This is a genomic window from Bacillus sp. FMQ74, from assembly GCF_001875785.1.
Lineage (GTDB): Bacteria > Bacillota > Bacilli > Bacillales > Bacillaceae > Bacillus > Bacillus stercoris.
The window spans coordinates 115,343-173,013 of the sequence record NZ_MOEO01000009.1; the positions used below are offsets into that span (position 1 = coordinate 115,343).

56 protein-coding genes (2 of these 56 running past the window's edge) are annotated in these 57,671 nt (G+C 43.2%); 17 read left to right on the forward strand and 39 right to left on the reverse strand.

The features are described 5' to 3' along the window. The 4 genes from BLL41_RS16940 to mmuP all read left to right on the forward strand — a co-directional run. Positions 1-695: the 3' portion of a glutaminase gene (locus BLL41_RS16940; protein ID WP_071578743.1), read on the forward strand. The gene continues 289 nt to the left of window position 1, outside the view; 695 of the gene's 984 nt are visible here — the last part of the coding sequence; the start codon falls outside the window, past its left edge; the stop codon is at positions 693-695. Positions 696-716: 21 nt separating this feature from the next. Next, positions 717-2,153: an alanine/glycine:cation symporter family protein gene (locus BLL41_RS16945; RefSeq protein ID WP_071578744.1), complete on the forward strand. Its 1,437-nt coding sequence runs from the start codon at positions 717-719 to the stop codon at positions 2,151-2,153. Positions 2,154-2,279: 126 nt separating this feature from the next. After that, positions 2,280-3,227 (forward strand): homocysteine S-methyltransferase, encoded by a 948-nt coding sequence (gene mmuM / locus BLL41_RS16955; RefSeq protein ID WP_071578745.1) that lies wholly within the window; start codon positions 2,280-2,282, stop codon positions 3,225-3,227. A gap of 120 nt (positions 3,228-3,347) precedes the next feature. Continuing rightward, on the forward strand, positions 3,348-4,760 hold the full coding sequence (gene mmuP / locus BLL41_RS16960) for an S-methylmethionine permease (RefSeq protein ID WP_071578746.1): 1,413 nt from the start codon (positions 3,348-3,350) through the stop codon (positions 4,758-4,760). Between the two features lie 36 nt (positions 4,761-4,796). Here mmuP and BLL41_RS16965 read toward each other — a convergent pair whose 3' ends face one another. The 3 genes from BLL41_RS16965 to gamR form a co-directional block, all read right to left on the reverse strand. Beyond that, complete coding sequence (locus BLL41_RS16965) at positions 4,797-5,867, reverse strand: branched-chain amino acid aminotransferase (protein WP_071578747.1); 1,071 nt, start codon at positions 5,865-5,867, stop codon at positions 4,797-4,799. Between the two features lie 209 nt (positions 5,868-6,076). Further along, entirely contained in the window at positions 6,077-6,352 is a 276-nt protein-coding gene (locus tag BLL41_RS16970; RefSeq protein ID WP_071578748.1) for a DUF1648 domain-containing protein, read from the reverse strand. Between the two features lie 33 nt (positions 6,353-6,385). Continuing rightward, positions 6,386-7,093 (reverse strand): transcriptional regulator GamR, encoded by a 708-nt coding sequence (gamR, locus tag BLL41_RS16975; protein ID WP_003234841.1) that lies wholly within the window; start codon positions 7,091-7,093, stop codon positions 6,386-6,388. 218 nt (positions 7,094-7,311) lie between these two features. Here gamR and nagB point away from each other — a divergent pair, with 218 nt between their 5' ends. The 3 genes from nagB to gltP all read left to right on the forward strand — a co-directional run bounded on the left by nagB (position 7,312) and on the right by gltP (position 11,366). Then, a complete protein-coding gene (nagB, locus tag BLL41_RS16980) occupies positions 7,312-8,061 on the forward strand; it encodes a glucosamine-6-phosphate deaminase (RefSeq protein WP_071578749.1) in 750 nt (249 codons plus the stop codon). Between the two features lie 20 nt (positions 8,062-8,081). Continuing rightward, the gene (gene ptsG, locus BLL41_RS16985; protein WP_071578750.1) at positions 8,082-9,977 is read left to right on the forward strand and encodes a glucose-specific PTS transporter subunit IIBC; all 1,896 of its coding nucleotides are present in this window, start codon (positions 8,082-8,084) and stop codon (positions 9,975-9,977) included. Between the two features lie 144 nt (positions 9,978-10,121). Then, positions 10,122-11,366: a glutamate-aspartate/proton symporter GltP gene (gene gltP / locus BLL41_RS16990; RefSeq protein WP_071578751.1), complete on the forward strand. Its 1,245-nt coding sequence runs from the start codon at positions 10,122-10,124 to the stop codon at positions 11,364-11,366. Positions 11,367-11,400: 34 nt separating this feature from the next. Here gltP and trhO read toward each other — a convergent pair whose 3' ends face one another. The 11 genes from trhO to purT form a co-directional block, all read right to left on the reverse strand. Beyond that, complete coding sequence (gene trhO / locus BLL41_RS16995; RefSeq protein ID WP_071578752.1) at positions 11,401-12,369, reverse strand: oxygen-dependent tRNA uridine(34) hydroxylase TrhO; 969 nt, start codon at positions 12,367-12,369, stop codon at positions 11,401-11,403. A 205-nt stretch (positions 12,370-12,574) separates the two neighbouring features. After that, positions 12,575-13,456, reverse strand: coding sequence for a helix-turn-helix transcriptional regulator (locus tag BLL41_RS17000; protein ID WP_071578753.1), 882 nt, complete (start codon positions 13,454-13,456; stop codon positions 12,575-12,577). Between the two features lie 107 nt (positions 13,457-13,563). Then, complete coding sequence (locus BLL41_RS17005; protein WP_071578754.1) at positions 13,564-14,904, reverse strand: erythromycin esterase family protein; 1,341 nt, start codon at positions 14,902-14,904, stop codon at positions 13,564-13,566. 104 nt (positions 14,905-15,008) lie between these two features. Then, positions 15,009-15,287, reverse strand: a complete 279-nt coding sequence (locus tag BLL41_RS17010) for a hypothetical protein (protein WP_071578755.1) — start codon at positions 15,285-15,287, stop codon at positions 15,009-15,011. Between the two features lie 54 nt (positions 15,288-15,341). Then, positions 15,342-16,133, reverse strand: coding sequence for a phosphatidylserine decarboxylase (locus tag BLL41_RS17015; protein WP_071578756.1), 792 nt, complete (start codon positions 16,131-16,133; stop codon positions 15,342-15,344). After that, complete coding sequence (locus tag BLL41_RS17020) at positions 16,126-16,614, reverse strand: DedA family protein (protein WP_014662613.1); 489 nt, start codon at positions 16,612-16,614, stop codon at positions 16,126-16,128. The genes BLL41_RS17015 and BLL41_RS17020 overlap by 8 nt, the downstream gene beginning before the upstream one ends. Continuing rightward, positions 16,605-17,138 carry a CDP-diacylglycerol--serine O-phosphatidyltransferase gene (gene pssA / locus BLL41_RS17025; protein ID WP_071578757.1) on the reverse strand — a complete coding sequence of 178 codons (534 nt, stop codon included), beginning with the start codon at positions 17,136-17,138 and terminating at the stop codon, positions 16,605-16,607. The genes BLL41_RS17020 and pssA overlap by 10 nt, the downstream gene beginning before the upstream one ends. A gap of 197 nt (positions 17,139-17,335) precedes the next feature. Then, positions 17,336-18,220: an enantioselective carboxylesterase CesB gene (cesB, locus tag BLL41_RS17030; RefSeq protein WP_071578758.1), complete on the reverse strand. Its 885-nt coding sequence runs from the start codon at positions 18,218-18,220 to the stop codon at positions 17,336-17,338. Between the two features lie 171 nt (positions 18,221-18,391). Then, positions 18,392-18,790 carry a YbfJ family protein gene (locus BLL41_RS17035; RefSeq protein WP_071578759.1) on the reverse strand — a complete coding sequence of 133 codons (399 nt, stop codon included), beginning with the start codon at positions 18,788-18,790 and terminating at the stop codon, positions 18,392-18,394. Beyond that, complete coding sequence (mpr, locus tag BLL41_RS17040; protein ID WP_071578760.1) at positions 18,753-19,694, reverse strand: extracellular metalloprotease Mpr; 942 nt, start codon at positions 19,692-19,694, stop codon at positions 18,753-18,755. The genes BLL41_RS17035 and mpr overlap by 38 nt, the downstream gene beginning before the upstream one ends. A gap of 144 nt (positions 19,695-19,838) precedes the next feature. Next, entirely contained in the window at positions 19,839-21,008 is a 1,170-nt protein-coding gene (gene purT, locus BLL41_RS17045; protein WP_256252459.1) for a phosphoribosylglycinamide formyltransferase 2, read from the reverse strand. A 206-nt stretch (positions 21,009-21,214) separates the two neighbouring features. On the opposite strand from purT, the gene BLL41_RS17050 reads away from it, so the two are divergent. The 3 genes from BLL41_RS17050 to BLL41_RS17060 all read left to right on the forward strand — a co-directional run bounded on the left by BLL41_RS17050 (position 21,215) and on the right by BLL41_RS17060 (position 23,702). Further along, the gene (locus BLL41_RS17050) at positions 21,215-22,042 is read left to right on the forward strand and encodes an AraC family ligand binding domain-containing protein (protein WP_071578761.1); all 828 of its coding nucleotides are present in this window, start codon (positions 21,215-21,217) and stop codon (positions 22,040-22,042) included. Further along, a complete protein-coding gene (locus BLL41_RS17055; RefSeq protein WP_071578762.1) occupies positions 22,039-22,959 on the forward strand; it encodes a DMT family transporter in 921 nt (306 codons plus the stop codon). The genes BLL41_RS17050 and BLL41_RS17055 overlap by 4 nt, the downstream gene beginning before the upstream one ends. Positions 22,960-23,273: 314 nt before the next feature. Then, complete coding sequence (locus BLL41_RS17060; protein WP_071578763.1) at positions 23,274-23,702, forward strand: hypothetical protein; 429 nt, start codon at positions 23,274-23,276, stop codon at positions 23,700-23,702. Positions 23,703-23,723: 21 nt separating this feature from the next. On the opposite strand, the gene BLL41_RS17065 is transcribed toward BLL41_RS17060, so the two are convergent. The 3 genes from BLL41_RS17065 to BLL41_RS17075 form a co-directional block, all read right to left on the reverse strand. Then, positions 23,724-24,974, reverse strand: a complete 1,251-nt coding sequence (locus BLL41_RS17065) for an MFS transporter (RefSeq protein WP_071578764.1) — start codon at positions 24,972-24,974, stop codon at positions 23,724-23,726. Beyond that, on the reverse strand, positions 24,971-25,888 hold the full coding sequence (locus tag BLL41_RS17070) for a bifunctional helix-turn-helix transcriptional regulator/GNAT family N-acetyltransferase (RefSeq protein WP_071578765.1): 918 nt from the start codon (positions 25,886-25,888) through the stop codon (positions 24,971-24,973). Before BLL41_RS17070 ends, BLL41_RS17065 begins: the two co-directional genes overlap by 4 nt. 90 nt (positions 25,889-25,978) lie before the next feature. After that, positions 25,979-26,227, reverse strand: a complete 249-nt coding sequence (locus BLL41_RS17075) for a YbeF family protein (RefSeq protein ID WP_071578812.1) — start codon at positions 26,225-26,227, stop codon at positions 25,979-25,981. Positions 26,228-26,519: 292 nt separating this feature from the next. On the opposite strand from BLL41_RS17075, the gene glpT reads away from it, so the two are divergent. Next, positions 26,520-27,854, forward strand: coding sequence for a glycerol-3-phosphate transporter (glpT, locus tag BLL41_RS17085; protein WP_040084398.1), 1,335 nt, complete (start codon positions 26,520-26,522; stop codon positions 27,852-27,854). Positions 27,855-27,952: 98 nt separating this feature from the next. Beyond that, complete coding sequence (locus BLL41_RS17090) at positions 27,953-28,843, forward strand: glycerophosphodiester phosphodiesterase (protein WP_071578766.1); 891 nt, start codon at positions 27,953-27,955, stop codon at positions 28,841-28,843. Positions 28,844-28,871: 28 nt separating this feature from the next. On the opposite strand, the gene BLL41_RS17095 is transcribed toward BLL41_RS17090, so the two are convergent. Continuing rightward, positions 28,872-30,497, reverse strand: a complete 1,626-nt coding sequence (locus BLL41_RS17095; protein WP_071578813.1) for a Na/Pi cotransporter family protein — start codon at positions 30,495-30,497, stop codon at positions 28,872-28,874. Between the two features lie 207 nt (positions 30,498-30,704). Next, entirely contained in the window at positions 30,705-32,324 is a 1,620-nt protein-coding gene (locus BLL41_RS17100) for a glutamate/serine transporter AimA (protein WP_071578767.1), read from the reverse strand. A gap of 267 nt (positions 32,325-32,591) precedes the next feature. Between BLL41_RS17100 and BLL41_RS17105 the strand changes: the two genes are divergently transcribed. Beyond that, positions 32,592-32,852: a hypothetical protein gene (locus BLL41_RS17105; RefSeq protein WP_003234883.1), complete on the forward strand. Its 261-nt coding sequence runs from the start codon at positions 32,592-32,594 to the stop codon at positions 32,850-32,852. Positions 32,853-32,892: 40 nt separating this feature from the next. Here the strand turns inward: BLL41_RS17105 and cypC are convergent, their stop codons facing one another. After that, on the reverse strand, positions 32,893-34,146 hold the full coding sequence (gene cypC, locus BLL41_RS17110; protein ID WP_071578768.1) for a CYP152 family fatty-acid peroxygenase CypC: 1,254 nt from the start codon (positions 34,144-34,146) through the stop codon (positions 32,893-32,895). Positions 34,147-34,317: 171 nt separating this feature from the next. On the opposite strand from cypC, the gene blaOXA reads away from it, so the two are divergent. Beyond that, the gene (gene blaOXA / locus BLL41_RS17115; RefSeq protein WP_071578769.1) at positions 34,318-35,121 is read left to right on the forward strand and encodes a class D beta-lactamase; all 804 of its coding nucleotides are present in this window, start codon (positions 34,318-34,320) and stop codon (positions 35,119-35,121) included. Between the two features lie 26 nt (positions 35,122-35,147). Here blaOXA and BLL41_RS17120 read toward each other — a convergent pair whose 3' ends face one another. From BLL41_RS17120 to BLL41_RS17135, 4 genes are all read right to left on the reverse strand, one after another. Beyond that, positions 35,148-35,339 (reverse strand): YbxH family protein, encoded by a 192-nt coding sequence (locus tag BLL41_RS17120; RefSeq protein WP_071578770.1) that lies wholly within the window; start codon positions 35,337-35,339, stop codon positions 35,148-35,150. Between the two features lie 17 nt (positions 35,340-35,356). After that, positions 35,357-35,605, reverse strand: a complete 249-nt coding sequence (gene csgA / locus BLL41_RS17125; RefSeq protein WP_003234887.1) for a sigma-G-dependent sporulation-specific acid-soluble spore protein CsgA — start codon at positions 35,603-35,605, stop codon at positions 35,357-35,359. A 110-nt stretch (positions 35,606-35,715) separates the two neighbouring features. Beyond that, complete coding sequence (locus tag BLL41_RS17130) at positions 35,716-37,104, reverse strand: amino acid permease (RefSeq protein ID WP_071578771.1); 1,389 nt, start codon at positions 37,102-37,104, stop codon at positions 35,716-35,718. Positions 37,105-37,423: 319 nt separating this feature from the next. After that, a complete protein-coding gene (locus tag BLL41_RS17135) occupies positions 37,424-38,608 on the reverse strand; it encodes a DUF4885 domain-containing protein (RefSeq protein ID WP_071578772.1) in 1,185 nt (394 codons plus the stop codon). 131 nt (positions 38,609-38,739) lie between these two features. On the opposite strand from BLL41_RS17135, the gene BLL41_RS17140 reads away from it, so the two are divergent. Together BLL41_RS17140 and BLL41_RS17145 are read left to right on the forward strand one after the other, a co-directional pair. Next, complete coding sequence (locus BLL41_RS17140; protein ID WP_071578773.1) at positions 38,740-39,597, forward strand: hypothetical protein; 858 nt, start codon at positions 38,740-38,742, stop codon at positions 39,595-39,597. Positions 39,598-39,682: 85 nt separating this feature from the next. Next, the gene (locus tag BLL41_RS17145; RefSeq protein ID WP_071578774.1) at positions 39,683-40,453 is read left to right on the forward strand and encodes a serine/threonine protein kinase; all 771 of its coding nucleotides are present in this window, start codon (positions 39,683-39,685) and stop codon (positions 40,451-40,453) included. Here BLL41_RS17145 and BLL41_RS17150 read toward each other — a convergent pair. From BLL41_RS17150 to adaA, 11 genes are all read right to left on the reverse strand, one after another. Beyond that, on the reverse strand, positions 40,438-40,701 hold the full coding sequence (locus BLL41_RS17150) for a hypothetical protein (protein WP_071578775.1): 264 nt from the start codon (positions 40,699-40,701) through the stop codon (positions 40,438-40,440). The genes BLL41_RS17145 and BLL41_RS17150 overlap by 16 nt on opposite strands. Before the next feature lie 109 nt (positions 40,702-40,810). Next, the gene (locus tag BLL41_RS17155) at positions 40,811-41,164 is read right to left on the reverse strand and encodes a hypothetical protein (RefSeq protein ID WP_071578776.1); all 354 of its coding nucleotides are present in this window, start codon (positions 41,162-41,164) and stop codon (positions 40,811-40,813) included. Positions 41,165-41,373: 209 nt separating this feature from the next. Further along, positions 41,374-42,546 carry an MFS transporter gene (locus tag BLL41_RS17160; protein WP_071578777.1) on the reverse strand — a complete coding sequence of 391 codons (1,173 nt, stop codon included), beginning with the start codon at positions 42,544-42,546 and terminating at the stop codon, positions 41,374-41,376. Positions 42,547-42,672: 126 nt separating this feature from the next. Next, complete coding sequence (locus BLL41_RS17165; protein WP_003234907.1) at positions 42,673-42,975, reverse strand: ArsR/SmtB family transcription factor; 303 nt, start codon at positions 42,973-42,975, stop codon at positions 42,673-42,675. Between the two features lie 587 nt (positions 42,976-43,562). Beyond that, positions 43,563-43,925, reverse strand: a complete 363-nt coding sequence (locus BLL41_RS17175) for a Na-translocating system protein MpsC family protein (RefSeq protein WP_015715144.1) — start codon at positions 43,923-43,925, stop codon at positions 43,563-43,565. Positions 43,926-43,981: 56 nt separating this feature from the next. Next, positions 43,982-44,272 (reverse strand): DUF6407 family protein, encoded by a 291-nt coding sequence (locus BLL41_RS17180; RefSeq protein WP_071578778.1) that lies wholly within the window; start codon positions 44,270-44,272, stop codon positions 43,982-43,984. Between the two features lie 58 nt (positions 44,273-44,330). Further along, on the reverse strand, positions 44,331-44,858 hold the full coding sequence (locus BLL41_RS17185) for a carbonic anhydrase (RefSeq protein WP_071578779.1): 528 nt from the start codon (positions 44,856-44,858) through the stop codon (positions 44,331-44,333). Positions 44,859-44,926: 68 nt separating this feature from the next. Then, on the reverse strand, positions 44,927-47,539 hold the full coding sequence (locus BLL41_RS17190; RefSeq protein ID WP_071578780.1) for a DUF2309 domain-containing protein: 2,613 nt from the start codon (positions 47,537-47,539) through the stop codon (positions 44,927-44,929). A gap of 14 nt (positions 47,540-47,553) precedes the next feature. Beyond that, positions 47,554-49,071 (reverse strand): NADH dehydrogenase subunit 5, encoded by a 1,518-nt coding sequence (locus tag BLL41_RS17195; protein WP_071578781.1) that lies wholly within the window; start codon positions 49,069-49,071, stop codon positions 47,554-47,556. 772 nt (positions 49,072-49,843) lie between these two features. Then, positions 49,844-50,377: a methylated-DNA--[protein]-cysteine S-methyltransferase gene (gene adaB / locus BLL41_RS17200; RefSeq protein ID WP_071578782.1), complete on the reverse strand. Its 534-nt coding sequence runs from the start codon at positions 50,375-50,377 to the stop codon at positions 49,844-49,846. Continuing rightward, positions 50,361-50,999, reverse strand: coding sequence for a bifunctional transcriptional activator/DNA repair enzyme AdaA (gene adaA, locus BLL41_RS17205; protein WP_071578783.1), 639 nt, complete (start codon positions 50,997-50,999; stop codon positions 50,361-50,363). Before adaA ends, adaB begins: the two co-directional genes overlap by 17 nt. A gap of 274 nt (positions 51,000-51,273) precedes the next feature. Here adaA and alkA point away from each other — a divergent pair, with 274 nt between their 5' ends. After that, the gene (alkA, locus tag BLL41_RS17210; protein WP_071578784.1) at positions 51,274-52,185 is read left to right on the forward strand and encodes a DNA-3-methyladenine glycosidase II; all 912 of its coding nucleotides are present in this window, start codon (positions 51,274-51,276) and stop codon (positions 52,183-52,185) included. A gap of 440 nt (positions 52,186-52,625) precedes the next feature. On the opposite strand, the gene glmS is transcribed toward alkA, so the two are convergent. The 4 genes from glmS to cdaA all read right to left on the reverse strand — a co-directional run. Beyond that, positions 52,626-54,428 carry a glutamine--fructose-6-phosphate transaminase (isomerizing) gene (glmS, locus tag BLL41_RS17215; RefSeq protein WP_071578785.1) on the reverse strand — a complete coding sequence of 601 codons (1,803 nt, stop codon included), beginning with the start codon at positions 54,426-54,428 and terminating at the stop codon, positions 52,626-52,628. Between the two features lie 433 nt (positions 54,429-54,861). Then, positions 54,862-56,208 (reverse strand): phosphoglucosamine mutase, encoded by a 1,347-nt coding sequence (glmM, locus tag BLL41_RS17220; RefSeq protein WP_071578786.1) that lies wholly within the window; start codon positions 56,206-56,208, stop codon positions 54,862-54,864. Positions 56,209-56,226: 18 nt separating this feature from the next. Further along, positions 56,227-57,669, reverse strand: coding sequence for a CdaA regulatory protein CdaR (cdaR, locus tag BLL41_RS17225; RefSeq protein WP_071578787.1), 1,443 nt, complete (start codon positions 57,667-57,669; stop codon positions 56,227-56,229). Further along, on the reverse strand, positions 57,662-57,671 hold the end of the coding sequence (gene cdaA, locus BLL41_RS17230; RefSeq protein WP_014662568.1) for a diadenylate cyclase CdaA. It continues 812 nt past the right edge of the window; only the last 10 of its 822 coding nucleotides appear in the window; the start codon falls outside the window, past its right edge; it ends in the stop codon at positions 57,662-57,664. Before cdaA ends, cdaR begins: the two co-directional genes overlap by 8 nt.

Genomic DNA, 57,671 nt, shown 5'->3' on the forward strand with positions numbered 1-57,671 from the left:
TAGATGTCGAACCGACAGGTGATGCCTTTAATTCAATCATTCGGCTCGAAATCAACAAGCCGGGAAAGCCGTTTAATCCCATGATTAACGCGGGTGCCCTTACCATCGCCTCGATTCTTCCCGGTGAATCGGCATACAAAAAACTCGAGTTTCTATACTCAGTGTTGGAAACCTTAATAGGAAAACGGCCGAGAATTCATGAGGAAGTGTTCCGTTCTGAATGGGAAACCGCCCACCGCAACAGAGCGCTGGCCTACTATTTAAAAGAAACAAACTTTTTAGAAGCTGACGTAGAAGAAACACTTGAGGTGTACTTGAAGCAATGCGCCATGGAGAGCACCACAGAAGACATCGCGTTGATCGGCTTGATCCTTGCCCATGACGGGTATCATCCGATTCGACGCGAGCAGGTGATTCCAAAAGATGTGGCAAAATTGGCCAAGGCGTTAATGCTGACGTGCGGCATGTACAATGCTTCAGGCAAATATGCGGCATTTGTCGGCGTGCCGGCCAAAAGCGGCGTCTCCGGCGGCATCATGGCACTGGTGCCTCCAAGCGCCAGAAGAGAACAGCCTTTTCAGTCCGGATGCGGTATCGGCATTTACGGGCCTGCCATTGACGAATACGGCAACAGCCTCACCGGGGGTATGCTGCTGAAGCATATGGCACAGGAGTGGGAGCTCAGTATTTTTTAAACATAAAAAAGAGGTGATTGTATGCAGCAAATCCTGGAACATATCGTCGGTATCGCAAATGATCTTTTGTGGTCAAAGCTATTAATTGTTTTGCTTCTTTCTCTTGGAATCTATTTTACGTTCAGGCTGAAGTTTTTACAGGTTCGCATGCTGAAAGAAATGGTCAGGGTATTAAGAGAAGGTGCTGCTTCCCGGTCAAAAAACAGCATTTCTCCGTTTCAAGCCTTTTGCATCAGCATGGCGGCCCGTGTCGGAACGGGAAATATTACGGGCATTGCCATCGCCATTGCACTCGGCGGGCCCGGTGCAATCTTCTGGATGTGGATTATCGCCATTATCGGATCAGCATCCAGCTTTGTGGAAAGCACACTGGCTCAGATTTATAAAGTAAAAGATGTAAACGGCTTCCGCGGCGGGCCGGCTTATTACATGGAAAAAGGGCTGAACAAAAGGTGGATGGGCGCGCTGTTCGCTGTGTTAATCACCTTATCGTTCGGTATCGTCTTCAACTCGGTTCAATCCAATACAGTCAGCCTTGCCTTTGAAAACGCGTTCGGCACAAACCGCCTGACATTGGGACTCATTTTAATTGCTGTATTCGGCACGATTATTTTTGGCGGAGTCAAGCGCATTGCAAAATTGGCTGAATCCATTGTCGTCGTATTAGCTGTCCTGTATATCGGAGTTGCGTTTTTCGTCATTTTCACCAACATTACGCAGCTGCCAGATGTGCTTGCGCTAATCGTGAAAAATGCGTTTGGTTTTGACCAGGCCGCCGGCGGAGCTTTGGGCGCGGCACTCATGCAAGGCGTCAGACGGGGAATCTTTTCAAACGAAGCGGGAATGGGGAGCGCACCGAATGCCGCTGCCACCGCCACAACAAGCCATCCCGTCAAACAGGGCCTGATCCAAGCTTTTGGTGTGCTTACTGATACACTGGTCATTTGTACAAGCACCGCCTTTATCATTCTGTTTTCGGATGCCTATCATACTCCGGGTCTGAGCGGAATCGCCTTGACACAAGCCTCTCTAAGCTCCCATGTCGGATCATGGGCATCAGGCTTTCTGGCCATTCTGATTCTGTTATTCGGATTCTGTGCTTTAATCGGAAACTATTATTATGGCGAAACCAATATTGGCTTTTTAAACAAAAGTAAAAAACTGATATTCGTTTACCGTATCGGCGTGCTGGCGATGATTGTGTTTGGCTGTGTTGCCAAAGTCCAGCTCGTCTGGGATCTTGCTGATTTGTTCATGGGCTTGATGGTCGTCGTGAATTTAATCGCGATTTTCTTATTATCAAAGGTCGTTTTTACAGCGCTGAAAGACTATACACGCCAGAAAAAAGCTGGCAAAGATCCGGTCTTCTATAAAGATGTGCTCAAAAACCACAACGGCATTGAATGCTGGCCGCTTTCTGACACAACGGCAGACACACACAACAAACAAATATCATAAAAAAGAGGTGTTCAGACATACGGGCTGAACACCTTTCTCTATTTGCGTTTATTGACAAACACGTAAGCCTCCATTACGATTTTCATATCTTTTTAAAAAATCTGAAAGAAGGCATCGGTACATTCTATGAATCCTATCCAACACATACTAGATACATTCCCGCTTATTGTGCTAGACGGCGCCATGGCGACCGAGCTTGAACGCAAGGGCTGTGATTTGAACGACAGTCTGTGGTCGGCAAAAATCCTGATGGAAGAGCCGGACCTGATTAAACAAGTTCATACTGATTATTTCGCGGCAGGCGCCGATTGTGCGATTACCGCCAGCTATCAGTCCACATTCGAAGGCTTTGCCGCACGCGGGCTGAGCGAAGCGGAAGCACGCCGGCTCATCGAGTTGTCCGTCAGCATCGCAGCTGAAGCTCGTGATGAATTTTGGTCGCTTGAAAAGAACCGTTTGAATCGGCCGAAACCGATCATTGCGGCTTCTGTAGGCCCTTATGGCGCTTATCTTGCAGATGGTTCTGAGTATCGCGGCAACTATGCAATATCAGAAGATGAACTGATTGAATTTCATCGTCCCCGGATGAAAGCACTGATTGAAGCCGGAGCTGATGTTTTGGCATGCGAAACGATCCCGTGTCTGACTGAAGCAAAAGCGATTGTGCGGCTGTTGAAGGAATTTCCCGAAACGTATGCGTGGATCAGCTTCAGTGCCAAAGACGGCCTGCATATCAGTGACGGAACACCAGCCGCTGACTGCGCAGCTTTGCTTGATGAACATCGCCAAATTGCAGCGCTCGGCATCAACTGTACGCCGCTTCAGCATATTTCTTCCTTGATAGAGGAGATAAAAAAGAACACGTCAAAGCCGATCATCGTCTACCCGAATTCAGGTGAGCAATATGATCCGGAAACTAAAATGTGGAACGGCGCAGCATGCGCAGAATCTTACGGGGCGAGCGCCCGCATCTGGCATGAAAAAGGTGCGAAGCTGATCGGCGGCTGCTGCCGGACAAAACCCGAAGATATTCAAGAAATGGCGGCTTGGGTCCGCTCTTTAAAAACAACTTGACTTATCGGAATTGTTTGTATATTCTAACTTAAAGCCGGTTCGCCGGAGTCTCGTGTCACTTCCTGACATGAGATTTTTTATTAGGAAGGAAATAAATCGCCGATAGAAAGTTGGAAAAAGATGAACTCTGCTCACAACAAGAATGAGACAAACTTTCAGAGAAGCATGAAAAGCCGGCACCTCTTTATGCTTTCCTTAGGAGGTGTCATCGGAACAGGACTGTTTTTAAGCTCTGGCTATACCATTCAGCAGGCAGGCCCGGCTGGAACGATACTTGCCTACTTAGTCGGGGCCGGAATTGTCTATCTGGTCATGCTATGCCTCGGTGAGCTGTCAGTCGCCATGCCTGTGACCGGCGCCTTTCACACCTATGCGGCCAAATACATAGGGCCCGGCACCGGATTTACGGTCGCTTGGCTGTACTGGCTGACATGGACCGTGGCATTGGGATCAGAATTCACAGCAGCCGGCCTGTTAATGCAGCGCTGGTTTCCCCATACATCGGTTTGGATGTGGAGTGCCGTCTTTGCGCTGTTCATTTTCTTGCTTAACGCATTTTCGGTCAGGTTTTTCGCTGAATCAGAATTTTGGTTTTCCAGCATCAAAGTATTAGCCATCATATTATTTATTCTTTTAGGCGGTTCTGCCATGTTCGGCCTCATCCCGATCAAAGGCGGAGAAGCCGCTCCGATGCTGTCCAACTTCACGGCGGAAGGCGGGCTCTTTCCCAATGGATTTGTTCCGATATTGATGACGATGCTGTCCGTCAATTTCGCCTTTTCGGGAACGGAACTGATCGGAATCGCAGCCGGTGAAAGCGTTGATCCTGACAAGACGATACCAAAAGCGATTAAAACAACGGTCTGGCGTCTCTCACTCTTCTTTGTCGGAACAATTTTTGTGCTGTCAGGGCTGATTCCGATTCAAGATGCAGGTGTCATCAAAAGCCCGTTTGTCGCTGTCTTTGACAGAGTCGGTGTACCATACGCGGCCGATCTCATGAACTTTGTTATCCTGACAGCGATCCTGTCAGCGGCTAATTCCGGACTCTACGCTTCTTCCCGGATGCTGTGGTCTTTATCTAAAGAAAAAACGCTTCATCCGACATTTGCAAAGCTGACATCAAAAGGAACCCCGTTTAACGCGCTGGTGTTCAGCATGATCGGAGGCATTCTGTCGCTGCTGTCCAGTGTATTTGCACCAGACACTGTATACGTTGTGCTCGTGTCGATTTCCGGTTTTGCTGTCGTTGTCGTGTGGATGGGAATCGCTGCATCTCAATTCATGTTCAGAAAACGTTATATCGAAGCGGGAAACAAAGTAACTGATTTGAAATACAGAACGCCTTTGTATCCGATCGTGCCGATTGCAGCGTTTCTGTTATGCCTGGCTTCCGTCATTGGCATTGCCTTTGATCCGAATCAAAGAATCGCACTGTATTGCGGCGTTCCGTTTATGGCCATTTGCTATGCAATGTATTATGTGAAAAACCGCAAAAGCCTGCCGGCTGCTGATATGCCTCATTCAAAATAAAAAGAACCTGCCTTCGGGCAGGTTCTTTTTCCATTTTTACACTTCCACTGTCCAGTTAAACGGGCCTTTTACCTTGCCAAGCTGAATATCTGTTATCGTTTCATACAGCTTTTTCGAGATGTCCCCGATTTGCCCATCGCCTACAACCACCGTTTTTCCATGAATGTTGAGTTCACCGACAGGCGTAACGACGGCTGCTGTGCCCGTGCCGAAGACCTCTGTCAATTCTCCGCGTGCAGAGGCTGCATACACCTCATCAATTGATATTCTCTCTTCACGAACCGGAATGCCCCAGCTTCGAATCAGTTCAATCGCAGACGCGCGTGTCACCCCGCTTAAAATGCTTCCGCTTAAATGAGGTGTGACAGCTTCACCGTTTATGACGAAAAAGATGTTCATGCTCCCTACTTCTTCTACATATTTCTTTTCGATGGCGTCCAGCCACAGTACCTGGTCATAGCCCAGTTCATTCGCTTTCCGCTGTGCCTGAAGACTGGCGGCATAGTTTCCAGCCGTTTTTGCAAATCCGACTCCGCCGTTGACCGCCCGCACATACTCATCTTCAACATAAATTCTAACCGGCTTCAGCTGATCGTCGCCATAATAGGAGCCGACAGGCGAAAGCACGATCATAAATGTATAGCTCCTGGATGCCTTCACACCGAGACTCGGTTCTGTGGCAATGACAAAAGGACGAATATACAGTGACGTTCCTTTTTCCTTTGGAACCCAATCTTTCTCCAGCTCAACTAATTGCGTCAATGCCTCAAGCACCAGCTCTTCGTCTAAAGGGGGCATGCTCATGCGCTCACACGATCTGTTCAGCCGTTTGATATTTTGATCCGGACGGAACAGGAGCACCCTGCCATCCTCTGTTCTGTATGCTTTTAATCCTTCAAAAACAGCCTGGCCGTAATGAAAAACAGATGAAGACGGATCGAGTGTAAGCGGTGCGTACGGTGCAATTCTCGGATGATGCCATCCAATTCCCTCTTCATAGTCCATCACAAACATATAATCTGTAAAGTATTGTCCAAACCCCAAGGAAGACGGGTCGGGCTTTTCCTTATAATATACAGTTTTTTCTCGTTCAATAAGCTTATTCAATCTGACCAGCACACCTTTCATATAATTGTTTAAATATTCAGTCTTTTTAAGGCTGCAAAAAACATAAAGCCCTTCCTTTCATGATACGCCGCTCCACACCGCTAAATTTCAGAATATTCTTTAGGATTATCAGCTATTATACACCACATTCATTGTCAGATGAAGCTGAAATTAAAGAAAAACAGCCAGTTTTATTCTGGCTGTTTGATTTAGACCGCTAAACAAAGGATGACAATGTGGCAAATCAGCAAAATATACACTGCGAACACTAATTGCCAATTGATCTTCCGCGCCCATGCAAACACCACCATCAAAACAGGCAGCATCACAGTCCCCGCCAGCTTGTTAACTGTCAGATCCGGGCTGTTCGCTACATCATAATGAATCGGCATCTGCGCCGGCAGAAAAGGGTAAAACACGATTGAAAGGATGAATGCAGCAATCACAGCTCCCCACAGCACTTTTCCATTCGTCAATAGAAACATAGAACGACCATTCCCTTCTTATCACGTATTTCTTTATGAATGATATGACTGTTCTACGGTGAATTTCGTTCGGTCTCCCCGCGTAATAATTTGCGCATATTCCACCACTTCTTCATTTTTATCATAGGTAAGGGATTCTGATAAAAACGCAGGCGCTCCGACATTGGTTAATAGGTGGCCGCTGATCGTTTCATCCGTTAAAATCGGTTCGATCGATTCCGTTCCCCTGCTGATTTCAATATTGTATTTTGTCCTTAACAATTCAAACAGCGAGCCGGTGCATTCCTCCTGCGCCAGCCCCGGTGCAGCCTTCCAGGGAATATACGAGGTATGATACTGCAAAGGCTCCCCCTCAGCGTATCTGACTCTGACAAGCTTGTTGACAGGTTCATTCTCTTTCATTTTCAAAAGTTCGGCAATGGAGTGATCAGCGGGAATCACCACAAGCTCAAGCACTTTTGATTCGGAACGCAGGCCTCTCATTTGTTCTGCAAAGCTCGTAATCTTATGCGGAATCGGCGTTTGTATTTTTGCCGCCGATACAAACGTCCCTTTCCCCTGAATTCTCTTAATATATCCCTCAAGCTCTAACTGCTGCAGGGCCAGTCTCACAGTTGTTCTGCTGACATCATATTGTTCGCAAAACTCACTCTCCGTCGGCAGCTGGTCATTCGCCTGATATTTGCCAGACTTAATTAATTCAATGATTTTAAACTTGATAACAGAATATAAAGCTGTCATTTCATTCTCCCCATTCTGTATGCAATCCGTTCTTTTTCATTGAGACCATAATACCATTTGCCATCCCAATATGAAAGATTTGTATCCTTCTTTTATAACAAATTTTCAGAAATTAATATTGACAGTTTGATAACGGTGGTGCTAAATTCGTAATGACAAGTATCATAAATTGGTCATAACAAATTTGGTGCTTGTCTATCTCTTTGAGGGGGTGTCACATGAAGATTCTGATTGCTGAGCACTACGATGAACTCTGTAAGTTAAGCGCTACCATTATTAAAGAGCAAATACAAGCTAAGAAAGATTCTGTTCTTGGCCTGGCAACCGGAAGCACGCCGATCGGCTTGTACAAGCAGCTGATTTCAGACTATCAGGCAGACGAAATTGATTTTTCAAAGGTTACTACATTTAATTTGGATGAGTACGCTGGTCTCTCTCCATCTCATCCGCAAAGCTATAACAAATTTATGCATGAGCATCTTTTTCAGCATATCAATATGCAGCCTGATCATATTCATATCCCGCAAGGAGACAATCCGCAGCTTGAGGCTCAATGCAAGGTATACGAAGATCTCATCCGCCAGGCGGGAGGCATTGATGTCCAAATTCTCGGCATCGGCGCCAATGGCCATATCGGTTTCAATGAACCGGGATCTGATTTTGAGGACCGGACACGTATTGTGAAGCTCTCGGAAAGCACGATACAGGCAAATGCCAGATTCTTCGGCGGTGATCCAGTGCTGGTGCCGAGGCTCGCGATTTCAATGGGCATTAAAACCATCATGGAATTCAGCAAACATATTGTGCTTTTAGCAAGCGGCGAGGAAAAAGCAGACGCCATTCAAAAGATGGCTGAAGGTCCTGTCACGACAGATGTACCGGCCTCCATTCTCCAAAAACACAGTCATGTAACCGTTATCGTCGATAATAAAGCAGCTCAAAAATTAAAGAGTGCACCATACTCATAACACAATAAAAGGAGACTGTCATGTTTAAAAAGGCATTTCAAATTCTGCAGCAGCTTGGCCGCGCGTTGATGACTCCGGTTGCCGTCCTGCCGGCAGCGGGTCTTTTGCTCCGTTTCGGAGACAAGGACTTACTGAACATCCCTATTATAAAGGATGCGGGCGGCGTTGTATTCGATAATCTTCCGCTGATTTTCGCTGTTGGGGTCGCAATCGGATTAGCCGGCGGCGAAGGTGTAGCCGGACTTGCCGCTGTCATTGGATACTTAATTTTAACCGTTACCCTCGACAATATGGGAAAATTACTCGGCCTTCAGCTTCCGTATGAAGGAGCCGAGCACCTGATTGATATGGGAGTTTTCGGAGGAATCATCATCGGGCTTCTCGCCGCCTATTTATATAAGCGGTTTTCATCAATCGAGCTGCATCCGGTCCTTGGATTTTTCTCTGGAAAACGCTTTGTCCCGATTATTACTTCCGTCAGTTCATTGGTGATCGGTGTCATTTTCTCATTCGTTTGGCCGCTGATCCAAAATGGAATTAACGCAGCCAGCAGTTTAATTGCCGATTCAACAGTCGGCCTGTTCTTTTATGCAACGATCTATCGTTTGCTGATTCCTTTCGGCCTGCATCATATTTTTTATACACCTTTCTATTTTATGATGGGAGAATACACAGACCCATCAACAGGCAACACCGTAACCGGCGACCTGACAAGGTTTTTCGCGGGAGACCCGACAGCCGGGCGCTTTATGATGGGGGATTTCCCTTACATGATTTTCTGTCTGCCAGCAGTTGCTCTTGCCATTATCCATACCGCGCGTCCGGAAAAGAAAAAAATGATCTCCGGCGTTATGATTTCTGCGGCGCTCACATCTATGCTGACCGGAATTACAGAACCGGTTGAGTTTTCTTTCTTATTCGTTGCACCTGTGCTCTATTTGATAAACTCTATTCTTGCCGGCGTCATCTTTGTCGTTTGTGATTTATTCCATGTCCGCCACGGCTATACGTTCTCAGGAGGCGGAATTGACTACGTCTTGAACTACGGACTGTCAACAAACGGCTGGGTTGTCATTCCTGTCGGGATCGTGTTTGCTTTCATTTATTATTATTTGTTCCGATTTGCGATTCAGAAATGGAATTTGAAAACGCCCGGCCGTGAAACAGATGAAGACGGTCAGAATGAGGAGAAAGCTCCAGTCTCAAAAGACCAGCTTGCCTTTCACGTGCTGCAGGCCTTGGGCGGACAGCAAAATATCGCTAATCTGGATGCGTGTATCACAAGGCTTCGCGTGACCGTTCATCACCCAAGCCAAGTCAGCAAAGATGAATTAAAACGGCTTGGCGCAGTAGGTGTGCTCGAAATCAACAACAACTTTCAGGCGATATTCGGAACAAAATCCGATGCCTTAAAAGACGACATCAAAACGATTATGGCCGGGGGCGTCCCTGACACCGCCGCCGCGCTGGACACGGAAACGGACAAGCAGCAAAAGCCTGTTTCCGACGAGGCCTTTATTTATCCGCTCAAAGGAGAAACAGTCTCTCTGGCGGACGTTCCTGATCAAGTTTTTTCAGAAAAAATGATGGGCGAGGGACTTGCGATTAATCCATCAGAAGGAAAAGTCGTCGCACCTGCGGACGGCGAGATCGTCTCGATCTTTCCAACAAAACACGCCATCGGCTTTATGAGCGCCGACGGCACCGAAATCCTGATTCATGTCGGCATTGATACCGTCAAATTGAATGGGGAAGGCTTTGAAGCACATGTCACGAGCGGACAAGCCGTCAAACAAGGCGAACTGCTTCTCACTTTTGATCTTGATTACATCAAGCAGCATGCCGCTTCAGCAGTCACACCGGTTATTTTCACAAATATCTCTGAAGATGATATGAAGCACATTCAAATGAAGTAAAAAAGTCCCCCCTGCTGCGGGGGACTTTTTCGCCAACATAATGAAAGCGCTATCAAAATAAAATAACTTGAAAAAAGGGGTTTGCTTTAGAATCACGAATGATATGAATATGCCTACATTCTATCGTTCTAAAGGGGGATTCATTTGAAAAAATTAATCGCGTTTCAAATTTTAATCGCTTTGGCTGTCGGTGCGGTGATCGGCCACTTTTTTCCTGATTTCGGGATGGCACTGAGGCCTGTCGGAGATGGATTTATCCGCTTGATTAAAATGATTGTTGTGCCGATTGTGTTTTCTACCATTGTCATCGGAGCCGCAGGAAGCGGAAGCATGAAAAAAATGGGCAGCCTCGGTTTCAAGACGATCATTTGGTTCGAAGTGATTACCACGCTTGTATTAGCGCTCGGACTTTTATTAGCGAATGTCTTAAAACCGGGTGTCGGGCTTAACCTCTCCCATTTGGCGAAAAAAGATATCAATGAACTGTCAGGCTACACTGAAAAAGTTGTTGATTTTAAACAAATGATTCTCGATATTATTCCTACAAACATTATTGATGTGATGGCCAGAAATGATTTGCTTGCCGTGATTTTCTTTGCGATTTTATTCGGTGTCGCCGCTGCCGGCATCGGCAAAGCCTCTGAACCCGTGATGAATTTCTTTGAATCCGCCGCTCAAATTATGTTCAAACTCACGCAAATCGTCATGGTGACTGCTCCTATTGGCGTATTAGCCCTGATGGCGGCCTCTGTAGGCCAATATGGCATCGAGCTCCTTCTCCCTATGTTTAAGCTGGTTGGCACGGTATTCCTTGGCCTGTTCCTAATCCTCTTTGCCCTCTTTCCGCTTGTCGGTCTTATCTTTCAGATTAAGTATTTCGAAGTATTGAAAATGATATGGGATCTGTTTTTAATTGCATTTTCCACCACCAGCACTGAAACCATTCTCCCTCAGCTGATGGATAGAATGGAGAAATACGGCTGTCCCAAACGAGTGGTATCATTTGTCATTCCCTCCGGCTTGTCATTGAACTGTGACGGCTCCAGCTTATATTTATCGATTTCTTGTATCTTTCTGGCACAGGCCTTTCATGTAGACATGACATTGTCCCAGCAGCTCCTCATGATGCTTGTGCTTGTGATGACCAGTAAAGGCATTGCAGCCGTTCCCTCTGGCTCGCTTGTTGTGCTTCTGGCAACTGCCAATGCTGTAGGACTGCCGGCTGAAGGCGTTGCCATTATCGCGGGTGTTGACCGTGTCATGGACATGGCGCGAACAGGCGTGAACGTTCCGGGACATGCGATCGCCTGCATCGTGGTGTCAAAATGGGAAAAAGCCTTCCGCCAAAAAGAATGGGTTTCCGCAAACGGCCAAACCGAAAGCTTATAAAAAAAGAACACCTCATTCCGAGGTGTTCTTTCCATTATTCAACAGAAGCGTGTTCTTCTGTTTCAATCGCTGCCAGTCTTGCGTTTACTTCTTCTTCTGTCATATTATGCTCTTTCACATACAGGTTTCTTGGGTTCGTGCGGCATTCGTGGCTGCAGCTGCGCATATATTTATACTCATTTTCCGGTGTGCATATCATTTTTTTATTGCAAGATGGATTTGCGCAGTTCACATAACGCTCACACGGTTCTCCTGTAAAGTAGTCTTTTCCGACGATCACATGCTCGACACGGTTGACAGGCACGCTGATTCTTTCATCAAATACGTAGCACTGGCCGTCCCAAAGCTTGCCTTGCACCTCAGGATCTTTTCCGTATGTCACAATTCCGCCGTCAAGCTGGGCTACATCTTCAAAGCCTTGCTTCACCAGCCATCCTGAGAACTTTTCACAGCGTACGCCGCCTGTACAGTACGTTAAAATCTTTTTGCCTTCAAGCATATCTTTGTGTTCTTCGATCCATTCCGGTAATTCGCGGAAGGCTTCGATGTCAGGACGGACTGCACCTCTGAAATGGCCAAGGTCATACTCGTAATCATTACGCGCGTCGATTACGATTGTATTTGGATCCTGCATCTTCTCATAAAATTCTGCTGGCTTCAAATGCTGACCTGTTGTTTCATTCGGATCGACGTCATCTTCAAGACGAAGCGTGACAAGCTCTTTTTTATGGCGCACGAAGATTTTTTTGAAGGCATGGCCTTCTGCTTCATCAATTTTAAATACCATATCCGCAAAACGAGGATCAGCTTTCATTGTTTCCATATATTTTTCAGTCTGTTCAACCGTACCTGACACCGTACCGTTAATTCCTTCAGAAGAAACAAGGATACGGCCTAACAAACCAAGCTCCTTACAAAAAGCCAGATGCTGCTCTCTAAACGCCTCTGGATCTTCAATCGGAACATATTTATAGTAAAGTAATACTCTGTATTGTTTTTCCATGTTTTAAACACCCTGTTCAATTATAGTTAGTTGCTATGCACACTCTTACTATATCATACAGGAAAATGCCGCAAAGATGAACAGATCCGCCCAGACTGATAAAAATATCCAGCCTCTTACAAACCTATGCGGCACAAGGGTTTATGAATAACGTATAGTATTTTCCATTAAATTACTAATTAATATAGTTATCTGAAAACTATTATTATAATTCCTCTTCAAAAGATAAATTTACCGGCTCATCTAAAAGTTCTCCCGGCATTTCAAGGTTTGTTGAAGGAACGCTCTTATCTACCTCTTCAAAAACAACATGATCCATCCACACCTGCCCCGGTCCAGATAATTGAACACCAAAAGATATCACTGCGCTATTTTCAGGAACATCTAAAACGATAGCATAATGATTCCAATTGGTTGTTCCGGTAATAGGTCTGTTGCTCATATTATCAAATTGGAGAACATCATCAGCGGCACTGTCAACCCTCATCCAAAGTGAGGCAAAATGCTGCACTCCTTTTGTTTTGATAAAACTTGATAAACGAAGCCTTTTTCCAAGATAGCAGCCTGCTTTGAATTGCTGCATCATCGTCGCAAATTCACCGATATCCTGCACCATCTTTGACTTTAAATACCCTGAAGCTTTTCCCTGATGTACATTTTCCCGGTCAATCCCCATTTCGAATTGGAACGGATGGCTCCCGCTCAATACCCAGCCTTTCATTTTTTTCTCCATGTAAGATTCCTCCTTTTTTGAAGTAAAGCGTTTCATAAATGTTCGGTATGCTCCTGGCGGCATGTGATACATCTTTTTGAAGGTCCTCGTAAATGCTTCTTGAGATTCAAACTGATAATACAAAGCAATATCGATAATACGATGATCTGTATAAAGCAAAGCTGCCGCTGCATTTGCAAGACGTCTTAACCGAATATAAGAAGCAACCGACATACCGACTTCTTTTTGAAAAATCCGATGAAAATGGAATTTTGAAAAGCTTGAAACGTTCACAATATCCTCGTTTGATATTTGCTCATGCAAATGTGATTCAATCCAATTGATTGTTTTCTGAACCGCTTTTTCATAATACATTGCACGCTCCAATCCCCTTTCTGTTTTAGAATAATGGATCACGGATTATATGTTTTGATTATTTTTGCGATATGTAAAAATCCCCTGTTTACCACAGGGGATACCGGTCACTTGATAATGACTGACGGCGTGATATGCTCCAGCCAAATGACACCGTCATATTGTTCCTTCAGGATCATCTGCTCTTCCATGTACCCCCAATAGAGCGCAGTCCGCGGGGTATACATCCACGAAGTGCCTTTCTTGTTTTTTGTATGGAGAAAATCAACAAAGACAGCTGGATGGTCCGCAGCTTTCAGCAAAGCTTCAAGACTTCCAGACGGCGGCGGGCTTGTAACCGGCATAACCGTCTTATTATCGGAACTATCCAGACTCGCACCTGAGTAAGCATAAATGCCAATCGTATATGTTTGTTTCTTCAGCCGCTCCGGCAAATAATCACCCATGTTACGGCCGTTTAGCTGTACCCAGTCCTTTATCATTTTCGTATTCTGTTTGCGAAGATGGTAATTGTGGCCCCAGACAATGATTTTCTTTTTCGGATAAAGAGTTTCGGCTACCCACTGAAATTGTTCAGCCATCATGCGGTCTCTCATAAAGAATGAAAAATCTTCAATATTCTTGGGATAATCCTCTAGTTTTTCTTTCATTTCTTCCAACATATACGTTTCCATGACGTCAATTCTCAGCTGAAGGGAATGCATAAACATCTCATAAGCGTTCGGCTCTTTCGGAAGGTGAGCTATTAGCTCTGAGGCATTTGTTTCAGCGAATTTGATCAGCCCCTGATAGTTTTTCACAAGCTTTTCCTTCTTTTGCGAAAATTCATCAAACGTATTGCTGTCTGTCACTAATGTTGAGAAATCATTTTCTGATTGGGAAAGCAGCTCTGATTTTTCCGGGTTCACCGCTTTTACCCATTGAGCCGCAGCATCATTGAATGAATTCTTCATGCTTTGAATATCAAAACCGGTAAGGATCAGCGGATCGCCTTTCTCTTTTTGTTCTTTCATGTAATCAAACAATTCAACGACATCTTCTGTGTGCCATACAGCGTAAATGGAGTTTTTCATCGTGCTTTTTGGGGTTAATTGGTCCATATTTAGGTAGGATGCATTTGTATCAGGGAAGCCAGATTCAAAGGCCAATACATCGTATCCCAGCTCTTCGTGGAGGTATTTGATCATTCTGACCTTTGTGGCATTGATTTCGCCAGCGCCATGTGTCGTTTCCCCTAACTGAACGATTCGTTTCCCTTTCAGCACCTTTTTTAGAAATCGAAGGTCTTTGTTTGAAGCATTGGAAGCATCCAGTGGCTGTACATGTCGTTCAATCCATGAATCCCAATGTTTTTCTTCAGAAGCAGCACGGGCAGAGGCTGAAAAAGAAGAAAACGCCAGACAAACGATTAGCAGCGGCAGGGTCATTCTCACTATCATTCGTTTCAATTCTATCTCTCCTTTTCTGCTAGGTTCTCTAGTCGTTACAAGATAGCTATTGAAAAAGTTTCCTTTTTCCTCCAACAGAAAAAGCTTCTCTGTTGAAAGAAGCTTTAGCTGGATTCTCTCATCACCTGATGAAAGTAAAACCGATATGTATTTCGTAAAAATGTCTCAACCGGAAGCTGCACATCCGCTTGGTATTTGCTGATGATAAAGGGAAACCGCTCGATTCCTTTTTCGCGCAAATTGTTCGCTTGTTCATCATCCATTGCCTTCTCTTGCAAAACCGCTTCAATGATCGGCCAGCACGCTTCCCGCAAATGCCGCAGGACAGCTTCATCTCCGGTGTTCTGATAATCTGTAATCCAGCTGATGATTTGTTTCTCCATGAGTCTCACCTTTCTTCAAAAAAAGAGGCGCTGCGTCTATGCAAGCTCCTCTTTTTACTCTTCGTAACCTATCAGTTCTCCAACTTGAACTTCTTGGCCTTCTGTTAAATTGGCGGACGGCTGGAACGCGTCTTTTTCAAAAATCAAAATGACGGTTGATCCAAATGAAAAGTATCCTAGCTCCTCGCCGATCTCCAATTCAGCACGGGTATTTGTCTGCACGATAGAATTAATATTCATCGCACCGACAGGAATCATCAGGACTTTCCGACTGCCGCCACTCAGTTCGTACACAAACCGATAATTTTTCGACAGCACATCTTTTCCGTATTTTAAGCCTAATTGATTTACCGGATATGAGCGATTTCCGAGCTCGGCCAGCTTTTGATACCTGCAGCTGATCGGAGAATGGAAACGGTGATAATGGCGCGGGCTTAGATACAGCACGACGAAGTATCCGCCATTGTATTGATGGTCCGCGCTTTTACAGCCTGTCAGCTCAGCGAATGAGTAATCTTTTCCCTTTACCGTAAAGGTTTGATTCGGGTTGATGATTCCTACCGTCTGAACCACACCGTCAACAGGGCTGACCACCGCATGCGCCTCTTTTGAAACAGGGCGCCGCTCCAGATTAATTTGTCGAATGAACAATTCGGACAGCGATCCGTAATCAGCAGCCGTCCCGTCCACATCATCCCAATTCAGCCGAAAATGTTTTGAGAAAAGCGGAATGACCGGTTTGCTGATTTTCGACTCGCAAAATCCTTTAATCAGATAGGATGACAGACGATGATTCGTCAGCTCTATCAATGATCGATACAGAATCTTTACAGCCGTATTAAACATGAATAATCCCTATAACCCTTCCGATTGTAATAAAAACAAAGCACCACAAAAAGGCGCCGATTGCCGCAAACGCAATATACGTTTTCAAATCCATTTTGCCGATCCCCGAAAAGTAGCATGTCACATGTCTGACGCCGGGAATAAAATAACCTAAAATAAGAGAATATGGACCGTATTTCTTCATCCATTTCTCCACTTTCATCATTCTTTTTTCTTTTAAGCCGACCCACTTGCCGTACTTATCGATAAACGGGCGTCCGGCTTTTCTGCCAATCATGTAGCTGATCAGCATACCTAACAAAGCCCCGACAAAGCTGATCAATATCGAAAGCTCATAATTCAATACATCGGTATGCGTGAAATAGCCAACAACGGTCATCATCACTTCATCTGGAATCGGCAACCCTACAATCCCTAATACAAGCATCAAAAAAATAGCGAGATAACCGTAATCCGCTATGAGCTGCTGAACTAATTCCATCTCCCGGACTCCAGGTTTTCTGCCGCATGTTTTTTAAAATGAGGGAATTTTATTTTACTCACCATTAAATATGAAAGTCCGCAAGTGCCGATTGCCAGAAGGATCGGGTTATAGGTGAAGCTTAGAATAACAAGACACATGCCCGCAAATGGAATCGGCATACCAATAAATGTTGGGAGCTTGCTTTGTTCAATGTTAAATTTAGAGAGGCGAAGCATTCCGCAAATGCTGTACGTCAATGCGCATAAGATCCCGATAAATGGAAGGGTATACAACGCGACACTGTAAGCAAGCATAGAGGGAGCCACCCCAAACGTAACCAAGTCGGCAAACGAATCTAATTCTTTTCCCATATCAGAAACGGCATTCAGCTTACGTGCAGCCAAACCGTCAAAGAAATCAAGGAACATGCCGGTAAAAATGAATAGCACTGCTGAATGAATGTTGTGATATAGCAAGGAATGAATCGCCAGCAATCCGCAAATGAAATTTCCTATCGTAATCATACAGGGGATGTAATTCACAGTGTAACCAAACCTCCAATTGTAAAACCATCTATATTATTCGACGATAGTAATCGAATAGCGTTACAGGAAAAATTTTCTCCAATAAGCATGATAACATAGAATGCCCCCAAAAAAGCAGCATTCAAATTCTATTATTATACAACATTTGTTACCATTTGAAAAATGAACGCCAATCTTTTCATATTTTTAGTAATTTATTCTCCGCCCAAAAAGGACAAGACGCGTTGATTGACGTACTCTGGCTGCTCCAGAGATAACAGGTGTCCAGCGCCCTTTACGATTTCAGCCTGAATTCCCGGCACCAGTACTGAAGCCCGCTCATAAGCCATTTGCTGATGGTACATGACCTCGTGCTCACCGAACATCAGCAGTACCGGGACTTGTATTGATTTCAATTCCTGGTCTGTGAACACGTACGGAAAGCCATTTTCTGTCGGCTTCAGGCTCCTTTGTTCATCCTGCCACGCCGCGCCCTCCACAATTTGGCTTTGCAGTAAAGGATGAAGATCATATCTGTTATCTGTGATCCACTTGATATATGCTTCAGCTCCCCTTGACCCTGTAAGCGCCGCAGCGTATTTATAGACATCCGGATGAAATGAAATAAACGCTTCAGCGGGACTCATAACAACCGCCCGCTCTACTCTTTCAGGCACTTGAAGCAAGAAATTCACGATATGGGAGCTGCCAAGCGAAAGACCGGCCATGTGTGCTGTCTCAAGTCCAAGAGAATCAAAGACATCTTTCATCCATTCTGCAAAATCAGCTCTTGTTTCCATCGCTGCTGATGGTATACTTTTATTTTTGTCTCCTATTATATCGACCGCATATGTACGAAATTGACTGCTCCAAGCCGCGATATTCGGATACCACATCGCAGAGCTAAAAAGGCCTCCGTGAAGCAAAATGAGCGAAGGCGCGCCCTTTGGCCCACTTGCAATGATATGTGTTTTTCCAAAACGAGTAGAAACATAGAATGCTTCCGACTCAATCGGCCACAAAGAAAGGCTTTGATTATACGCCTTGTAAAAGCGAAGACCGCTTTCAACCGCGGCAAGCTGCATTGAATCTTGTGTCATCTTCTTCTTTTTCCTCCGGGTTTGATTGATATAAATTAAAGGATAGCGCCCCTTTTGTCTCGTAAGAAAATATACCTATTTCTTATTATCTCATATTATAAATTTCCAGTATATAGTTTGGCTTCCTGTGATAAATAAAAAAAGCAGTTTCCCTTAAAATCAGGGAAACTGCTATTCTTTGAAGACTAATGGAATGATTTGATCTTTTTTATCCTCTGTTAATGAAATTTGATGGGTTACTGATGTTTCACCCTTCGTCAACGCGACTGAATAATCGCCTTTTTGACCGGTATCCCATTTGATGTCTCCGTTTTTGTCTGTTTTACCGAGTATCTCGCCGATCTCTTTACTCGGCTCCTCATCTGACGCAGGCGCTTTGACAATCGTCACTTGAACTCCTTCGACCGGAAGCCCCTTAGCATCCTCCACATGAAGAGTGACAGGAATCGCCATTTCTTTTTGAGAAGAATGCGTCTGCGAACTGCATCCGCATAAAAACAAAATAATTATGAATATAGCTAGTTTGCTGTATTTATTGATTTGCCCAATATTGAATATTGTTGAATACATCGTTCGTCACCCTTGTTCCCAAGTTATATGACGATCCCCCGTTCGTGTGAATTGCAATAGCTGTCTGCCCTGTATCACTGTAGTTTCGATATACAGGCGAGCCGCTTTGGCAGCCGTACGTATCGGTTGTATAGGTCAGCTTATACGTTTCAGCAGAGCGAATCGGCTTTGTATCAGACCACATCGTGCCAAATACCTTGTCACACGGGTATCCTGTCACTGACGAGGAAAGGCCCACGGGACTGCTGCTGTTTGTTGTCCGATAGCCGTACCAGCCAACCGTGTTTCCAGGAGAACCGTTTAACTTAATAGCTCCGTAATCATAATTGGTGTCTTTGCTTTCCGTCCATCCTTTGACTGAGTAAAACATCGTGCCGGAATAAGTTCCGTATGGATATGACGAATCATTGCGTCCCGGCGCGGCGGTTATCGTTGAAGCCCATCCATGATCCTGGCTGTACACACAATGTCCAGCCGTGACGACTGTATTTGGATTGACTAAAAATCCGGTACATCCATAAGTGCTTGAAGTGTTGGGATACTTGATTGACAGCTGAACAGTTGCTCTATATGGAAAAGAAGTCGTGCTGGAGATTCTGGTGCGTTCATCAGTTCCGATAATGCTCGAAGGCTGTAAGGTTTGAATGTTTTTTTCCAGTTCCGTTTGGCCGCCGTATAATGATTTACTTGTTTTTCCAGTTCCCTCATAAGGTGCGGAAACCTGTTCTGCTTTTGACGTTTGGTTTTTCGTGGCATCAGCTTCTTTACCGGTATTCGATACAGAAGTTTGCGGGTTCTCTGCCGCTTTTGCCGGTGCGCCGAAAGATACCGCTGCTGCCAAAGCCAAACACAAAACCGTTAAGTAAGCGAACCATTGTTTTCTGAATGTTGGAACTAATTTCATTTTGTCATCTCCCTCCTTTAGTGTCAACCACCCATATCGATGGAAGACTTTTACATTATAATCAGGTTTCGGATTCTTATGATAAAACTTTTATGGAGAAAGAAAAAAATCAGGCCTTGTACTATGACAAGGCCTGCTCAAACTCTATTTTATCGTTAGCTGATCCAATGCTTTCTTTGCATTCTCTCTCGCCGTTTCGACTGTATCAGCAGCAGAAAGCGCAACTGCCATACGCCGTCCGGTTTTCGTTATTGGCTTTCCAAAGACACGCACTTGTGTCTGTGGGACTGCCAGTGCGTTTTCCAGTCCTTCAACAGTATAATCTGCTAATTCTTCCGGTGCTTTGAGGGGCCTGCTGGCGCCAGGTGAAAGCTGGGTGATTTCTGTAATCGGAAAGCCGAGAATCGCCCGGACATGCAGCGCGAATTCTGACAAATTTTGCGTCACCAGCGTGACAAGGCCTGTATCATGCGGGCGGGGAGATACCTCACTGAAATATACCTTATCTTTCGCAAGGAACAGTTCAACACCAAACAGGCCGTATCCGCCAAGCTCATCCGTGATCGCTTTTGCAATATGCTTCGCTTCTTCCATTTGCTGCTCTGTCATATGATGCGGCTGCCACGATTCGATATAATCCCCGTCCTTTTGCACATGACCGATCGGCTCACAAAATGTCGTACCGTTAACCGCACGTACGGTTAAGAGTGTGATTTCTGATTCGAAAGGGATAAACTCCTCAACGATCACGCGGCCGTTTTTCACCCGTCCGCCTTCCATCGCCGTCTCCCAGCAGCTCTCTAAATCCGCTTCAGAGCGGCACACACTTTGGCCTTTTCCAGAAGAACTCATCAATGGCTTAACGACACAAGGAAAACCGATCTGAGCTGCCGCTTGTATAAATTCATCATATGTATTCGCAAATTCATAGCCAGCCGTCGCAAGTCCAAGCGTTTCCGCCGCAAGCCGTCTGATGCCTTCCCGATCCATCGTCAGCTTGGCCGCACGGGCATTCGGGATGACGTGAAATCCTTCTTCTTCAAGCTTCAGCAATTCATCCGTCGCAATCGCCTCAACCTCAGGCACAATCAAATCCGGCTTTTCTTTCTCAATGATGGTTCTGATCTGCTCGCGGTCCAGCATATCAACGACATAGCTATTATGCGCAACCTGCATCGCCGGAGCATGCTCATAACTGTCAACTGCCACCGTCTGTACCCCAAGACGCTGGGCTTCAATCACTACCTCTTTACCTAACTCACCTGAACCTAACAATAAAACCTTCTTTGATTGATACATCTTTGCCCCTCCTATCTGTTCCAAACCATTATAACTGAAATATTCAAAAAATAAATTTTTATTAAAATAGAAAATATCATTATGAAAACATGAAATTTTTTGATTCCTAAACGAAAGCAGACCAATAAAGGTTAACTTTTTAAACAGCAACATCATACAAGAAATCCCCCAAAACCATGCTACACTTAATCCAAGACCACCATACCGACAGGAGGCATCCCATGCAAAACGAAACCCGCACACTGCAGCTTGACCCACATCTTCATATAGAAGCCTACCGCTTCAAGGGGATTATGCAAAAGTTCCCGAACCACTTTCACGATTATTATGTGATTGGATTTATCGAAAAAGGGCAACGGTATCTGGCCTGTCAGGATCAAGAATATATCATCAATCCAGGTGATCTTCTCCTCTTTAACCCCCGTGACACGCATAGCTGTGAACAGATTGACGGCCGGACGCTTGATTATCGTTGTATCAATGTCATGCCGGACATCATGGAGAAGGCGGTGAAGGAAATTACCGGCGCCGGACATCTCCCTTACTTCTCCCAGCATGTGCTATTCCGCCATGAGCTGACAGCCAGCCTGCAGGAATTGCATATTTTGATATCCGAGGAAAAACAAGCTTTGCGTAAGGAGGAGCTGTTTCTTCATCTAATAGAAGAGCTGATCCGCCATTATTCAGATGTCACGTTCCTTAACAGCGTTCCCGAACCATCCGACGAAGTCAAATTGGTTTGCGAATTTTTAGAAGAGCATTATGCCGAAAACGTCACGCTCAATGATTTGAGTGAATTAACAGGATGGAGCAAGTATCATTTATTGCGTTCATTTACAAAACAAAAAGGCATTACCCCTAATAGCTATATGGAAACAATCCGGATTAATCAAGCGAAAAAACTTCTTGAACAAGGGGTAAGACCGATTGATGCAGCATTTCAGACAGGGTTCAGTGATCAGAGCCATATGACAAAGTTTTTCAAACGGCAGGTGGGGCTGACGCCGAAGCAATACATGAAGATTTTTGAAAAGGAGCTTCAGAGATGAGCATACAAAGAGAAACATCCGGGCATATCGCAGCCATTGTGACCATTCTGATTTGGGGGACGACCTTTATTTCGACAAAGGTTCTGCTGGCTGACTTCTCTCCAATGGAAATATTATTTTATCGGTTTTTGATGGGCTTTATCGCTCTTATCCTCGTCCGTCCCAACATAATCCCGTTCAGAAATTGGCGGCAGGAGCTGTTGTTTGCCGGGGCTGGTTTATTTGGCGTAACCTTATACTTTCTATTAGAAAATATAGCTCTCACCTATACATACGCATCCAATGTCGGCATGATCGTGTCCATTATACCGATGATCACTGCGGTTTTGGCCCATTTTCTGCTCGAAGGCGAAAAACTGCGTCTGACTTTTTTGATTGGATTTGTCTCGGCACTGATCGGGCTTTTATTGATTACGTTTAACGGTAATGTGGTACTGCGTCTAAATCCGCTCGGAGACATCATGGCAGCCGGAGCCGCTCTCGTGTTTGGAGGCTACTCGATATTCATGAAAAAATTAAGCGCTTACGAATACCACATCATCGAGCTGACACAGAGAGTATTTTTGTACGGCTTATTGTTTATGGTTCCCGCCTTATTTTTGTTCGACTTCCATTTTGGCCTGAGCCGATTTTCATCTGCTTCGAATGCACTTAACATGCTTTTCCTAGGCATTGGCGCTTCTGCCCTGTGTTTCGCCACTTGGAATTATTCAGTTGGCGTTCTCGGAGCCGTCAAATCCAGTGCGTATATTTACATGGTCCCGGTTATCACAATCGCCGCTTCCGTCCTGATTCTGCACGAAAACATGACATGGATCGCTCTTCTAGGAGGTGCACTTACACTTTTAGGCCTCTACATTTCAGAGCTGAAACCGAAAGCGAAACTGATGGATAACGGATCTAAAATGGATGCTTAACGGCATCTATATCACAGGAACGGCGCTCACTGCGTTCCAAATCGACTTTATCAAAATCTATCTAACAGTCTTGGCTTACCGACTGAACTTTATGTAATTCAATAACTCAAACATTGAATACTTAAATTTACACTTTACCATTTTGACGTTGCAATATATAACAACGCTACTTCTGGACTTAAGACTTCGATTACATTTAAAATAGGCCCTGAAGCAGAAGCAGTTGCAGTACTCTTCCGTATATTATTAATAGTCTTGATCTCCATGGGTCCTTTTAGAGGGTTCATGGAGTTATTCTTAAGGGGGGATTCTATATGAAAAACAATATACATACATATCAGGAAATCATAAAAAAAATAGAAACCGAATTGTACCCAAGAAGCCAAAATGAAAGAGATTTACTTTTATACTTAATGCAACAAGACTCACTCACACTCAACCAAATGAAAGTATGCTTAACTGAACCGCAACTCACATTCAAACACACCGTCAAAATCGTTTGTTTCGTGACATTCATAACTTTATATATTTATTTTTTCAGCACTCGTTTTAATGAATTAATAGAATTAGCTGTACAAATGTTTTTTGCCTTGATCGGCCTTTTTTGGGTTTTTATTGTTTCCCCATTTTCAAGAAAAGTTCAAATCTCTGAGCGCTTCAAACAAAAATCCCAAAACGCCCGCATAGTCGGTATGATCGACTTCGTATTAGAACAAAAATACAAAAAAAGCATCTCTGAATGAGATGCTCCCCCTCTGCCCTTATCACTTCTCTATCACAGCCGCACTGTCACGCGTGACCGCCGCGGGCTCCCTCAGTATCACATTCATCACGCTCGCCAGCACGAGCATTCCAATCGACAAATAAAAAGCCAGTGTATACTCACCTGTTATCGTATAGATGACGCCAGGCACGTACGCGCCAAGTGCCGATCCGATCTGGTGGGCGAGTGACAGCCAGCCAATCATGAGGCCGATTGAGTAGTTTTGAAAGTACTGGGTGGCGAGCATTTGAGTCGGTGCTACCGTTGCAAAGTCCACTAATCCAAACAGAATCGCAAAGGCTAAAAGCAAGTAGGGCTCGTGGCTGTATAAGAGAATCACGATCGACATCGCGCGCACCGCATATAAAAAGCATAGGATTTTCCGGCTGCTCCACCGGTCCGCTACAATTCCCGACAGTAAGATGCCGGCAATATTAAAGCCTGCCAGCAGACTGACAGCGGCACTCGTGACTGTCGTTGAAAAGCCGTGATCGTGAGAAAAGGGAATCAAATGGGTATCCATCAGCCCCACGGTCGTAAATCCGCAAATCAAAAACGGCAAAATCAAAAACCAGAATTGCCTCATCCGAAACATCCCAGTCACTGAAAGAGCAGTTGTGTTGGGCGCTGTTTCTTTTTCCGCAGCAGCCAGTCCGCCTATCGGCTCCGCATTCTTCTCTGAAGGCTTGTTTCTCAGCATCAGCAGCGCAGCCGGAAAGACAATCACGATTAACAGCAGCCCTAACACCACAACCGTCAGCTTCCAGCTAAACCAATGGATCAGCATGAGTGAGCCAGGAACGAGAAGCATTTGCCCCGCGCCAAATCCTGCTTCCATGATCCCAAAGGCTAGTCCCCGCTTTTTACTGAACCAATTGACGACCAATACACTTGCTGCCACATTCGATGCTCCGCCAACTCCAAGCGAGACACCCAGCCCATAAAGCAAAAACAGCTGCCAAGGCGAAGTAACAAGGTATGTTAAGAAAATGCTGACGCCTGTCAGTAACGCACTCCATGCCAAAACAGCCCGAGCACCCCATTTGTCTACAAGCCGACCGATCACAGGCTGTGATATGCCATAAACAATAAAGCTCATCGTCGAAATCAACGAGATCGTGCTTCTATCCATTGAAAATTGCCGTTCCCACGGCTCCACAAACGCACCAAACGACAGCCGCACCCCCTGAACCGCCAATAAGATCAAAAAGGTGACGGAGACGATGATCCAAGCATAGTGCAGTCTTTTCATGACAGCTCCAAATCCCACCGTTCTTCTGTAAGCTGCTGTCCCCATAATGGCGCTTCTTGTTTCACTTCACTTATCCTGAATCCAAATTTTTCGTAGAGCGGACGAGCCTCAGCCATGGTGCTCACCGTCCAAAGGAAAATGCGGTCAAACTTCATGTCTTGGCAGTATGCAACCAGATGCTCCAGCAATTGAGTGCCGAGCCCCCTGCCCCTAAAAGCCGCATCAACCAGAAACCATCTGAGCTGGACTGTCTTATCATCATGCTTGACCAACCCGACAGAGCCGGCAAATTTCCCGCCGCTTTCCGCAATCCATATTTTTTCGATGTCAGCGTCAAATGTCTCCTGAAGGTAAGCTAAAAACGTGTCGTCCCAACCGTGAGCCTCCGCATAAAATTGTCTTTGTTTCTCAATAAGGAGTTGAAGATCATCCGACAGAAAATAATCTCTAATCGATATCTCTGATGTTCTGGCAGAAAGCGACTGTGAAAGGATCGCTTCAATCTCTGCCATCGCCTCGGCAAGCTTGTGCTGGTCCTTTTGGTTGATTTCCTTCAGCATCAGTTCTACTTGTTCGTTGGCTTTCTCCTCCAGCTTTTTATAAATCGATTTTCCGGTTTCTGTAACAAAAATATAATGGTGACGGGCGTCCTCTTTGCTCTTCTGTTTATAGATTAAATCTTCTTTTTCAAATTGCTTTAAAATCCTGCTGACATATCCCCGGTCAAGCTCCAGCTTATCCTGAAGGGCTTTTGCCGTACAATTGGGCGTATTATAAATTTCAAATAATATCCGTGTTTCCGTTAAGGAAAACGGACTGTCGTAAATGTGCTCATTAAGAAAACCAAGGACCTTCGTATAAAATCGATTGAACTTTCTGAATTTTAATCCGACAGATGATTCACTTGTTTTCAAATCAATCCCACCTTCTCATATCGTTGATTAAGTCAATTATATTCTTATATAGTTGCCTAAGTCAACGATACAGGAGAAAGTAAGGCATTTTTATTTTCCTGATGCTTTCCTTTTCCTTACCACAATCAATGTGATATAGGATAAAGCCAGGGAAATCAAGCTATAGACTACAGCCCATCCCAAAAATGATTCATTAAAAGTGGTAAAGGTGAGCACTAGAGAAATCACCAAACTAAGCATTGGCATCAGATACGCGTTTTTACAAATACAAGTCCCGACAATCGACAACAACATAATTCCTAACGGTAAAATACCGAATGCGATATCTAATTCATCCACCTGCAACAGCCTCCCTCCAGATTTTTATGCTGCCAGTAAAAAAACATAACTCCATTTAGTAAAAGGATAATATTTACTTTCTTAATACCAATTTGAAATTACCCGTTTACATTCGCTCTAGACTATGATAACTTAAGAAAGCGCTATCATAATAAGTTAATAGCTTGGATGGAGATGAGGAGAGCCAGGAATCCAACCCCTTTTGACAAGGGGTGTTTTCTGGCTCTTTTTGTTTTTCAGAAAGGAGGAACTCCACACATCCAGCACAAACAGCAAAGGGGGATAATTTTTAATGCTTCATATATTTAAACCGGCTCCACACATTGAGAGACTGGATGATTCAAAGATGGATGCGGCTTATAAACGGCTCAGGCTGCAAGTATTCATTGGTATTTTCATTGGCTACGCAGGCTACTACCTGCTGCGGAAAAACTTTGCCTTTGCCATTCCTTATCTGCAGGAACAGGGATTTTCCAAAACAGAACTGGGTTTGGTGCTGGCCGCTGTGTCCATTGCGTACGGCTTCAGCAAATTCATCATGGGAATGGTGTCTGACCGCTGTAATCCGAGATATTTTCTCGCAACAGGCCTATTTTTATCAGCAATCGTTAATATTCTATTCGTTTCAATGCCGTGGGTGACTTCGAGCGTCACCATCATGTTTATCTTTATGTTTATCAACGGATGGTTTCAAGGAATGGGCTGGCCGCCATGCGGCAGGACAATGGCCCATTGGTTTTCTATAAGTGAACGCGGCACAAAAATGTCGATCTGGAATGTCGCACATAACATAGGCGGCGGTATTCTTGCTCCGCTTGTCACTCTTGGCATCGCGATGTTCGTCACTTGGAAAAGCGTGTTTTTCTTCCCTGCCATCATCGCCATTATCATTTCATTTTTAATTGTTTTATTGGTTCGTGATACGCCTCAATCCTGCGGACTCCCGCCAATTGAAGAGTATCGGAATGACTATCCAAAACACGCTTTTAAAAATCAGGAAAAGGAATTAACAACAAAAGAAATCCTTTTTCAATATGTGCTGAATAACAAATTTCTTTGGTATATCGCGTTTGCCAATGTATTTGTTTATTTCGTGCGATACGGCGTGGTTGACTGGGCGCCTACTTACTTAACAGAAGCCAAAGGCTTTTCTCCTGAAGACTCGCGCTGGTCCTATTTTCTTTACGAATATGCCGGCATACCGGGAACCATTTTATGCGGCTGGATCAGTGACCGATTCTTCAAAAGCCGCCGGGCACCGGCAGGCGTTTTGTTTATGGCGGGCGTTTTCATTGCCGTACTGGTGTACTGGCTGAATCCGGCCGGCAATCCGCTCGTAGACAATATCGCCTTGATCAGCATCGGCTTCTTAATCTACGGACCTGTTATGCTGATCGGCCTGCAAGCGATCGATCTAGCACCGAAAAAAGCAGCCGGTACTGCAGCCGGTTTGACTGGATTTTTCGGATACATCGGCGGATCCGCCTTTGCAAACGCCATTATGGGCTTTGTCGTTGACCGGTTTGATTGGAACGGCGGCTTTATCATGCTGATCTCTTCCTGCATTCTTGCCATCGTCTTCTTGGCTTTGACGTGGAATACAGGAAAACGGGCAGAGCACGTTTAAGAAAGACACATAAAAGATTAATCATTTTCCAACACGCCGTTTACATCCATTTTTTAATATGAAAGACAAGTAGTCTTTATCAATAAGGAGGAGAAATCATGAGAAAAAATAGAATACTTGCCTTGGTTGTTCTGTCGCTGGGCTTACTCGCATTTATGACAACGCCAGTGTCAGCAGCGTCAAAAGGAAACCTGCTGTCACCTGACCGTATCCTGACTGTCGCACACAGAGGGGCTTCTGGATATGTGCCTGAGCACACGATTCTGTCTTACGAAACCGCTCAAAAAATGAAAGCAGATTATATTGAATTGGATCTGCAAATGACAAAAGACGGGAAATTGATTGTCATGCACGACGAAAAACTGGACCGCACCACAAACGGAACGGGCTGGGTGAAAGATCATACGCTCGCAGACATTAAGAAGCTGGACGCCGGTTCTTGGTTTAATAAAGCTTATCCTGAAAAAGCGAAGCCGCAGTACGCCGGCCTTAAAGTTCCTACATTAGAAGAAGTATTAGACCGTTTCGGAAAGCACGCGAACTACTACATTGAAACAAAATCGCCTGACACCTACCCTGGTATGGAGGAAAAACTGATCGCTTCTTTGCAGAAACATAAATTACTGGGCAAACATTCTAAGCCCGGCCAGGTGATCATTCAATCGTTCAGCAAAGAAAGCCTGTTAAAAGTCCATCAATTACAGCCAAAACTGCCAACTGTTCAATTGCTGGAAGCCAAACAAATGGCGTCAATGACAGATGCTGAACTGGAAGAAATCAAAACATACGCTGTCGGTGCAGGCCCGGATTATAAAGCTTTGAATCAAGAAAACGTCCGTATGATCCGCAGCCACGGCCTCCTGCTGCACCCTTACACAGTCAATACAGAAGCAGATATGCACCGCCTGCTTGATTGGGGCGTGACAGGAGTGTTCACAAATTACCCTGATGTCTTCCAGAAAGTGAAAAAAGACTACAAAAAAGCATAGAATCCTAGGATTCTATGCTTTTTCCTCATTAATTTTCACCAATAACAGCTTCAGCAATATTTACCGCATGATCGCCGATACGCTCCAAGTTGCTGATCATATCAACAAAGACGATGCCCGCTTGTCCAGTACACAGCCCTTCATTCAAACGGATAATATGCTTTTTGCGAAGCTTCCGTTCCATTTTGTCAATGTCATCTTCTTTTTCAATGACTTGTTCAGCTATCTTTGCATCAGCGTGGTGCAAAGCTTCTATGGACGCCTTCACAGTAGAAATCGTCAAATCCATCATTTCAATTAAATCCGCCATGGCAGATTCAGTAATAACCACACGATGCGACTGCTGATATTCTATCAATTCAATCACATTTTCGAAGTGATCTCCGATTCTTTCAATGTCTCTGACCGTATCCATCAACATATGATGCTCCTCAGACTCGTGCTCTGAGAGAGAACTTGAAGAAAGTTCGATCAAATAATCGGTAATTTTCCGGTCGAGATTGTTAACCGCATCCTCTATCTGATATGCATTGGCCGCATATTTTGGCTGCTTTGTCACCAAAAACTGCTTTGTGACTTCCAGCCCCTGCACCGCAAAATTCCCCATTTGGATCACTTCTTCTTTTGCCTGTCCGAGAGCAATAGATGGCGATTGTTCAATAAAAATCGGATCAAGATGCGACTTATATTCGACCATAGAATCCTTGCCCGGAATCAGTTTTGTTACGATCAAAGCCAATATCCCGACAAAAGGAAGCTGTATAATCGTGTTGGTCGTATTAAAGATTCCATGTGCGAATGCAATTGTCATTTTCGGATCAAGCCCCATCGAAGCCTGAAGAGACAAAATCAATGCTGTAAACGGCTTAAGAAAAATCAGGAAAATCGCTGTCCCGATTAGGTTAAACAGCACATGAGTAGCAGCAGCACGTCTCGCCGCAACAGATGCACCTAAAGACGCAAGAACCGCGGTGATCGTCGTCCCGATATTATCACCGAATAACACTGGCAGCGCACCGTTAATATCAATCAGCCCATCTGAGAATAAACCTTGCAAGATGCCGATCGTGGCGCTGGAGCTTTGCACAAGAACCGTAAACAAAGTCCCAATGACAGCACCTAGAACCGGATTAGAGCTCATACTGACAGTTAAATCATGAAATGCCTCAAGTGAACGGAGCGGTTTCATGCCGCCGCTCATTAACTCCAGCCCATAAAACAGAGCCCCAAACCCAAACACAATCTGACCGGCATTTTGCACATGTTTATGCTTAAAGAAAAACAGTAAAAATCCGCCGACAGCAATAATCGGCAAAGCATAAGCCCCTATGTCAATCCCGATAATAAACGCGGTAACCGTTGTTCCAATATTGGCTCCCATAATAACACCAATGGCCTGACGAAGCGTCATAAAGCCCGCACTGACAAGCCCGACGGTAATAACCGTCGTTCCCGAGCTGCTTTGAATCAAAACCGTCACAATGATGCCCGCCAATACGCCCATCAGCGGATTGCTTGTAAAACGGTCTAATATATTTCTCAATCTATCCCCAGCCGATTTCTGAAGTCCGTCTCCCATGAACTTAATTCCAATTAGGAAAATACCGAGACCCCCGAAAAATTCGAACAGTAATGTTTGGATATCAATCGTCAACGCTTTCACCTCTGTCTCGACATATATCAGCAAAACTCCCTATGATTATGTTTCAAGTTCATATGAATGTAAATGAATCTCCTAACAAATTTACACTAACTTAACAATGGGCCTTTAAAACCTAAATTGAATTTACAATGGTGTAACATTTTGAACCGATATGGCTATCAACAAAAAAACCTTGCGCCCTCTGCGCAAGGTTTTCATTTATTCTTTTCCGGCAGCAGCTTCTGACTGTCCATTAAGCAGCTGAGAATTTATCTCTTTCGCATCCTTTAAGTATTCTGTCTGATAGCCGCTCTTCAGCGCCCACACATAGAATACAAGTGATACCATCGCAATCAGAACCATATCCCAGCCATAATGAATGACATTCAGGCCGCCGAATTTATCACTGCCCAAATAAGAAATGACCATCATGGCCAGCAGATAAAACACCATCCAGACGCCGGCTTTGAAGTTTCGGCCAAACCCTTTCCATTTCGCCTTCGCCTGATAATAGAAGTAAATCGGCAGACCGATCAGAATAATAAACAGAACCTGTCCTGTTAACGGCCAGCGGGCCCAATACAGCACTAGCGACGCAAAGATAAATCCAAGCGGCGCAATCACGTTTAAGCCTTTTAAACGAAGAGGCCTGTACAGGTCTTTCCCCGTCCGTCTCAATGTCATCACTGTAACCGGGCCGGTGATATAAGAAATTAACGTAGCAACAGAAATAATTTCTGCTAACACGCCCCACCCTCTGAACAGGAACAAAAAGATGAACGAAACAATCAAGTTAAAGAACATTGCTTGTCGCGGCACGCCGTAAATCGGGTGAAGCTTCCCGAATATACTCGGCATATATTTGTTTTTTTCCATTCCGTAAATCATTCGGGACGTTGTCGCCGTATACGTAATCCCAGTTCCAGACGGTGATACAAATGCATCCGCATATAACACAATCACCAGCCAGTTAATATTCAGCGCGATCGCCAAATCAGCAAAAGGAGAATTAAAGTTCAGATGGCTCCAGCCGTGAGCAATATCAGAAGGATTCACCGCTCCGATGAAGGCGATCTGCAGCAGGACATAAATGACTGTTGCAACGAAAAGAGAGCCGACAACTGCAATCGGAATTGATTTTCCCGGATTTTTTGCTTCACCCGCCATATTAATCGGGCTTTGGAAACCATTAAACGCAAAAACGATACCGGAAGTGGCCACCGCTGTCAGCACACTCGCCCAGCCATTCGGCGCAATGCTTTGACCGTCAGTAAAGTTTTCTCCGTGGAATCCGACAAACAGCAAAGCTCCAATCGTCAGACCCGGAATAATAATTTTAAAAATTGTAATGAATGAATTCGCTTTAGAAAATAGATTGACTGTCCAGTAGTTCAGCAGGAAATAAATGAGAAGCAATACAGAGGCAAATGCCAGTCCCTCCCCAGTCAGTGTTCCATTCTTCACCAAACTGCTTGTCCATTTCGCCCATTCCCAAGGCCAAGAGCTCATATATTGAACAGAGGCCACCGCTTCAACCGGAATAACAGACACAATCGCAATCCAGTTGGCCCAGCCTGCAATAAAACCGATAAACGAACCGTGTGAATATTGCGTATATTTTACCATTCCCCCGGCTTCAGGGAACATAGATCCTAATTCACTATAAGAAAGAGCAATAAATAAAATGACGACCATTCCAATAATCCATGAAATAATAGCAGCTGGTCCTGCTATTTGGGCCGCACGCCACGCCCCGAACAGCCAGCCTGAGCCAATCATTGACCCGAGCCCGACCATCATGAGGGAAAACGTTCCCATTCTTCGATGCAATTGATTCATATCGTAAACACCTTTCATGTATGATGGCATTCTCTTGCTAATTATATTATTATTCTGATTACTTTAGTTTGTCAATATTTATCGAATTTTGTCTAAAAATAATAATAAATCAATGTATATTACCTTCCAATACAGGAATGAAGTCACTAGTTTTTCAAAAATGGAATTTACTGAAAATTCGAATGATAAAAACATAATAGGTTTAGCTATAACCAAAACGGGAATGATACAGGAAACACTACTCTTAAAATAGAAAGGAGTATCACCATGAAACAAAAACTGTTACTTTCAGGTCTCGCTGTTTCAACTGTCGGCATCACTTCTTATCTATTAAAAGACCCGTCAAATCGCCAAAAAGCAAGAGAATTCATTCACAGCATGAAGATGAAAATAACAAAACAGCCAGACATGGAAACGTTCCCAGTCGATAAAGCCGGCCACCCGGACCCACAAGATATCGAGGACAACAAAATGGTATCAGAAGGCTCCATGTATCCCGTCCAATACTACGATGAAAAAAAGAAGTAATTAAAAAGCTCTCTTCGATAAGGAAGAGAGCTTTTTTGATTTACCTTTTCCGTCTGATTCCGCTCATTACAAAGCCGCTATCAGGCAACGACGGCATTCTGGCGAGACTGTAATGAAGTGATTGTTCCGGAACGTCGTATTCAATCTGATTGACGAGAAAATCCAGGCTCGCTTTCATGACTTCAATTGTAATGCCCTCCCCTGGACAGCGATGGCCTTTCTCGGCGTGCCCTCCGCCTTGAGGAATCAAATCAAACGGATTTTCCTCCCGCTCCGCAAATCGTTCCGGCCGGAATTCATCGGGATGATTCCATAGACGAGGATCGTGATTCGTTCCATATACATCAAGTAATACCGATGTTCCCTTCTTAAACTCACAGTTATTCCATACAAAGTCCTTTTTGACAAGCGCCCCTAAAAACGGGCCGAACGGATAATATCTGCGAACCTCCTGCACAAACATTTCTCTTTCCCGGCTGCTACCCGACCGCAGCCATTTCTTATACTTCGGATGCTCATGAAGCGCCAAAGCTGAAAACACAAGAAAGTAAGAAATGGCAACAATAGGCCGCAGTACATTAATCAGTTCAATGGCTGCTATCCGGGAATCCAACTCGCTTCCATCTTCTTGTTTGTGAAACGCCATTTCATGCAGCGCTGTTCCGGCAGGTGTTTTGAGCAAGCCGGCGCGTACATCTTCAATCATGACTTCAATCCACTCTTCCGCACGAGGCCTTGCTCTTCTTCCCTTCCAATGCCGCGGTCCCACAGCACCGAACGCGTCGACCATGTCAATGAAGTCATCCGCTCTCTCTTTGACTTCCGTTTCCTTCAGCGGAACACCTGCCCAATAGCACGCTACCCGGCACAGAATTTCTTTTGCTTCTTCAAATAACACAACCTGATCTGCCTTCTCCCATCTTGTGACTGCTGCTTTCCACTCCTCTGTCATCAACTCAGCCAAACGTTTTTGATGCGGCGGTGTCATCAATGACAGAAAAAGCATCTTCCGATGGATATGCGCACTGCCATCCATTCCCTGGATCGCATTGACGCCAAACAGCGTTTTCTGCACGCGCTTCGGCAAAGCGCCCTGCCGCTGGAACCGATCCGTATCATAAAACACCTTCGCCGCCTCAGCGCCAGTCATGCAAATAAAGTTTTTTCCCAATAAACGGGCCTGAAACAGATCTGAATTGTAGCGCTCTGCTCTGTTTTTAATAAATAAATATCCTTCCTGTAGCAGCGTCAGGCTGTTATCAAGACTTTTGTCATGTGGAATCTGCTCATTCATCCGCTTACCCTGCCTTTCTTTTTACCCTCTATTTTCACGTTATCTTCCGAATATAAACCCAGTAACAGTATTTGTTTGTAAAACCAAATTTACGCGCTTTTGATTATTTTTTAAAGGAAGAACAAACGAAAGAGAGAAAAGATAGTTAATCAAAATAAAGGGGAGAACAAAATGAAGAAATGGATATATGTTGTGCTTGTGCTGAGTATTGCAGGGATCGGCGGCTTCTCCGTCCACGCAGCATCATCTGCTCATGAAAAGCACTTGAATGTCAGCAGAATGAATGTCGATGATGAATTCAAGGATACGGATGGAACCTTCATACTCCACGATTTGCAAAAGGATCAGACATTTGTCTACAACAGAGAACGGGCAAATCAAAGACAAACCCCGCAGTCCACCTATAAAGTCGTGAACGCCTTAATTGGTTTGCAGGTCAAAGCTGTAAGAGATGAATACGATGTTAAACGATGGGACGGGGTCAAGCGTGAATTCGAATCATGGAACCGCGACCATACGCTTGGCTCGGCCATGCGCGAATCCGCAATCTGGTATTATCAAGCGTTAGCGCGGGATATCGGCGAGGAAAGAATGAAAACATGGCTTCACATACTATCTTACGGCAACGAGGATATCAGCGGTGGAATCGACCAGTTTTGGCTGCAAAGCTCTCTGACAATATCTCCGCTGGAACAAGAAGCCTTTTTGGAGAAGCTATTTAAAGAGGAGCTTCCATTTGACAAGCCGGTGATGAAAACCGTCAAGCGCATGATGATTCAAGAGGAAGGCGATCATTATACGCTTTACGGGAAAACCGGAACCCGCCTGACTGATATGGGATTAGGCTGGTTTGTCGGATTCATCAAAACAGAGCATGGCTCTTATGTCTTTGTCACCAATGTCGATGATTCTGGTACAAAAGCCAAAAACATCACCGTGGATATCCTGAAAAAGTATGGCTTGATCACATCATAAGTGAAAGAGCCCTGCATGGCAGGGCTCTAAATCTCATGCTCAAAACAATAATGATTCACAAGCTCTTCAATCAAATCATGATCGGGATATTTCCCGTTAAATTCAAATTCGATTTCTTCCACAAATTCTCCTTGATGGTACACATGGATGGCTCCGTTTTGACGGACAACGCTAAACTCCGGCTGAAATGTATATCCGCTTCGTTCAATTGCTCCCATTCCTTAACCCGCCTTTCTCAAAGCAGTAATTCATACACCTCGTTTAATTCCTTGGCCCGTTTTTGATCCTGTTCATTCTGCGCATACTTAATTTCTTTTTCTAATACATGGTTCAAAAAAGACATTTCATTATCATCTAAGTCTTTTACAAATTCCTCTTCATTCGCATACCGCTTCGCAAGCATCTTCTTGCAAATCCGCTGGCAGACCTCATTCTCAAGATGATTTGAAAGTGATTCACGCAAATAACCGAGTGTAACATCCATTTTATGAACACCTTTCCTTCTGCTATCTTTACCCTATAGCTTGCTAAAATAGGGAAAATCCATACGCGAAAAATAAAAAAAGAGACATCCGTAAATGTCTCTTTTTATCGTTATTCAGCTGCTTGTTGGCTTTTTGTCAAATTGGCTTGTGTGCGTTTACCTATCCCAAACACATAATAACTAATGACCACAAGTGCTAAGAAAATCACGCCTACAATCAGAGAGAGACGAGTATCATCGTTAAACCACATGCCGACTAGGACCATCAGCAAGAAAGCAATCGTCAAATAGTTTGTAAAAGGAGCAAATGGCATTTTAAATGGATGTTTATCTAATGCGGCGCCCTTCGCTTTTCTGAATCCGATATGGCTGATCAAAATGATAAACCAAGGAATCATCCCAGGAAGCACACTTGCGCTGTATACATAGACAAAGATCTTCGGCGGTGCGATATAGTTTAGTACAACACCGACAGCCAAACCGATCAGCACCGCAATTGTGCCATACAGCGGCACACCGTTGCGTGAAATCTTCGTAAAGAATTTCGGTGCTTGTCCATTTACACCCAGTGTATACAGCATGCGGCCCGCACTGAAAATTCCGCTGTTACAGCCCGACATTGCCGCTGTAATCACAACAAAGTTAATAATGCCGGCCGCTGCCGTAATTCCGATTTTCGAGAACGTTGACACGAACGGACTTCCGAGTGAATTGAGCTCATCCCAAGGATACACCGTCACAATCACAAAAATAGCGCCAATGTAGAAAATCAAAATACGCCAGATAATACTTTGAATCGCGTTTCTTAGCGTGTTTTGCGGGTCCTTCGCTTCGCCCGCTGTAATCCCGATCAGCTCAACTCCTTGATAAGCCGCAATGACAAGCGACAGCGCAAAGAAGAAACCTGAGAAACCTCCTGCAAAGAAGCCCCCGTGAGACCACAGATTCGACAATCCGATCGCATCTCCGCCGTTGCCAAAACCGAAGAAAATAATTCCGATCCCCGCAATAATCATCAAGATAATCGTCACGATTTTAATCATCGCAAACCAAAATTCAAATTCACCAAACGACTTAACAGAAATTAAGTTCGCCGCGCCAAGAATCACCATTGCCACGATACCAGGTATCCAAGCAGGCAAGTCCGGGAACCAATACTTCATATAAGAACCGACAGCGATAATTTCTGACATGCCGACGATAATCCACTGGAACCAGTTGCTCCATGCTGTTATATAACCTGCCAGCGGATGAATATATTGATGGCCGAATGTTGCAAAAGAACCTGTACTCGGCTCGACATACAGCATTTCACCCATCGCACGCATAATAAAAAAGATAAAAATTCCGCATATTGCATAAGCCAGAAGGACAGATGGGCCAGTCCATGAAATCGTGCTGGCAGACCCCATAAACAAGCCAACACCGATCGTACCGCCCAAGGCGATCATCTGAATATGACGCGCGCCCAGGCCCCTCTTTAATTCTTTATTTGCCACTCCTCTTCCTCCTCCTAACAAAAATAATCACAAATGAGAAAACAAACAGCAGATCTGCTTGCCCCCACATCACTCAGTGATAACAATCAGAAAATTCAAACTAAAAATTGTTATATAATCTCCTAAATTACTTATTTCATCATAATAAATTTCTCTGGAAAATACAATTGTTTTTTTCAGACAAACACCTTTGCGCTGAGTTTTGAATCATTCACTTCATTTAAAATCTTCTATATAAAAATAATAAAATTATTTGAATATTAAAATTATAATTTTATTATTCAAATAAAAAATAAGCTGTTCTAAATGAACAGCTTACCTAATAATTTACGCCCGTTTGACGCTTTAATGCTTCAAGCCACCCGGTATCTCCGGTTCCATAGCTCTTGCTTTGTCCCACATCTCTCAGAGATCCATTGCTGTAATCAATTGATAAGATGAAATCCGGAATGGCATCATACCCAGCTTCCGCAATTTCACTAAGCTCTGAACGATAGTGAGATATAGCATAAGAGGCCGTCTCTTTTTGCGCAGGATCTTTTTCAAGCTCTTCTTTATAGACGTCTAATAAGTCACGTCCATCAGGCGTTACATACCGCCCATCAATCACTTCTAAATCCTTCAAATGGTAGCCTGTGACTTCGTACATCTCACGAGCAGCCTGATACTTTTTATAGGCCTCTTTGGAAAATTGTGTTGAATCACTGCTTTGGCTTTTCATGATGTGCAAAAATAGTTCTTTGCTGTTGTCTCCAGATTGCAGCGCTTGCTCAATTTGCTTGATCAGATCCTGATCGTCTGTCCCGCTCACCCGCACCTGATAATCAATCGGCGTAATCGTAAACGTCAGCTCTGTCCCCTCCGGAATGTGAATATGGCTCCGATTCAAAAGCACTTGCAACTGCTGGTTAACCTGGCTCCGCTGATACACCTTTTCATTCTCAGCTTCCACTTCTCCATTAAATGTAACATTGCGAAACGCAGCATCCTGGAGGTTATAGTTTTGGGCCTTGCCTTTGAATAGCCATTCTGTTTCATTATCGTAAGCAGCCTGTCTTTCTGCGGCAGACAGGTCACTTCTGAAATAAGGAGACTTTGAATTTTGGTACTTATCCTTAATATAGCCTAATGGATCAGGCTTTGATTTGTTTATGGCATTCATCCTGCTGTATTTTTCATCTAGTATTTTGATTCTGATTTCACTCTCAGAGTCATAGGCGTTATTGGATTCTATCACTGTTTCTTTCCCTGTGTCTGTCACTGTTCGGTCATTCGCTGATTGATACACTTTGCTGAACGTCCCGCTGTTTCCCGACACACTGGTTTTAGAATAATTGAACTGATTGATTCCCACAGTTGAAGATCGTGGCTCAAGCCTGCTGTATGCCTTTTCTAGAACTGCCGCTGTCCTTTCAGTCAAATTCTCCCGTTTGGCAGGCGCATTCTTGCTTAATATATTCTGTGCCATCAGCTGAGTGCGGATAAATTGCCGATTCAGACGCATTGAATTCCCTCCCGAGTATTCTCTCTTACTCTTTTTTATCGGTGGTTATGATGTATATATTAACCTCAAAAAACATTTATTTACACAAAAACCGTTATTATGTATGATGGAAATAAAAGGAGGTTGTTTACATGGCGAAAAAATGGCTTATTCCATTTGCTATTATGCTGTCTGTCTTATTCACCTTTACGTATTCGGCATCAGCTGCCGGCATCACTGCTATCACAGGAAACAATTCATTTGATACCGCAATGCCAATCGGTTATTGGAAATATAAAAATATCGATACAACGATACTGGAAGCCGGTCAAGATGAAGCCTATTTCACTTTTACGGCTAATAAGGGAGAAAAGGTATACGTGAGAAGTACATACCAGAGCGCGTATACAGGGATGAAAATTGAAATTTACGATAAGAACAGAATACCTGTTTCTCAAGGCACAGAAGTCATTAACCCCAATACGTTCTCTTCTTTTATTTATGCAAATGCAGACGCCCAAAACACGACGGATACCTTCTATGTGAAAGTGTCACGAGGCACCTATACTGGAAACATGTACTTTACGCTTTCAATTGAAGACCGAATCAAATCAGGCAGCGGAACATTCCAATTCAGCGGCATTGCTGAAAATAAAGGAAATACAAGCCTTAGCCCCTCAGGTTCAGACTCCAGCGTGATCAAGGTTGATGTAACAAACCAATCTGGGATACCGCGTGATGCCATTGTAACCAGAGTGCAAACAACCGCCACTCAAACACCAAGCCAGGGAAATACACGACACCTGATCATGACAAGCGAAAATAACGAATGGCGCCGTGCCCTTGTAAACAGCTCGACTTCTGGGTCTTATGATATCTCTTTGTCAGATCAACTCAGTGTGGCAAAGGTATGGAGTTTTAAATATAATACATTAGCGACTGCCAGATCGACGATGAGCAATGTCAAAGCAAAAATAGATTATGAATACGACGTGACAAAGCAGTTTTAACTTATACCGAGCCGGTTATCCGGCTCTTTTTTATTCTCAGTCTAGAAGGTAAACTATAGTCAGTACAACCAAGGGAAGTGCAGACATGGCATTAAAACTTCTAAAAAAACTGCTATTTGACCGCCCTCTAAAGAACGGCATTATCTTAAATCATCAATACAGAATTGAAGAATGCCTCGGCATGGGCGGCTACGGTTTGGTTTATTTGTGCACCGATATCCTAACTCAAACACCTTATGTCTTAAAAAAGCTTCGGCCGACAAAAGCCAAAAAGGAAAAAGAGAAAGTCCGGTTCCAACAGGAAATAAAACTGCTCAAAAGCATTCACCACCCGCAAATTCCGGACTTCATAGACGATTTCATCATAGACGGACAGGCTTATTATGTCATGCAGCTCATTGAGGGAGAGAATATAGAAGAATTATTATTTTTTCGAAAACAGCCGTTTACAGATCTTATGGCATTACAGATGATTTCGCAGCTGCTTGAGATTATAGAATACCTGCATGATCGCCTTATCTTTCACAGCGATATCAGAACACCTAATATCATCATCAATAACGGCAGGCTCTGCCTCATCGATTTCGGCCTTGCAAAGCAATTGACTCCTGAAGAAACGGAGGAAATAAAGGTGCGAAAACAGGATGACTTCTTCGATCTCGGAGAAACGCTGTTATTTCTGCTGTACTCTCAATATAAAGAGAAAAAGAAGAAAAACGGCACTTGGCTGGAGGAATTAACGCTGACAAAAGAAGTAACCCTGCTGCTGAAAAAATTATTGGGCATTGATGAAGAGTATCAGCACACCGCTTCCATTCGCGAGGATCTAAACCGGGCCATTCAATCGGTCACATAAAAAAACCCTTGTCCCAAAAGCGGAACAAGAACTTTTTTCGGATCAACTGCTGCTGTAGCTCCGGCGTTTGTAACGATGACTCCCGCCATAACGGTCGTAGTGTCTTCTTTTGCCCGAGCTGCTGCTGTAGCTGCGATAATGTCTGCGCCGGCTGCTGCTGTAATGCCGGTGTCTGCGATATCGGTCACTAGAACTGCTTGAGAGGTACTTAATCGTTTTGATGATTTTTTTAAACATATGCTGTCCACCCCATTTCTTTCTCCCTATTATATAAATTTTATAAGAGAAAGAAAAAGAATCTCTTATCGCAGCAAGGAGAGGGCTGCTACTTAAATACAAAACGTAATTCAGCGGTATTCAATTCATGTATTCACACAAAGCCTTTTTCTCTTCTTCCTGCTCGATAAACAGATGATTTTCAGGACGGCCCAAAACAGAAAAAAGCGCCAAAAGCAACTTCCATCCCCGGATCGGACTTCCGCATCTAAACTTCAACACTTCTCCTTCCGCTAAAGTAAACCTCAAAGTTGGGCTTGTACACCAAGCAATCTTCACTTGAATAACATGTTCACCAGGCGGCAAATCAATTCGCAGCCTCCCTCCATCTTTGATATTTCCCATCTCAGCCCCATCAATTAACACTGAATACCCTCTCAATTTGTTGATGTACTGCGATGTTCTGCTCATTTCAATGTACGTCTTTTGATTCACGATGACACATCCTCAAAGTAATGTTCTTACAGGCGAGAAGCGTTAGAACCTTTCCGCCATCCGTTATTTCCATTCCTAGTATATTATAACTTGTTGTACCTCAGATGATCTCCGTCGGCAAAAATCTCTTTCAGCTTCAGTGTGTCTTCTACTTGGGGTTATAAAAAAACACCCGCTTGTATAACGAGCGGATGTTAGATCTTTCGAAATTAATGATTGATATCTTTTAGCGTCTGTTTCGGTTGTGAATGGAAAATCAGCAATGATGCAATAATGGCAATCATAACCCCTAATGCACCAATCCAGGTAATCGAGGCTAATGATACGTTTTCTACAAAAACCCCTCCTATCCCTGCGCCAACTGCCATGGCGAGTTGCATCATGGACTGATTCATGCTGAGCAAAACACCTGACATTTCCGGTTCTATTGTAGCTAAGTGAAATTGCTGTGTCGGACCGGTGGACCATGCGGCAAACGACCATAATATGAGAATCACCAACACTCCGATATAGGAATCAGTAACAAATGACAGAAGAATCAGTGTGACGATATGCAATGTCATCCCGCCAACAAGTGTAAAGGGCACTCCCCATTTGTCGGTGCTATATCCCCCAAACTTCGATCCAACCAAACTGGCAATTCCAAATATAAGCAAAACACCGCTAAGCAGCTTGCCGTTTATACCTGAGATGTTCAAGAGATACGGTGACAAATAAGTGTAAGCAACAGAATATCCCCCGAGCCAGAAGAAAGTGATTGATAATCCCATAGCCACTTTCCGTTTTTTGAAAAGAGCAAGCTGTTGAAGCAAAGGCACAGGTTTATCCCCTTCAGTATGCGGAAGAGTAAAGAATATAACTGCCATTGCGATCAATCCCAACAAAGCAATTGCTCCAAATACAGACTTCCAGCCTAGTGCAACTGCTATCATTCTTCCAAGTGGAACACCAATGATTAAAGAAGCGGTAAATCCCATCACGACAGTAGCGATGGCACTGCCCTGCTTCCCTTCTGATGCAATCTTAGCCGCAATCGTTAATGCGGTAACAACGACCACACCTGCTCCCATCGCCATAATGATCCGCGCTGCAATAAACCATCCATAACCAGGGAGCACAAAAGCCAGGACATTACCGAACACAAACAAACCTAGGGCATACTTCATCAATTTGCGTCTATCCATACTTGCTGTCAACGCCATAAGTACGGGTGTGGAAAGAGCATATACAAGTGAAAAAATGGTAATAAGCTGGCCCGCGGCGGCCAAGGTTATCCCGAGTGTATGAGCAATGTGATCCAAAATTCCCGAAATGATGTACTCTGAGGTTCCAACTAAAAAGCTGACAATGGCTAAAATATAAATTTTCCAAGTATTAGACATAAAGCATTCACTCCTTAATCATTAATAAACATATCACGAAATATCGATATGTTATTACAAAAAATAAACACATCGTAATATGTCGATATGTATGGTGTAAAAATAAACATCTTTTGATGTTTATTTTTATATCTCTGTTTTAAGAAAGTCAGCAAGTTTCCCAATGGCTTCTTCATCTCTTTTGTAATATGTGTACTTTCCAATACGCTCCGCCTTAATCAAGCCGGCTCTTAAAAGGATGGTAAGATATTGAGAAGCTGTCGATTGCGTCATTTTCAATTTGTCTGTTATTTGACTGACACATACCCCGATTGTGTTCATATCAATCCCTTCATGGGGTGCAAAATGACGATCGGGCTCCTTCAGCCATTGTAAAATTTGCAGCCTTGATTCATTTGATAAAGCTTTAAATACTTCAATTGGCTCCATATCAAATATTATATCGTTATATTTCGATATGTCAATTCGTTTTTTGGTACTCAGCTTTTTTCAGACTAATTCTGAGAAATGAAACTGAAGACAGCATATCAAAAACCCTACACTTTCGAATGGGTCTCATATTCATATTATTCTTGGGGGAACCCGGCGGTGACTTTGTTAATCGAAGCAAAGCTTCTAATTTAAATCAATAAAACCCTTTGGCTAAGGGGGTAAACAACACTATTCGCAAGGTTACGAGGCCTACGTTTCACGGATGTTTGTGTTCGGGTATTTTGGATGTTTTTCATGACTTCCAGTTAAAATGAATTTAGCATTGACTAAGCACCAGCATCACATTCATGCATTTTAATTAGATGTAAAAAAACATCCGCTCGTAACAAAAGCGGATGTTAGATCTTTCGGCAGGAATAACAAGACAGTGTGTTATGAATTGATATCTCTTTATGTCCGCTTAGGTTATGAATAAAAAATATTAATGATGACATAATTGTAAAACAAAAGAAGCAGCAGCTAATAATTTAAAAGCATTATGCCCTCTGCTTGGCTTGAATAGCAGTGATCATAAAATATTTACATTAAAGATTTTTCTCTAGATCATTACATAATTTAAATACCATCACTCGTTCACCTGTCCGGGAGCTTAAATCAGTATGAAAACTTTTCACTTTTTCTCCGGTTATTTTTAGGATAATATCCTTAAGACCTTCTATACCTGATTCGACTAACTCCGAGCGAGTTTGTTTGATAGATAACATACCCTCTTTTGATCCACAAACTACATATTCAGCTGGTGTTAAAATCCCTTTTAAATTGACGATGATCATATCCCGCAGTATATCAGTTTTAACAGATACAGACCCACGCCCAAGATAATCTTTCTCCCATTGAGTAATGGACTTACTGATCTCTGATTCAATAGAACCTTTCGATTTTTTCATATATCATACATCTCCTGAGCAAAAAATTGGCATATTCTATTTGTAATTTCGTCTCATTAATATTCTCTTACAACATGTCCTTCATATACACCTTCAATATCCAAATCAGTATTACCGTTTCTTATGACCACTATCATTTTGGATAACATATTTTCCTCCATAATAGAGTGTATATGCAAAAATCGAATGCTTCCTAAACGGGTTTCCTCAACTTCTTCATAAGATTTTAGATGATAAAAATCGATTGCTTTTCTTATTACTTTTTTCATACATTCCGTATTTTCACGATCAAACGAGTTCATGTCCTCTATTGTTTTCGTGACAAAATCAGTTAAATTAGAGTCCATATCTTCTCCTTAGAGCTGTTTTTTTCATATATAGGTGCATAGAAGTTCTTCCATTTCATCATGACAAGCAATGATCAGGTAAGGCTTGACCTGTTTTCATAGTAGGAACCTCCACAATTGATGATGTTCCATCCTCATGATTAACGATTAAACCTCGAACTTTAACATATGACGGCACTAATGGATGATGACGAATGATATCAACACTTTTTTCAATGGTGTCACTGCTATTTTCATTTAGCCATTCATCGACCGTGCCACCTAAAAATTCAGGTTTGCAATTTTGAAAGAGATAATCCAATGTTTGTATTTTATCTTTCATTGCTTCAAGTTGAGTTAGTCTATTATCTGTGGAAGTCCTCTTATCTTTTGTTCCTACTACAAATATCTCTTCAACATCTTCCTGGTAAATCGCAAAAATAACAGACCTCATGATTTCTCCATAAGGATGTGAAATACTGGCACCATAGCTTTGTATAGTCAACATACTTTCTGCAGGAGTGTTAGTCACTTCTTGTAAAATAGGCTCCAAGCCGTTTTCAATGTCCGTCAAAAATAATACTTTTTTATTTTGATTTCCATTCATTTAGCACACCTCTTCTTTATGTTTAGTATTGAGTAACAAATCCATTTGATAAATATTTAGATTCATAATTACCAGCTTTCCCAACATCCTTCTGGATCAATACTAGCCAGCCGGACCCATCCATTTTGAACTTTTTGCAGAAATGCTGAGTCATTATTTAATAACCGTTCCACATATTCTTTAGGTGCTTGAATGAGTATCAATAAACGAAGAGGAGAATGATAGGCCTCGTGATCTGATTTCATGACGGATTGCCAAGGCAGTCCGGCTAACAAGTCACTTGCATTCCCCTGCATAACGCCGAGACCTGCTGTAACGGTTTGAGTTGCTTTATTTCCGCTGCCATAATAATGAGGTGCTACCGTTGATGCGTAATATTGTAAATTAATCCATTGGGCCACAGTTCCAGGTCCTGCAATAATATTTGCTAGGATTTCGCCGCTTTCATCCTGCTTCCAATCATAATTATGGAGAAAGGTTCTTCCTTCCAAATCACAATCCTGGGTTAATTCACGTTGGCCGATAATAAAAGCAGCATTACGAGCCAGCCCCCATTCCGGACGTATCTCACTCCAATCCTCCGCAAATCGGTCTGCCTCAGCCTTCGGATTTTTAAGTTTTGATTGGAAATTCGGTAATTGGGCTAGACGTTCTGCGTTTACATGGTGTCTCACTTTCGGCATAACAGCTTCAATTTGTTCAAATGCTTCTTGTGCAGCTTCAGAAAGCTCCGGTACATAAAGCCAATGTAATTCATCCACCGTTGTATTATGTTCAGCTGCTGCAAACACCGTATCCTCAGGGATTTTAATTCCTTCAGTTAAAAGAGCTTCTCTTACTTCTGAAAGATTACATAAAGCAGCTAAAACTCTTGCATTGAATCCACCGGCCGCTCCACCGCAGGCACCACAGTCAAGGGCTGCGGAATAAGGATTATTGGTACTTTGGCTGCCGTGTCCGCATATCACAACCAATGGTGCGATATTATCTGTTAACCCCATCATTTTTAACGCTTGGCGAGCATAGTTCACTTTTTCATCTTCAGTAAAACCCACAGGTATTTCCGCCTCTGTATCATCATGATGAAGCGAGAGTTTTGTATCAGGTTTGCGCAGCCAAGCCTCACGGAGATTACGAATGAAACGACCCGCTTTTCTTGGCACAAAGCTACGTGCTGCCATTTGCACAGTAAGCCAAGGTCCGCTTAGCTCAGGCAAAAGTAAGCTTGAAAGCACATTCTGTTTCATCGTTTTAAATGTATAGCTTAACGAATGAACTGCTTGCTTCCGTTGATTGTATTTGTTGAATACATCCTCATCCGCGAACTCTTTTATTCTATTTTGCGGTTTTTGTATGATCGGCAAGGAGGCATGACTGTGTTTACTGCCAAGTTCACAAGTTGCAATCGGCACCCCGAAGAAACCTGCGATGCCAATCGTTTCAAACGGACCTTCTTTTTCTAGATGACGACGAAAAGGTTCTGATCGTACATCGATGCAGAATGCTAATTGAGCTAATGCAGATTTTTTACCAGTTTCACGTTGTTTCGAGATGATCTTCTGGCTTAATCGATCAGTGTAAGTTTGTTCCCAAGCTTCTAACCAAAGTTTCCTGCGAAGTTTCTCATCAAAGCTGTAGGCAAATGATAAATATTCGTTTTGTTCACTGGCCGACATCTGTGACCATTCCTCTAATGTAAGCCCACCCCAATGAATCCAAGCTGCTATAAGAGGAGCAATCGGAATTTTTTTCTCAGCTCGTTCATTAGTCAAAGGCAAATATGGCTTTATCAGAGCCCACTCCATGGATAATCGAACCGCTAAATATTCTGTTAGGAGTGCATGTTCATGGCTCGATTGTTGCGAGCGCCAAAGCATCATCCCTGCCCATCCAGGTAAGGAAAGCAAATGACCTTCAAGATAAGCCTGTATTTCTGATTCAGGGATTCCTAGTGCGAATAAGGCTTCTTGTAAAGCCAAATGTGCCTCTTGCGGCAAACCTTTTAACCTTTCACGCTGCTTTTTGCTAAGTGCTGGATCATATTGAATGAGATGCTGCCAGGCACGATAGAAACCTTCCTCCCGATTAGGCATTGTCCAACCGGCTTGAGAGTCATCAAGATATAATTTACTCCACTTAATGACATGATGATCTAGTATTGTGACTAGCCTTTCACCATTTTGATTCTCTATATACGAACTTAGTGGTTCCATAAAAACATTACCGATATGATCCAATCCACTACATTCACTTACTAATTTATCCAGCTCATGTGATGATAAAAGGTCAGAAGGTAATGGATCTAATTGTAATCCCGCATGACAAAATCTTTCTGCCACGTCCCGTGGGATTTGAAAGGAATGTGAATCAAGCCAACGCTGCAGCCCCATTTCCACAAAATCTTCATCAATCTCACCTTTATTCTTTGCTGAACGGATCATAGACGCACTTGGGTATATATCAACGTCACGAGTATGTTTCAACCAGCTTGCTACCTGATCAAAAGGCTGGTTTTCAAGTCCCATCCACGGATTGCGTGCAGCAAATGTAGAAATAGGCCAAAGTGGCGCAATCACTCGGCTGGCAGATGTAATGAAAACGTTAAGATCCCTTTCTTGAACATCAATATCTGTATCTATCTTTTTTACATTTTCTTTCGTTAATACGGATGTAATGCCCATCTCAGATTAGCTCCTTATGATAAATATTGTTTAAGGTAGTTTGGGTGACTCTCCACTGACTTTGGTTTTGCTTCACCTAACCGAACTAGCCAAAGATAGAGTATCGTGAAGAAAACGGAAGAACGATGACGAGCAACCCACGAACCTAAAGCACTGCCAAAAAGGAAAAGACATACGACAATGATGACAGCTGGCATTGGAGGCTGAACAGTTTGAGAAACGGCTGCATGCAGCCACTCATAGAAAAGGTTATGAATGATAAAATATATGAAGGCTGCTCCTCCTAAAACGATTAAGCCGGCAATTCGGCCAATTCGCCCCTCTCCAAAAGCTACAAGCTGAGTCCAGGAAACCGACAATGACCACCCTAAGATCAGCGCACTCATTAATTGATACCCGTCTCCAGGAGCAGTGAGCCAAAAAGCAACGCCTATAACTAAGGCTAACGTACGACCAGCCACGAGCCATAAATAGGATGATCTCTCCTTAACACGAGTCGATACTTCATGGCGCTGTACTGCTGAACCAGCCTGTAAAAACAACGTAGCTTTAAATAAACCATGTAAAATAAGATGAATAATAGCTGCTATATAAGCCCCTAGTGCACACTGAATGAGCATAAACCCCATTTGCCCAATCGTGGAGCCTACTAATTGGCGTTTATAATCAACCTGGACTAAACTAATACCAGTTCCAATCAATACAGAAATGCCAGCAAGCAGAAGTAAGATAATCGAAGCGATACCACCATGAAATAGAGGTGAAAATCGAGTTAGTATTATTCCTCCTGCATTTACTAAACCTGCATGCATAATTGCAGAAACAGGGGTTGGAGCAACAATAGACTCAACCAACCATCTTTGGAATGGCCATTGAGCTGCAGGAATGATCACTGCCAGTACAATCAATAGCTGAATCCCTGTTCTCTCCCATTCTCCCAGCTCAGCTAAACTTTCATTTGTTACAGCCAATGATAACTGCCATTGACCTGTGGCATGAAAAAGCCACATCATCGCAAAAAACAAAGAAAACCAACTTAACAAAAATAACCGGCCAGAAATCTTGGCTGCTTCACTAGCCACTTGCCAAGCACTGTTTAACCTTATAAGTAAAGTTAAACCAACAAGAGTTGCTCCCCAAAATAGAACCATCAAGCGGAGATCGCCACTTAACCACGTCATTGAAGCAGCACCTGTTGTAAAAGTAAAAAGCGCAAAATATTTACGATAAGATCGATCCCCCATTAAGTAACGTACAGAAAAACGCTGAATGATGAATCCAATTGCAAGAACAAAGAAAGTCATTAAACAAGCTAAGGTATCTAAGTGCCAAGGGCCAACGTTTCCACTCACGCTACTATTGGCAAGGATCAGTAAGGAAACCAAAAGTGGCAAAGCCAAGATCCCAATATGAATGCGAACAAAACTCAAGGGCACTCGCGGATGTAAAAACAAAAGTCCACTTATCCCAGAAGCAATAAGCATAATAAAAAATAATGTTAATAATGATGACAAACTCAGCGAAACTAACATTTCAAATTCTCCCTTTTTAAATGTCGTTATTGCTCATACGACCTTTAAATCAGATCATATTTTTCTATAATGAATACAAATTTTATGTGCCTCTATTTTTTCCAACAAAAAAACCGACAACCTCAAAATTTCAATGATGATTTTAGATCATTGAATCTTGAAAATTGTCGGCTTCACTTCAACTAACTTCAGCGAAGTTTTTTGAAGAGCTACCTTATTATTGGTCATTTTACTTTATACAATATTTTAAGTTCATTCTAAAGGAATGAAATCACCGCTACACTTTAATATAGTGCTTGGTTATAAATAAATCGACTTATGTTTCTCTTTCATTTAAATTAGGATACTTTTTCATCCTGTCAAGATGAGTTGAAAGAATGCTAAAGGCCTAATAATTTACAAACGAAAATAAACATCTGGTTGCGATTTTTAAGTTAAGTATAAGATATGCTAAATCTTAAACATTGTCAAGATGTTGGATTACAGAGAAAGACATATCAACCCCTTCTTTCCCTTCGAAAACACATTCCATTTTTTTCAGAAATCCAAGAACCCCTTGCATGCTGGTTTAATATCAGCTTCACAAACTGCATTCATTTGAGTCTCGTTTTTTTACATTTTCCACTTTTATTTAGCGAACTCTGATGCCTTTTGTTCTGGTCGGTTATAAAATATTTCATTTTTGCACCTTATAGAACAGCTGTCCTCATCATTGTCAAATGAGATCCGTAACCAAAAGTCAAAAATACTTCACAAACATTGTCCGGCAAAATTACTCATTGCTAAATGAAGCTCGTTTTTCCAGATCGAGGAGCAGTGTCTTCATTTCAAACCCGCCCCGATAGCCAGTTAACGAGCCATTCTTTCCTATTACACGATGGCACGGTACAGTAATTAATACCGGATTAGCCCCAATAGCCCTGCCTACAGCACGAACAGCTGCTGGTTTATTTATATCATGTGCAATGTCGGAATAGGATTTCGTCTGACCATAAGGAATTTCACAAAGTGCATTCCAGACTGCTAGCTGAAATGGCGTACCCACGTACTCAAATGGAACAGTAAAGTTTTTACGCTTTCCTTCTAGATACTGAGTGATTTCAACAACATAGGGTTCAAGCTTATCATCATCTTCTACAAGAGGACTTCCTGGAAAGTGTTTCTTAGCCCATTCGAACAATTCCTCAAATGGCTTGTTCTGTGAACCTACAAACACAAGCCCCTTTGAAGTGGAAGCAATATAAAAGTTCCAATCCTTAAACATCAGTAAAGACCAATAAAGAGTTGGCTTATTCTTTGTTTCCATTGAACGTTTCCTCCATTTCACTCATTTGGCGAAATTGTGCTGGTGTCTGTCCAGTTTTCTTTTTAAATAAAGTAATAAAATAAGATGCATTAGCCATACCCACACATATAGCGATATCTCCAATCGCTTTATTTGTCTGAATCAAATACTTTTTAGCCGCCTCGACTCTAACTTGTTGTATATACTCAACCAGCGTAATACCTTTAATCTTTTTAAATGTTCGATGCATATGATACGGACTCCCATGGCAAATATCAGCTAACGATTCTAGAGTTAATTTTTCTGTGAAATTTTTATCAATGTATTCAGTAATTAGATCAACCCACTCGCTATCAGGCATTTTTTCATTAGTAGGCTTACAGCGTTTACAGGGGCGAAAATTTGCGCGGAGAGCTTGTTCTGCGTTTGGAAAAATGCATACATTTTCTTTTTTCGGAACGCGAGATTTACAGGATGGTTTACAAAATATCCCTGTCGACTTTACAGCATAGAAAAATTGATTATTGTACGCTGTGTCATTATTTATAATGGCTTGCCACTTTTCATCTGTTAGCATTTCTACATCATTTAAAGTTCTATGATCATGGCTCTCTTTATGTCCGTTATTGATACTATCCGGCATTTATCTCACCTCTCCTTACAATGCTCATCTAATTCATTTTGAATTGAATCCCCGTTTAAGTTTTCGACACGCGTTTTTATATCTTGGGCCATTTTAATCCACTCCCGTTTAGCATTCTTGATAACTAACACTATAACCTCATAAATAGAAAAAAATAAGGTGGTTAGAATGTAATAGCAAGATAACAAAATGAGTAAAGCTTATTATGTGATAAAGTAAAATTTCAATCAGTGTGAGTTTTCTTATAATTATTTAAGATAAGGAGAATGAATAAGTGATATGGCATGAAGTCAATGACGTTATTGTAATTACATTACCTGAAATTTTCGACATGAATGCGAACCTAGGCTATCTAACTAGGGAAAAAAATGAATGCATGTACGAAATAGAGAACGATATCATTACAAAAGTTATTGCCATAGGGGAAATTCGGTCCTTAGTGCAGGTAAGCGTAATCAATAATAAACAAATGGTTGTCAAATTCTTAAATGATTCTAGACCTATTGAAAAGTGGAAACGGGAGGAAATTGTAAAATATATTCATGAATGGTTTGATCTTGATAACGATTTAACACCATTTTATGAAATGGCAAAAGCAGATCCATTACTTAAAATGCCTGCCCGAAAATTTTATGGATTGCGACTTGTCGGCATTCCCGATTTATTTGAAGCATTATGTTGGGGAGTTTTAGGGCAACAAATTAACTTAGCCTTCGCGTACTCCTTAAAGAAGCAATTTGTAGAAGCATTTGGCGATTCTATCGAATGGAATGGTAAAAAGTATTGGGTGTTCCCACCGTACGAACGAATTGCACAGTTAACACCTACCGACTTAGCAGATATTAAAATGACGGTAAAAAAAAGTGAATATATCATTGGAATTGCCAGATTAATGGTCAGTGGAGAATTATCGAGGGAAAAATTAACAAAAATGAACTTTAAAGATGCTGAAAAAAACTTAATTAAAATACGAGGAATCGGTCCTTGGACTGCCAATTATGTTCTAATGCGCTGCCTTAGGTTCCCAACAGCTTTTCCAATCGATGATGTGGGTCTTATTCATTCGATAAAAATATTACGTAATATGAACCAAAAGCCTACGAAAGATGAAATCTTAGCAATATCGTTTCCTTGGAAAGAATGGGAATCATACGCTACCTTTTATTTGTGGCGTATCCTTTACTGAATCATTTCAACTTAAACCGGAATGTACTCAATAAAAAGCAGACTGACCTTTAAAACCTAAGGTCCACAATTTAATGTCATGAATTTCTTGACCTTTATTAATTGTCATACAAAATCAGTTGTCATTACAATAGGCCCTCCGGTTTTCGGATTTCTAGGATCCTTTATTCCAAGAGTTCATCTGCTATTACACTAGAAAATTCAGGTGAAAGTAAAAGCAATTTCGCTCCACTGAAAAATTCATGCAATCTAGTAGTTTTATAGCCTTTTAAGTTCGTTGACCAGCCTTATGTGGAAACATCTAAAATCTATAGCCATGGCCAATCGAAGTCGGGTCCTGTACCACACCTTTATTAATACATTTTTCCACTGTAGATGTTCTTTTTCTTTTGGACATAAAAACACCCCTTTAGACAATCATATCCAAAGGGGTAAAACACTTTATTCTACTGTAACACTCTTCGCAAGGTTACGCGGTTTATCAACATCACAGCCGCGATGCAGCGCAGCATAGTAAGCGATCAGCTGCAATGGAACAACAGATACCAACGGAGCAAGCGCTGGGTTTACTTCCGGCAGTACGAATCTGTCATCCGCATCGTCTAGGCCTTTCAGTGAGATGATGCATGTGTTTGCTCCGCGAGCGGCAACTTCTTTGACGTTTCCGCGGATGCTTAAATTTACGTGCTCTTGTGTTGCCAGTGCAAATACTGGTGTGCCTTGTTCGATCAGGGCAATCGTTCCGTGCTTCAGCTCTCCGCCGGCAAAGCCTTCTGCCTGGATGTAAGAAATCTCTTTCAGCTTCAGTGCGCCTTCGACACATACGAAGTAGTCAAGGCCGCGTCCGATGAAGAAAGCGTTTCTGGATACAGTCAGGTATTCACGGGCGATCATTTCCATTTCGTCTTTCTGGTCGCATAAAGCTTCCATTGCGTTTGCAGCGATACCGAGTTCTTTGACGAGGTCAAATCCGATATCGATGCCGTTTTTGTCAGCAGCCACAGAAGCAAGAACCGCAAGAACTGCGATTTGTGCCGTGTATGCTTTCGTTGACGCAACAGCGATTTCAGGACCTGCATGAAGCAACAATGTATAGTCAGCTTCACGAGAGAGCGTTGATCCAGGTACGTTTGTGATTGTCAGGGCTTTGTGTCCGAGCGCTTTGACTTGAACGAGAACCGCTCGGCTGTCTGCTGTTTCTCCGCTTTGAGAAAGGAAAATGAAGAGCGGTTTCTTAGACAGAAGCGGCATATTGTAGGAGAATTCACTCGCTACATGCACTTCAACCGGCACGTTTGCCCACATTTCAATATATTGTTTACCGACAAGTCCTGCATGGTAGCTTGTTCCGCAGCCAATGATATAGATGCGGTCCGCTTCCGCTACCGCGGAAGCGATATCGCCAGGCACAGACAGCTTGCCGTTTTCATCTTGATACGTTTGGATGATTTTGCGCATAACAACAGGCTGCTCATCCGTTTCTTTCAACATGTAGTGAGGGTACGTGCCTTTTTCGATATCACTGGCATCAAGCTCAGCAATATAAGACGCACGTGTAATCACGTCACCATCAAGGTTTTTGATGACAACTTGGTCATCAGTGACGATTACCATTTCTTTATCCATCAGCTCAACATATTCGTTGGTTACTTGAAGCATCGCCATCGCATCAGATGCTACGACGTTGAATGTATCTCCAAGACCTACTAATAGAGGGCTTTTGTTTTTCGCTACAAAAATCGTTTCTCTGTTGTCGTTATCGAATAAAGCAATTGCATAAGAGCCTTTTAACAGTGTAAGTGTTTTGCGGAACGCTTCTTCTGTCTCAAGTCCTCCATTGACAAATTGCTCGATTACTTGAACGACCACTTCTGTATCGGTGTCACTTTTAAGCTCTACATCTTGTAAATACTCTTGCTTCAGCTGAACATAGTTCTCGATCACGCCATTATGAACAAGTGTAAAGCGGCCCAATGCGCTTTGATGCGGGTGAGCGTTCAGATAGCTTGGTTCGCCATGTGTTGCCCAGCGGGTATGCCCAATTCCAGCTTTCGCTTCTACATTGGCATCCACAACTTCACGAAGATCTGCAATGCGTCCTTTTTCTTTGAACACATGGATCCCCTGTTCATTGGCAACAGCAATACCAGCAGAGTCATATCCGCGATACTCAAGCTTTTCTAACCCTCTTAATAAAATTTCCTTCGCATCAAGCTGACCGATATAACCTACGATTCCACACATATTTTTCTTCCTCCTAAGATTGTAAAAGGAGACGAAGAAAGTCAAATTTCAAGGGGACTTTCAATCGTCCCCTCCTACATGTTTTTTGGAAGATCATGTGATTTCTCTTTGTTCAAGGAGTCACCCCCTTGGTTTGAAGAAATCCTTACGGCTGTGATCTGTATACTCAGCCGGGAGGCATCCGCCGAAAATTCGATAACCTCCATCCTCGTCAACTAAGCCTTTTTCCGGGCGCTTAGTTCGGGCGCTATAATTATAGGTAAATCCATAATCCCGTCTTCTTTTCCTATTAAGAAAGTAAGAACAAGACAAGCTTGATTTTACAGCATGTGGCATAAACGGTCAATTGTTTTTTAAACAACTTTGCCGTATGTCTCACAATTATCATATGTAAACGTCGCTTGTCTTGTTCGCTCTCTGATTATAGACTTCGTTACTCTAATCCCATTTCTGACCGGACGACTTCAACAATGCGATTGACATACTCATCGCACAGCTCTTTCGTCTTCGCTTCAGCCATGACACGGACGAGCGGTTCAGTTCCTGAAGGGCGTACCAAAATCCGTCCGTCGCCGTTCATTTCTTTTTCAACTTCAGAAATAACTGCTTTTACTTTTTCATTTTCTTCAACTTTATATTTATCAGTCACTCTCACATTGACTAACAGCTGCGGGAATTTCTGCATTTCAGCTGCAAGCTCTGACAGCGGCTTGCCTGTTGCTTTCAAAGTGTTCATCAGCATGATAGCAGACAATAATCCGTCCCCTGTCGTGTTGTAATCAAGGAAAATAAGATGTCCTGACTGCTCTCCGCCGACATTATAGCCATCTTTTTTCATTGCTTCTACTACGTAGCGGTCACCGACAGCTGTCTGTACGCTTTTGATGCCTTCTTTCTCGAGCGCCTTATAGAAGCCGAGATTGCTCATCACGGTTGAAACCACTGTATCATCCTTTAAACGGCCCTCTGATTTCAGGTGTTTTGAGCATATGTACATGATTTGGTCGCCATCAACGATATTTCCTTTTTCATCAACAGCAATCAGGCGGTCGCCATCACCATCAAACGCAAGGCCGAGATCGGCGTTTTTCTCTTTGACAAACGCGCTGAGCGCTTCAGGGTGAGTCGATCCGACGCCCTCATTAATGTTTAATCCGTTCGGGGAAGTCCCCATTGTTGAAACATCGGCATCTAAGTCAGCAAACAGGTGTGTCGCCAAGGATGACGTTGCGCCATGTGCACAGTCAAGTGCCACATGAATGCCTGTGAAATCTTCATCGGCTGTCTGTTTTAAAAATTGCAGATATTTTTGTCCGCCTTCAAAATAATCGTTAACAAGCCCAAGATCGGCTCCGACCGGTCTTGGCAGCTTATCCTCAGGTTCGTCCATCAGGCGCTCAATTTCAGCCTCCTGTTCATCAGAAAGCTTGAATCCGTCTCCCCCAAAGAACTTGATGCCGTTATCCTGCACTGGATTATGAGAAGCGGAAATCATGACGCCAGCCTCTGCATCCATCGCTTTTGTCAAATAGGATACACCCGGTGTAGAAATGACACCCAGACGCATGACTTCTGCGCCAATGGATAAAAGTCCGGCGACAAGGGCTCCCTCCAGCATATGGCCGGAGATGCGTGTATCGCGGCCTATTAGCACTTTTGGACGTTGTTTGTCTTTTGTCAGCACATAACCGCCGAAACGTCCGACTTTAAAGGCCAGCTCAGGTGTAAGCTCACTATTAGCGACACCTCTTACACCGTCTGTTCCAAAATACTTGCCCATTTTATAATCGCTCCTTTTTTATTCCGATGAGGATTGTGAATCCGCAGTGGATTCATCCTCATCCTGATCTTGGTTTTCGTCTTGGTTTTGATCGTTGCTGTTTTTATCAGTGTTCTTTGTATCTTCTTGCTGATTGTTCTTTTGATCATTCGTTTGTTTATCTGTGTCGTCCTGATTCCCTGATGTATTGCTGCTGTTATCATTCGTCGATGTATTGCTTTTTTTGGACGTCAGCTTGATTTTGGCGTTTTTCCGCCCCAAGGACCAGGTTACATTCTGAGGCCCGTTCACTTCAAGCTTCACGCTATGCTCCCCGTCCTCTAAATCTGAAACATTCACATACAATTCAATATCTGATTTTTTCAGTTTTTTTATATTCGCGGGAGAACCTTTAGCCGTTACGTCTATCGCTTGTGATTCAGGATCAAGAAATTCAATGTTTTGTGAGCTGCTCAGCCCTACAGTCTTGATAGGGACATTCTCAAACTTCTGATCCGCTTCACTATCGACCTCTATATGCAAAGTCACCTTTGACGGCGAGATTTTTTTGACGCCGTCAGGAAGCGGAATATCTGCCTCGATATCGGAATCCTTGTTAATTTTGCTTAAATCTAAGCTGACGCCATCAATAAATTCAAGAGAATCCAACACATCCTGTGAGCCGTAAACCGTTACCTCACTGGGGCTGGATTCAATATTCGCTATGCTGACACCGTCAGGAAGGCTTCCTGTCCGTTCAATTTTAAAGGGCACTTTTTTACTTGGGCTTGTCACCGGAACGGTAATCTTGATGACCGAGGGCTCAACGTCGACAGGAAGCGCGTTTCCGTCTTTATCATAGACAGTCACTTTCGCTTCCTTTTCAATCGTTTCATCTGCGTTTTCCAAATTCACTGAAGCTTTGACAAGAGAAATATTATCGATCACATTTTTAGATCCGGTAATCTGCACATTTTTCGGACTGACAATCGGCTGCTCCGGAGAATAGCCTTTTTTCATCTTGCTTTTATTGTAATACTCCACTTCTACAGGAAAGCTTTTGGTCGTCCGTTCCTGTATGGTCACTGTCGTAACAGACGGATTAATTGAGATTGTCAGCCCATCCGACACGTTTTTGGCCTTAAGCTCAACCTTATGTGTGCCGGTTTTCAAATGTTCCATATCAGCGTATATTTCAAAGTTCTTGGTCTGCCTAGCCTTTTTCACGGCACTTGTCGAGCCTTTTATCGTGACATTAACCGTTTGCGGAACACCTGTCACGACGTAATTTTCATCATCATAATACGCTTTAACCGGAATATCGGTCAGAGTTGCTTCATCAGTTGTTGATGTCGGAAAGAAAGATTCACCCGGTTTTTTCGGAGTCGGTGCTTGGTTGCTGTTAACCGCCACATAAAGCAAGAGCGCGAAAAGCAGAGCAATGATTTTCACAGCCCAGCGGTTGTTTAAGAATTTATCCATTT

Excerpts from the sequence above, each read along its gene's own strand:
- BLL41_RS16945 (WP_071578744.1), top strand. The coding sequence starts at position 717 with ATGCAGCAAATCCTGGAACATATCGTCGGTATCGCAAATGATCTTTTG.
- mmuM (WP_071578745.1), top strand. The coding sequence starts at position 2,280 with ATGAATCCTATCCAACACATACTAGATACATTCCCGCTTATTGTGCTA.
- mmuP (WP_071578746.1), top strand. The coding sequence starts at position 3,348 with ATGAACTCTGCTCACAACAAGAATGAGACAAACTTTCAGAGAAGCATG.
- BLL41_RS16970 (WP_071578748.1), bottom strand. The coding sequence starts at position 6,352 with ATGTTTCTATTGACGAATGGAAAAGTGCTGTGGGGAGCTGTGATTGCT.
- gamR (WP_003234841.1), bottom strand. The coding sequence starts at position 7,093 with ATGACAGCTTTATATTCTGTTATCAAGTTTAAAATCATTGAATTAATT.
- nagB (WP_071578749.1), top strand. The coding sequence starts at position 7,312 with ATGAAGATTCTGATTGCTGAGCACTACGATGAACTCTGTAAGTTAAGC.
- ptsG (WP_071578750.1), top strand. The coding sequence starts at position 8,082 with ATGTTTAAAAAGGCATTTCAAATTCTGCAGCAGCTTGGCCGCGCGTTG.
- trhO (WP_071578752.1), bottom strand. The coding sequence starts at position 12,369 with ATGGAAAAACAATACAGAGTATTACTTTACTATAAATATGTTCCGATT.
- BLL41_RS17000 (WP_071578753.1), bottom strand. The coding sequence starts at position 13,456 with ATGTATTATGAAAAAGCGGTTCAGAAAACAATCAATTGGATTGAATCA.
- BLL41_RS17010 (WP_071578755.1), bottom strand. The coding sequence starts at position 15,287 with ATGGAGAAACAAATCATCAGCTGGATTACAGATTATCAGAACACCGGA.
- BLL41_RS17015 (WP_071578756.1), bottom strand. The coding sequence starts at position 16,133 with ATGTTTAATACGGCTGTAAAGATTCTGTATCGATCATTGATAGAGCTG.
- BLL41_RS17020 (WP_014662613.1), bottom strand. The coding sequence starts at position 16,614 with ATGGAATTAGTTCAGCAGCTCATAGCGGATTACGGTTATCTCGCTATT.
- cesB (WP_071578758.1), bottom strand. The coding sequence starts at position 18,220 with ATGACACAAGATTCAATGCAGCTTGCCGCGGTTGAAAGCGGTCTTCGC.
- BLL41_RS17035 (WP_071578759.1), bottom strand. The coding sequence starts at position 18,790 with ATGTATTCAACAATATTCAATATTGGGCAAATCAATAAATACAGCAAA.
- mpr (WP_071578760.1), bottom strand. The coding sequence starts at position 19,694 with ATGAAATTAGTTCCAACATTCAGAAAACAATGGTTCGCTTACTTAACG.
- BLL41_RS17050 (WP_071578761.1), top strand. The coding sequence starts at position 21,215 with ATGCAAAACGAAACCCGCACACTGCAGCTTGACCCACATCTTCATATA.
- BLL41_RS17055 (WP_071578762.1), top strand. The coding sequence starts at position 22,039 with ATGAGCATACAAAGAGAAACATCCGGGCATATCGCAGCCATTGTGACC.
- BLL41_RS17060 (WP_071578763.1), top strand. The coding sequence starts at position 23,274 with ATGAAAAACAATATACATACATATCAGGAAATCATAAAAAAAATAGAA.
- BLL41_RS17065 (WP_071578764.1), bottom strand. The coding sequence starts at position 24,974 with ATGAAAAGACTGCACTATGCTTGGATCATCGTCTCCGTCACCTTTTTG.
- glpT (WP_040084398.1), top strand. The coding sequence starts at position 26,520 with ATGCTTCATATATTTAAACCGGCTCCACACATTGAGAGACTGGATGAT.
- BLL41_RS17090 (WP_071578766.1), top strand. The coding sequence starts at position 27,953 with ATGAGAAAAAATAGAATACTTGCCTTGGTTGTTCTGTCGCTGGGCTTA.
- BLL41_RS17100 (WP_071578767.1), bottom strand. The coding sequence starts at position 32,324 with ATGAATCAATTGCATCGAAGAATGGGAACGTTTTCCCTCATGATGGTC.
- BLL41_RS17105 (WP_003234883.1), top strand. The coding sequence starts at position 32,592 with ATGAAACAAAAACTGTTACTTTCAGGTCTCGCTGTTTCAACTGTCGGC.
- cypC (WP_071578768.1), bottom strand. The coding sequence starts at position 34,146 with ATGAATGAGCAGATTCCACATGACAAAAGTCTTGATAACAGCCTGACG.
- blaOXA (WP_071578769.1), top strand. The coding sequence starts at position 34,318 with ATGAAGAAATGGATATATGTTGTGCTTGTGCTGAGTATTGCAGGGATC.
- BLL41_RS17120 (WP_071578770.1), bottom strand. The coding sequence starts at position 35,339 with ATGGGAGCAATTGAACGAAGCGGATATACATTTCAGCCGGAGTTTAGC.
- csgA (WP_003234887.1), bottom strand. The coding sequence starts at position 35,605 with ATGGATGTTACACTCGGTTATTTGCGTGAATCACTTTCAAATCATCTT.
- BLL41_RS17135 (WP_071578772.1), bottom strand. The coding sequence starts at position 38,608 with ATGCGTCTGAATCGGCAATTTATCCGCACTCAGCTGATGGCACAGAAT.
- BLL41_RS17140 (WP_071578773.1), top strand. The coding sequence starts at position 38,740 with ATGGCGAAAAAATGGCTTATTCCATTTGCTATTATGCTGTCTGTCTTA.
- BLL41_RS17145 (WP_071578774.1), top strand. The coding sequence starts at position 39,683 with ATGGCATTAAAACTTCTAAAAAAACTGCTATTTGACCGCCCTCTAAAG.
- BLL41_RS17160 (WP_071578777.1), bottom strand. The coding sequence starts at position 42,546 with ATGTCTAATACTTGGAAAATTTATATTTTAGCCATTGTCAGCTTTTTA.
- BLL41_RS17165 (WP_003234907.1), bottom strand. The coding sequence starts at position 42,975 with ATGGAGCCAATTGAAGTATTTAAAGCTTTATCAAATGAATCAAGGCTG.
- BLL41_RS17175 (WP_015715144.1), bottom strand. The coding sequence starts at position 43,925 with ATGAAAAAATCGAAAGGTTCTATTGAATCAGAGATCAGTAAGTCCATT.
- BLL41_RS17180 (WP_071578778.1), bottom strand. The coding sequence starts at position 44,272 with ATGGACTCTAATTTAACTGATTTTGTCACGAAAACAATAGAGGACATG.
- BLL41_RS17185 (WP_071578779.1), bottom strand. The coding sequence starts at position 44,858 with ATGAATGGAAATCAAAATAAAAAAGTATTATTTTTGACGGACATTGAA.
- BLL41_RS17190 (WP_071578780.1), bottom strand. The coding sequence starts at position 47,539 with ATGGGCATTACATCCGTATTAACGAAAGAAAATGTAAAAAAGATAGAT.
- BLL41_RS17195 (WP_071578781.1), bottom strand. The coding sequence starts at position 49,071 with ATGTTAGTTTCGCTGAGTTTGTCATCATTATTAACATTATTTTTTATT.
- adaB (WP_071578782.1), bottom strand. The coding sequence starts at position 50,377 with ATGGAAACAAAGAATAAGCCAACTCTTTATTGGTCTTTACTGATGTTT.
- adaA (WP_071578783.1), bottom strand. The coding sequence starts at position 50,999 with ATGCCGGATAGTATCAATAACGGACATAAAGAGAGCCATGATCATAGA.
- glmS (WP_071578785.1), bottom strand. The coding sequence starts at position 54,428 with ATGTGTGGAATCGTAGGTTATATCGGTCAGCTTGATGCGAAGGAAATT.
- glmM (WP_071578786.1), bottom strand. The coding sequence starts at position 56,208 with ATGGGCAAGTATTTTGGAACAGACGGTGTAAGAGGTGTCGCTAATAGT.
- cdaR (WP_071578787.1), bottom strand. The coding sequence starts at position 57,669 with ATGGATAAATTCTTAAACAACCGCTGGGCTGTGAAAATCATTGCTCTG.